General features: G+C 71.0%; 56 protein-coding genes (2 of these 56 running past the window's edge). 30 read left to right on the top strand and 26 right to left on the bottom strand.

Translation table 11 applies throughout. The annotated features are described in order from the left end of the window. From Adu01nite_RS29895 to Adu01nite_RS29885, 3 genes are all read left to right on the top strand, one after another. On the top strand, positions 1-258 hold the end of the coding sequence (locus Adu01nite_RS29895) for a LacI family DNA-binding transcriptional regulator (RefSeq protein WP_203731593.1). The gene continues 738 nt to the left of window position 1, outside the view; 258 of the gene's 996 nt are visible here — the last part of the coding sequence; its start codon lies off the left edge, out of view; its stop codon occupies positions 256-258. Between the two features lie 158 nt (positions 259-416). Beyond that, positions 417-1,805, top strand: coding sequence for a cellulase family glycosylhydrolase (locus Adu01nite_RS29890; protein ID WP_203731591.1), 1,389 nt, complete (start codon positions 417-419; stop codon positions 1,803-1,805). Positions 1,806-1,951: 146 nt separating this feature from the next. Continuing rightward, on the top strand, positions 1,952-2,617 hold the full coding sequence (locus Adu01nite_RS29885; protein ID WP_203731589.1) for a hypothetical protein: 666 nt from the start codon (positions 1,952-1,954) through the stop codon (positions 2,615-2,617). Here Adu01nite_RS29885 and Adu01nite_RS29880 read toward each other — a convergent pair. Then, a complete protein-coding gene (locus Adu01nite_RS29880; RefSeq protein WP_203731588.1) occupies positions 2,608-3,915 on the bottom strand; it encodes a serine/threonine-protein kinase in 1,308 nt (435 codons plus the stop codon). The genes Adu01nite_RS29885 and Adu01nite_RS29880 overlap by 10 nt on opposite strands. A gap of 55 nt (positions 3,916-3,970) precedes the next feature. Between Adu01nite_RS29880 and Adu01nite_RS29875 the strand changes: the two genes are divergently transcribed. Continuing rightward, on the top strand, positions 3,971-4,513 hold the full coding sequence (locus Adu01nite_RS29875) for an RNA polymerase sigma factor (protein ID WP_203731586.1): 543 nt from the start codon (positions 3,971-3,973) through the stop codon (positions 4,511-4,513). Here Adu01nite_RS29875 and Adu01nite_RS29870 read toward each other — a convergent pair. Continuing rightward, positions 4,510-5,646, bottom strand: coding sequence for a DUF1996 domain-containing protein (locus tag Adu01nite_RS29870; RefSeq protein WP_203731584.1), 1,137 nt, complete (start codon positions 5,644-5,646; stop codon positions 4,510-4,512). The two genes, Adu01nite_RS29875 and Adu01nite_RS29870, sit on opposite strands and share 4 nt — an antisense overlap. A 112-nt stretch (positions 5,647-5,758) precedes the next feature. On the opposite strand from Adu01nite_RS29870, the gene Adu01nite_RS29865 reads away from it, so the two are divergent. After that, on the top strand, positions 5,759-7,792 hold the full coding sequence (locus Adu01nite_RS29865; protein WP_239132789.1) for a prolyl oligopeptidase family serine peptidase: 2,034 nt from the start codon (positions 5,759-5,761) through the stop codon (positions 7,790-7,792). 40 nt (positions 7,793-7,832) lie between these two features. Here the strand turns inward: Adu01nite_RS29865 and Adu01nite_RS29860 are convergent, their stop codons facing one another. After that, positions 7,833-8,687, bottom strand: a complete 855-nt coding sequence (locus Adu01nite_RS29860; protein WP_203731582.1) for a Tat pathway signal sequence domain protein — start codon at positions 8,685-8,687, stop codon at positions 7,833-7,835. A gap of 321 nt (positions 8,688-9,008) precedes the next feature. Here Adu01nite_RS29860 and Adu01nite_RS29855 point away from each other — a divergent pair, with 321 nt between their 5' ends. Further along, positions 9,009-9,290 (top strand): DUF1905 domain-containing protein, encoded by a 282-nt coding sequence (locus Adu01nite_RS29855; RefSeq protein ID WP_203731580.1) that lies wholly within the window; start codon positions 9,009-9,011, stop codon positions 9,288-9,290. A 51-nt stretch (positions 9,291-9,341) separates the two neighbouring features. Then, positions 9,342-10,235, top strand: a complete 894-nt coding sequence (locus Adu01nite_RS29850) for a LysR family transcriptional regulator (protein WP_203731578.1) — start codon at positions 9,342-9,344, stop codon at positions 10,233-10,235. Position 10,236: 1 nt separating this feature from the next. Here Adu01nite_RS29850 and Adu01nite_RS29845 read toward each other — a convergent pair whose 3' ends face one another. Next, complete coding sequence (locus Adu01nite_RS29845) at positions 10,237-11,172, bottom strand: alpha/beta hydrolase family protein (RefSeq protein ID WP_203731576.1); 936 nt, start codon at positions 11,170-11,172, stop codon at positions 10,237-10,239. 150 nt (positions 11,173-11,322) lie between these two features. Between Adu01nite_RS29845 and Adu01nite_RS29840 the strand changes: the two genes are divergently transcribed. From Adu01nite_RS29840 to Adu01nite_RS29805, 8 genes are all read left to right on the top strand, one after another. Further along, the gene (locus Adu01nite_RS29840) at positions 11,323-11,739 is read left to right on the top strand and encodes a MarR family winged helix-turn-helix transcriptional regulator (protein ID WP_203731574.1); all 417 of its coding nucleotides are present in this window, start codon (positions 11,323-11,325) and stop codon (positions 11,737-11,739) included. A gap of 24 nt (positions 11,740-11,763) precedes the next feature. Continuing rightward, entirely contained in the window at positions 11,764-12,957 is a 1,194-nt protein-coding gene (locus tag Adu01nite_RS29835; protein WP_239132788.1) for an extracellular solute-binding protein, read from the top strand. Continuing rightward, the gene (locus tag Adu01nite_RS29830; RefSeq protein ID WP_203731572.1) at positions 12,954-13,370 is read left to right on the top strand and encodes a hypothetical protein; all 417 of its coding nucleotides are present in this window, start codon (positions 12,954-12,956) and stop codon (positions 13,368-13,370) included. The genes Adu01nite_RS29835 and Adu01nite_RS29830 overlap by 4 nt, the downstream gene beginning before the upstream one ends. 65 nt (positions 13,371-13,435) lie before the next feature. Beyond that, positions 13,436-14,005 (top strand): flavoprotein, encoded by a 570-nt coding sequence (locus tag Adu01nite_RS29825; protein ID WP_203731570.1) that lies wholly within the window; start codon positions 13,436-13,438, stop codon positions 14,003-14,005. Then, on the top strand, positions 14,002-15,675 hold the full coding sequence (locus tag Adu01nite_RS29820; protein ID WP_203731568.1) for a glycoside hydrolase family 3 protein: 1,674 nt from the start codon (positions 14,002-14,004) through the stop codon (positions 15,673-15,675). Before Adu01nite_RS29825 ends, Adu01nite_RS29820 begins: the two co-directional genes overlap by 4 nt. A gap of 44 nt (positions 15,676-15,719) precedes the next feature. After that, positions 15,720-16,109: a hypothetical protein gene (locus tag Adu01nite_RS29815; RefSeq protein ID WP_203731566.1), complete on the top strand. Its 390-nt coding sequence runs from the start codon at positions 15,720-15,722 to the stop codon at positions 16,107-16,109. A 29-nt stretch (positions 16,110-16,138) separates the two neighbouring features. Further along, the gene (locus Adu01nite_RS29810) at positions 16,139-18,739 is read left to right on the top strand and encodes an ATP-binding protein (RefSeq protein ID WP_203731564.1); all 2,601 of its coding nucleotides are present in this window, start codon (positions 16,139-16,141) and stop codon (positions 18,737-18,739) included. A gap of 10 nt (positions 18,740-18,749) precedes the next feature. After that, a complete protein-coding gene (locus tag Adu01nite_RS29805; RefSeq protein WP_203731563.1) occupies positions 18,750-19,553 on the top strand; it encodes a class I SAM-dependent methyltransferase in 804 nt (267 codons plus the stop codon). Here Adu01nite_RS29805 and Adu01nite_RS29800 read toward each other — a convergent pair. Then, positions 19,550-20,062, bottom strand: coding sequence for an SRPBCC family protein (locus tag Adu01nite_RS29800; RefSeq protein WP_203731562.1), 513 nt, complete (start codon positions 20,060-20,062; stop codon positions 19,550-19,552). The genes Adu01nite_RS29805 and Adu01nite_RS29800 overlap by 4 nt on opposite strands. Positions 20,063-20,131: 69 nt before the next feature. Further along, positions 20,132-20,560 carry a protein-tyrosine phosphatase family protein gene (locus Adu01nite_RS29795; RefSeq protein WP_203731561.1) on the bottom strand — a complete coding sequence of 143 codons (429 nt, stop codon included), beginning with the start codon at positions 20,558-20,560 and terminating at the stop codon, positions 20,132-20,134. Positions 20,561-20,709: 149 nt separating this feature from the next. Here Adu01nite_RS29795 and argS point away from each other — a divergent pair, with 149 nt between their 5' ends. Continuing rightward, complete coding sequence (gene argS, locus Adu01nite_RS29790) at positions 20,710-22,338, top strand: arginine--tRNA ligase (protein ID WP_203731560.1); 1,629 nt, start codon at positions 20,710-20,712, stop codon at positions 22,336-22,338. Positions 22,339-22,457: 119 nt separating this feature from the next. Then, the gene (locus Adu01nite_RS29785) at positions 22,458-24,269 is read left to right on the top strand and encodes a bifunctional metallophosphatase/5'-nucleotidase (RefSeq protein ID WP_203731559.1); all 1,812 of its coding nucleotides are present in this window, start codon (positions 22,458-22,460) and stop codon (positions 24,267-24,269) included. A 43-nt stretch (positions 24,270-24,312) separates the two neighbouring features. On the opposite strand, the gene Adu01nite_RS29780 is transcribed toward Adu01nite_RS29785, so the two are convergent. The 4 genes from Adu01nite_RS29780 to Adu01nite_RS29765 form a co-directional block, all read right to left on the bottom strand. Next, positions 24,313-25,155, bottom strand: a complete 843-nt coding sequence (locus Adu01nite_RS29780; RefSeq protein WP_203731558.1) for a MerR family transcriptional regulator — start codon at positions 25,153-25,155, stop codon at positions 24,313-24,315. Positions 25,156-25,191: 36 nt separating this feature from the next. Then, complete coding sequence (locus Adu01nite_RS29775; protein WP_203731557.1) at positions 25,192-26,556, bottom strand: serine/threonine-protein kinase; 1,365 nt, start codon at positions 26,554-26,556, stop codon at positions 25,192-25,194. 73 nt (positions 26,557-26,629) lie between these two features. Next, positions 26,630-27,208, bottom strand: coding sequence for a YdeI/OmpD-associated family protein (locus tag Adu01nite_RS29770; RefSeq protein ID WP_239132787.1), 579 nt, complete (start codon positions 27,206-27,208; stop codon positions 26,630-26,632). A 65-nt stretch (positions 27,209-27,273) separates the two neighbouring features. After that, the gene (locus tag Adu01nite_RS29765) at positions 27,274-27,675 is read right to left on the bottom strand and encodes a hypothetical protein (RefSeq protein ID WP_203731554.1); all 402 of its coding nucleotides are present in this window, start codon (positions 27,673-27,675) and stop codon (positions 27,274-27,276) included. A gap of 317 nt (positions 27,676-27,992) precedes the next feature. Here Adu01nite_RS29765 and Adu01nite_RS29760 point away from each other — a divergent pair, with 317 nt between their 5' ends. Continuing rightward, positions 27,993-28,352 carry an STAS domain-containing protein gene (locus Adu01nite_RS29760; RefSeq protein ID WP_203731552.1) on the top strand — a complete coding sequence of 120 codons (360 nt, stop codon included), beginning with the start codon at positions 27,993-27,995 and terminating at the stop codon, positions 28,350-28,352. A 29-nt stretch (positions 28,353-28,381) separates the two neighbouring features. Here the strand turns inward: Adu01nite_RS29760 and surE are convergent, their stop codons facing one another. The 4 genes from surE to Adu01nite_RS29740 form a co-directional block, all read right to left on the bottom strand. Next, positions 28,382-29,224: a 5'/3'-nucleotidase SurE gene (gene surE / locus Adu01nite_RS29755; protein WP_203731550.1), complete on the bottom strand. Its 843-nt coding sequence runs from the start codon at positions 29,222-29,224 to the stop codon at positions 28,382-28,384. Further along, positions 29,221-30,153, bottom strand: a complete 933-nt coding sequence (locus Adu01nite_RS29750) for a 1-phosphofructokinase family hexose kinase (RefSeq protein ID WP_239132786.1) — start codon at positions 30,151-30,153, stop codon at positions 29,221-29,223. Before Adu01nite_RS29750 ends, surE begins: the two co-directional genes overlap by 4 nt. 63 nt (positions 30,154-30,216) lie before the next feature. Then, positions 30,217-30,528, bottom strand: a complete 312-nt coding sequence (locus Adu01nite_RS29745) for a hypothetical protein (RefSeq protein WP_203731548.1) — start codon at positions 30,526-30,528, stop codon at positions 30,217-30,219. A 132-nt stretch (positions 30,529-30,660) separates the two neighbouring features. Further along, positions 30,661-31,575, bottom strand: coding sequence for a cation diffusion facilitator family transporter (locus Adu01nite_RS29740; RefSeq protein WP_203731546.1), 915 nt, complete (start codon positions 31,573-31,575; stop codon positions 30,661-30,663). Positions 31,576-31,714: 139 nt separating this feature from the next. Here Adu01nite_RS29740 and Adu01nite_RS29735 point away from each other — a divergent pair, with 139 nt between their 5' ends. Next, entirely contained in the window at positions 31,715-32,623 is a 909-nt protein-coding gene (locus Adu01nite_RS29735; RefSeq protein ID WP_203731544.1) for an SMP-30/gluconolactonase/LRE family protein, read from the top strand. Here the strand turns inward: Adu01nite_RS29735 and Adu01nite_RS29730 are convergent. Further along, positions 32,604-34,742 (bottom strand): HelD family protein, encoded by a 2,139-nt coding sequence (locus tag Adu01nite_RS29730; RefSeq protein WP_203731542.1) that lies wholly within the window; start codon positions 34,740-34,742, stop codon positions 32,604-32,606. The two genes, Adu01nite_RS29735 and Adu01nite_RS29730, sit on opposite strands and share 20 nt — an antisense overlap. Positions 34,743-34,848: 106 nt before the next feature. On the opposite strand from Adu01nite_RS29730, the gene Adu01nite_RS29725 reads away from it, so the two are divergent. Both Adu01nite_RS29725 and Adu01nite_RS29720 read left to right on the top strand, forming a co-directional pair. Then, a complete protein-coding gene (locus tag Adu01nite_RS29725) occupies positions 34,849-35,181 on the top strand; it encodes an ArsR/SmtB family transcription factor (protein WP_203731540.1) in 333 nt (110 codons plus the stop codon). After that, the gene (locus tag Adu01nite_RS29720; RefSeq protein ID WP_203731538.1) at positions 35,178-35,636 is read left to right on the top strand and encodes an SRPBCC domain-containing protein; all 459 of its coding nucleotides are present in this window, start codon (positions 35,178-35,180) and stop codon (positions 35,634-35,636) included. Before Adu01nite_RS29725 ends, Adu01nite_RS29720 begins: the two co-directional genes overlap by 4 nt. Before the next feature lies 1 nt (position 35,637). Here the strand turns inward: Adu01nite_RS29720 and Adu01nite_RS29715 are convergent, their stop codons facing one another. Continuing rightward, positions 35,638-36,579 (bottom strand): alpha/beta fold hydrolase, encoded by a 942-nt coding sequence (locus tag Adu01nite_RS29715; protein ID WP_203731536.1) that lies wholly within the window; start codon positions 36,577-36,579, stop codon positions 35,638-35,640. A gap of 169 nt (positions 36,580-36,748) precedes the next feature. On the opposite strand from Adu01nite_RS29715, the gene Adu01nite_RS29710 reads away from it, so the two are divergent. Further along, the gene (locus tag Adu01nite_RS29710; RefSeq protein ID WP_203731534.1) at positions 36,749-37,369 is read left to right on the top strand and encodes a carbonic anhydrase; all 621 of its coding nucleotides are present in this window, start codon (positions 36,749-36,751) and stop codon (positions 37,367-37,369) included. Between the two features lie 357 nt (positions 37,370-37,726). Here the strand turns inward: Adu01nite_RS29710 and Adu01nite_RS29705 are convergent, their stop codons facing one another. Beyond that, positions 37,727-38,056: a hypothetical protein gene (locus Adu01nite_RS29705; protein ID WP_203731532.1), complete on the bottom strand. Its 330-nt coding sequence runs from the start codon at positions 38,054-38,056 to the stop codon at positions 37,727-37,729. 243 nt (positions 38,057-38,299) lie between these two features. Here Adu01nite_RS29705 and Adu01nite_RS29700 point away from each other — a divergent pair, with 243 nt between their 5' ends. After that, positions 38,300-38,791: a DUF3145 domain-containing protein gene (locus tag Adu01nite_RS29700; protein ID WP_203731530.1), complete on the top strand. Its 492-nt coding sequence runs from the start codon at positions 38,300-38,302 to the stop codon at positions 38,789-38,791. 112 nt (positions 38,792-38,903) lie between these two features. Next, entirely contained in the window at positions 38,904-40,643 is a 1,740-nt protein-coding gene (locus Adu01nite_RS29695; RefSeq protein ID WP_203731528.1) for a glycoside hydrolase family 3 protein, read from the top strand. Between the two features lie 63 nt (positions 40,644-40,706). On the opposite strand, the gene fabF is transcribed toward Adu01nite_RS29695, so the two are convergent. The 5 genes from fabF to Adu01nite_RS29670 all read right to left on the bottom strand — a co-directional run bounded on the left by fabF (position 40,707) and on the right by Adu01nite_RS29670 (position 45,511). Further along, positions 40,707-41,933 (bottom strand): beta-ketoacyl-ACP synthase II, encoded by a 1,227-nt coding sequence (gene fabF / locus Adu01nite_RS29690; RefSeq protein WP_203731526.1) that lies wholly within the window; start codon positions 41,931-41,933, stop codon positions 40,707-40,709. A gap of 1 nt (position 41,934) precedes the next feature. Next, positions 41,935-42,177 (bottom strand): acyl carrier protein, encoded by a 243-nt coding sequence (locus tag Adu01nite_RS29685; RefSeq protein WP_184953034.1) that lies wholly within the window; start codon positions 42,175-42,177, stop codon positions 41,935-41,937. Between the two features lie 55 nt (positions 42,178-42,232). Beyond that, complete coding sequence (locus tag Adu01nite_RS29680; protein ID WP_203731524.1) at positions 42,233-43,186, bottom strand: beta-ketoacyl-ACP synthase III; 954 nt, start codon at positions 43,184-43,186, stop codon at positions 42,233-42,235. Between the two features lie 31 nt (positions 43,187-43,217). Further along, positions 43,218-44,162 (bottom strand): ACP S-malonyltransferase, encoded by a 945-nt coding sequence (locus Adu01nite_RS29675; protein WP_203731522.1) that lies wholly within the window; start codon positions 44,160-44,162, stop codon positions 43,218-43,220. 155 nt (positions 44,163-44,317) lie between these two features. Beyond that, positions 44,318-45,511, bottom strand: a complete 1,194-nt coding sequence (locus Adu01nite_RS29670; protein WP_239132785.1) for a PucR family transcriptional regulator — start codon at positions 45,509-45,511, stop codon at positions 44,318-44,320. 615 nt (positions 45,512-46,126) lie between these two features. On the opposite strand from Adu01nite_RS29670, the gene Adu01nite_RS29665 reads away from it, so the two are divergent. Genes Adu01nite_RS29665 through Adu01nite_RS29655 form a run of 3 tightly spaced genes read left to right on the top strand, consistent with a single transcriptional unit; the run spans position 46,127 to position 47,980 of the window. Then, positions 46,127-46,675 (top strand): TetR/AcrR family transcriptional regulator, encoded by a 549-nt coding sequence (locus Adu01nite_RS29665; protein ID WP_203731519.1) that lies wholly within the window; start codon positions 46,127-46,129, stop codon positions 46,673-46,675. A gap of 46 nt (positions 46,676-46,721) precedes the next feature. Then, a complete protein-coding gene (locus Adu01nite_RS29660) occupies positions 46,722-47,198 on the top strand; it encodes an RNA polymerase sigma factor (RefSeq protein WP_203731517.1) in 477 nt (158 codons plus the stop codon). Continuing rightward, complete coding sequence (locus Adu01nite_RS29655) at positions 47,195-47,980, top strand: hypothetical protein (RefSeq protein ID WP_203731515.1); 786 nt, start codon at positions 47,195-47,197, stop codon at positions 47,978-47,980. Before Adu01nite_RS29660 ends, Adu01nite_RS29655 begins: the two co-directional genes overlap by 4 nt. 12 nt (positions 47,981-47,992) lie before the next feature. On the opposite strand, the gene Adu01nite_RS29650 is transcribed toward Adu01nite_RS29655, so the two are convergent. The 3 genes from Adu01nite_RS29650 to Adu01nite_RS29640 all read right to left on the bottom strand — a co-directional run bounded on the left by Adu01nite_RS29650 (position 47,993) and on the right by Adu01nite_RS29640 (position 51,760). Further along, complete coding sequence (locus Adu01nite_RS29650; RefSeq protein WP_239132784.1) at positions 47,993-48,661, bottom strand: hypothetical protein; 669 nt, start codon at positions 48,659-48,661, stop codon at positions 47,993-47,995. 419 nt (positions 48,662-49,080) lie between these two features. Next, positions 49,081-50,487: a glutamate--tRNA ligase gene (gene gltX, locus Adu01nite_RS29645; protein WP_203731513.1), complete on the bottom strand. Its 1,407-nt coding sequence runs from the start codon at positions 50,485-50,487 to the stop codon at positions 49,081-49,083. A gap of 13 nt (positions 50,488-50,500) precedes the next feature. Beyond that, positions 50,501-51,760 (bottom strand): MFS transporter, encoded by a 1,260-nt coding sequence (locus Adu01nite_RS29640; RefSeq protein WP_203731511.1) that lies wholly within the window; start codon positions 51,758-51,760, stop codon positions 50,501-50,503. A gap of 104 nt (positions 51,761-51,864) precedes the next feature. Here Adu01nite_RS29640 and Adu01nite_RS29635 point away from each other — a divergent pair, with 104 nt between their 5' ends. Genes Adu01nite_RS29635 through Adu01nite_RS29625 form a run of 3 tightly spaced genes read left to right on the top strand, consistent with a single transcriptional unit; the run spans position 51,865 to position 53,202 of the window. Continuing rightward, positions 51,865-52,398 carry a dihydrofolate reductase family protein gene (locus Adu01nite_RS29635; protein WP_203731509.1) on the top strand — a complete coding sequence of 178 codons (534 nt, stop codon included), beginning with the start codon at positions 51,865-51,867 and terminating at the stop codon, positions 52,396-52,398. A 1-nt stretch (position 52,399) separates the two neighbouring features. Next, the gene (locus Adu01nite_RS29630; protein WP_203731507.1) at positions 52,400-52,735 is read left to right on the top strand and encodes an ArsR/SmtB family transcription factor; all 336 of its coding nucleotides are present in this window, start codon (positions 52,400-52,402) and stop codon (positions 52,733-52,735) included. Continuing rightward, positions 52,732-53,202: an SRPBCC domain-containing protein gene (locus tag Adu01nite_RS29625; protein ID WP_203731505.1), complete on the top strand. Its 471-nt coding sequence runs from the start codon at positions 52,732-52,734 to the stop codon at positions 53,200-53,202. Before Adu01nite_RS29630 ends, Adu01nite_RS29625 begins: the two co-directional genes overlap by 4 nt. A 67-nt stretch (positions 53,203-53,269) precedes the next feature. On the opposite strand, the gene aceE is transcribed toward Adu01nite_RS29625, so the two are convergent. Continuing rightward, positions 53,270-55,338: the 3' portion of a pyruvate dehydrogenase (acetyl-transferring), homodimeric type gene (aceE, locus tag Adu01nite_RS29620; RefSeq protein ID WP_203731503.1), read on the bottom strand. 670 nt of this gene lie beyond the right edge of the window; 2,069 of the gene's 2,739 nt are visible here — the last part of the coding sequence; its start codon lies beyond the right edge, outside the window; it ends in the stop codon at positions 53,270-53,272.

The raw sequence follows: 55,338 nt of genomic DNA, 5'->3' as shown, positions 1-55,338 counted from the left end.
GCGCTCGGCCTGCTGGACGGGCTCGCTGCCCTCGGCGTACGCGTGCCGGAAGATCTTTCGATCGTGGGTTATGACGATCTGCCGTTCGCGCGGCGGCTGGCGCCCGCGCTGACCACGGTGAGCCAGCCGAAATACCAGCTGGGGCTGGCGGCGGCCGAATTGTTGCTGGACGAGGGGCGGCCCGGGCATGCCCATCGCGAGGTGCGTTTCCAGCCGCAGCTGGTGGTCCGAGCCTCGACCGCAGCACTCGCGCATTGACGGATGGCGATGCAGTAGGTAGCTTCGTCAGCACGTCTGTTACAGACGTTACAACGGTGTCTTGAGACATCCCGAGGGCGAGCGCGTGTGCCGAGACGGCACCGGGCTGGGGTGCGTAGTTCCCCCTTCCCGAAATCCCCCGTCCTCAGAGGCAGGTCATGAAGAAACATCTCATTGCCCTCGGTGCTGTCCTGCTCGCGGTAGCCGCATCGATCGTCGGCTTCGGCGGCCCCGCGTTCGCGGCCACCGGGCTGCACGTCTCCGGCACGAACATCGTCGAGTCCAACGGCAACGTCTTCGTGATGCGCGGCATCAACCACGCGCACACCTGGTACACCAACCAGACCAGCTCGTTCGCGAACATCAAGGCGACCGGCGCGAACACCGTCCGGGTCGTGCTCAGCGGCGGCCGCTGGACGGCCAACACGGCGGCCGATGTCACCAACGTCATCGCGCTGTGCAAGGCCAACAAGCTGATCTGCGTCCTCGAGGACCACGACACCACCGGGTACGGCGAGGACAGCGCGGCCTACACCCTCGACCAGGCGGTGAACTACTGGATCGGCCTGAAGAGCGTGCTGGTCGGCCAGGAGGACTACGTCGTCATCAACATCGGCAACGAGCCGATCGGCAACACCAACCCGAGCCAGTGGACCGCCGCCACCGTCGCGGCCATCCAGAAGATGCGCAGCAACGGCTTCCAGCACCTGCTGATGGTCGACGCGCCCAACTGGGGCCAGGACTGGCAGTACACGATGCGGGACAACGGCCAGACCGTGCTCAACGCCGACACCCAGAAGAACACCATCCTTTCCATCCACATGTACGCCGTCTTCAACACCGCCGCTTCGATCGTGTCCTACCTGGACACCTTCAAGAACAACGGCTGGCCGCTGCTGATCGGCGAGTTCGGCTGGCAGTTCTCGTCCAGCGAGGTGGACGACCAGACGGTGCTGTCCGAGGCGGTGAAGCGCAACCTCGGCTACATCGGCTGGTCCTGGTCGGGCAACACCGACCCGATCCTGGACATGACCACCGGCTTCGACCCGGCCCAGCTGACCACGTGGGGCCAGCGGATCGTCAACGGCGCCAACGGCCTCAAGACCAACAGCAAGGAGGCCTCGATCTTCGGCGGCAGCACCCCGACGACGACGCCCACCACGGCTCCGACCACCACGCCCACCACGGCTCCGACCACGGCGCCCACCACGGCCCCCACGACGGCGCCGACGACCATCCCGCCGTCCGGCGGCTGCTCGGCCACGTACGCGGTGACCGGCTCCTGGCCGAACGGGTTCCAGGGTGACGTCAAGGTGACCGCGGGCAGTTCGGCCATCAACGGCTGGACGGTGAACTGGACGTACGCCAACGGCCAGACCGTCACCCAGGCCTGGAACGCGACGGTGACCAGCAGCGGCTCGGCGGTCACCGCCAAGAACGTCAGCTACAACGGGAAGCTCGGGGCCGGCGCCTCGACGAACTTCGGCTTCCTGGGTTCGTGGACCGGCACCAACAGCGTTCCCACGCTGAGCTGCACCTCGAGCTGATCGGCAGGCCCGGAGCCGGGTGCGGGTGCGACCGCATCCGGCTCCGTTATCCGCTTGTTATCGTCTGCGTCCGAACCGGGCCACGGATGCCCGCATCGCATTGAAGGACAACGCGACAGCAAGCGGATCTGAAAGGCCCACCCATCATGCGTACCGCTCTTCTCCTCGGCGCCGTCGTTCTTCCCGCCGCTCTGCTGGCCACCGGTTGCTCCAGCGACGTGCAGACGGTCGGCGGCTCCGCCGGGCCGGTCACCGCGTCGCCGTCGGCCGTGGCCACCACTACCACCACCAGCACGGCGGTGGTTCCGGCCACGAGCGTGAGCAGTGCGCCGGACAGGACCGTCGACGTGACCGTGCCGGCGTCGCGGCCCGCGTCGATGACGCTCGGCCCGACCGGGCTGGGCAAGCTGAAGCTCGGCATGACCCAGGCCCAGGCCAACGCCACCGGGCAGATCAACGTCTGGGGACCGGTGTACGACGGGCAGACCGCGACCAAGGGCTGCATCGCGAAGACGACGCTCAAGCTGGCCGAGAAGGGCCGCGGCGTCGTCTACTTCTCCACCGGCCTGGGGGTCGTGATCATCGACGGCTTCGGCGGGATGGCCAGCCCGCAGGGCATCGGCGTCGGCAGTCCCACGAGCGAGGTGCTCAAGGCCTACCCCGACTACTCGAACGTCGACGAGGGCCAGACCGAGGGCCGTGGCTACGCGGCCGTGCCCGGCAACAGCGGCGCCACCTACCGGATCGAGATCAAGGACGGCCGGGTCAGCCACTTCACCCTGCAGTCGACGAAGCAGGACTGCTACGAGTGAACGTTGCGCACGATCTGGTCGGTCAGGTCGGCGTCCCCCACCTGCTTGATCTGCAGGTAGGTGTCGCCGGCCACCACCTCGCTCCAGGAGATGCCGGTGCCGGCGCACCCGGCCCACCGGGTCACCTGGGCGCCGGGGACGGTGCGCACCGACCACCGGGTGCACCGGTCATGGGTGGGCAGGGTGGCCCGGTCGAGGCCGTCGGCGCGGCCGGCGAAGAGGCCCGGGCCGCCGGCGTACTCCTCGTCCCACGCCGCCAGGTCGGCGGCGACCGCCAGCCCCGGCCGTTGGGCGGACGGCAGGCCGACCGCGGCCGGATCCCAGCCCGACTGCCGGGCCTGCCCGGCCCAGCCCGGCGGCACCGCGACCGAGAACGAACCGGTCGCGTCGGCCACCCGCACCCAGCCGGGCGGCGTGCTGCGGGCCGGCAGCGCGCCGCCGAGCAGCACCAGCACGGCCGCCGCGATCAGTCCGCCGACCGTCCGGCCGGCGATCTGCAGCGCCCGGTTGCGGCTGCGGGCCGGCGCGCCGGCCACCTCCTCCAGCGCGTCGGCCAGCGCGGCCGCGGTCGGCCAGCGCCGGTCCCGGTCGGGGGCCAGCGCGCGCAGCACGATCCGGTCGATCACCGGCGTGATCCCGCCGCGCAGCTTCGACGGCGCGACGACGGTGCCGCGCGGCGGCGCCGAGGTGAGCATCTGGTACGCCATCGCGCCGATCGCGTGCACGTCGGCGCGGACGTCCAGCCCGCCGCCCGGCCGTGACTGCTCCGGCGCCATGTAGCCGGGCGTCCCGGCGACCACCGTGAAACCGGACGCGAACGCCAGCGACTTGGCCAGCCCCAGGTCGGCGACCAGCACCCGCTCGACCCCGCGGACCGTGCCGAACAGCACGTTCGACGGCTTCAGGTCGCGGTGCAGCACCCCGGCGTCGTGCAGGTCGGCGGTGGCCCGGGCGATGTCGGCGGCGATCCGCATCGCGGTGCGGACCGGCATCGGCCCACTCTCCAGCCGTTCCGCCAGGGTGCCGCCGTCCGCGTACGTCATCACCTGGTAGGGCCGGCCGTCCGGCAGTTCGCCGTAGTCGTGGATGCGGACCAGCCGCTCCGAGTCGGCCCGGCGCAGCACCTGCGCCTCCTGCTCGAACCGGGCCCGCACGTCGGCCTGGTGCGCCCAGTTGTCGGCGAGCACCTTGATCGCCACCCAGGACTCGAGCACGTCGTCCTCGGCCAGCCAGACCGTGGCGAACGCACCCGCACCGAGGCGTCGCTCCACCCGGTAGCGGCCGATCTTGGCAGGCATTGACACACTGCACATTGTGCGGATGCCGCACGGGGATTGAGCACGGGGGAGTGGCATGGGAGACGAACGTCAGGAACTGCTGGCCCGGAAGGCGGCCGGTGGCGACAAAGCGGCCCTTGACGAGCTGCTCGCGCTGCTCCGGCCGCAGGTGCTGCGCCGCTGCGCCCGTTTCCTGCCCTGCTTCGAGGACGCCGAGGAGGCCTGCCAGGACGCGCTGCTGCAGGTGGCCCGCACGATCGAGCGGTTCGAGGGCCGGTCGATGTTCTCCACCTGGCTCTACGTGGTCGTCGCCAACAGCGCCCGGCAGACCTATCGCACCCTCAAGCGCCGCGCCGTCGAGGAGGCGCACGAGGCGCCGCCGCTCGACCGGCCCGACCCCCGCACCACCAGCGTCATCGCCGGTTCCCGCCTCGATTTCCTGGACGCTCTGGAACGCTTGGAGGCCCGCCGGCCGGACCTGGTCGCGCCGATCGTTCTGCGCGACGTCTGCCAGCTCGACTACGCCGAGATCGCCGAGCACCTCGGCGTCCCGGTCGGCACCGTGAAGTCCCGCATCCACCAGGGCCGCACCGACCTGCGCGAATACCTGGTGGCTTAGAGATATCCGTCGTTGCCGCAGGTGCGGCGCTGCAGCACGCAGTCCTTGGTGCGCTTGTTCATCGCGTCGGCGTCCCACATCAGGAACGCGTCGCCGTGCATCGAGGAGGCGCTCTTCCCGGCCGGGTCCGAGGACAGGTAGTAGCCCTGGGCGGTGCCCTTCACGCCGTACTGGATGTCGAAGGTCAGCGCCGGCATCCGGACCGGATGATCTTTCGGGCAGCCGCTGTCCGACCCGTACGCAATGTGGTCCTTGTGGTTGGGGCTGTCGAGGTTTTTGCCGTCCCAGCAATCCGGGAACTGCAGCATGAAGTGCAGCGTCGCCGGCTCGCCGCAGATCGGCCAGTTGCCGTTGGTGCTGCGCGCGATGCCGTCGAGGTCGCCGGGGCCGTAGAAGGCGCAGTAGAACTGGCCCTGCGCGCCCCGCGGCGTCGGCACCTTCTTCTTGGCGTCACCGGCGATCATCCGCAGCCCGGTGGGGATCGGCATGGTGCCGGTCGAGTTGTTCCGGATCGAGCGGTAGTAGACCCGGAATCCGGTGGTCTCGACCGGTTTCCTGGTGGCGGCGTCGTAGAGCGTCGGCACCCAGTAGGACGAGTGGTCGACGATCGGCTTGCAGGTGCTGGCGGTGAATTTGATCAGGTCGGCGGCGGTGGTGGCCGCGTCGACCGCCTTGTTGCCGACGAACGAGTGCATGTGCGAGGCGCCGGGCAGGCCGGGGAAGACGATCGGGTCGTCGGCGAGCCGGTGACTGTAGGTGCAGTCGGCCCGGAACTCGGGCTTGTCGCCCACCCCGGCCGGAACCGGGTCGGTCTTGCGCGCCTTGAACGCCGCGACCTGCGCCTGCCAGGCTTTCGGATCGACCGGGATCCAGCCGGGTTCGGCCGGTTTCGTAGCCGGCTTCGTGCTGGCGGGCGGCGTCGTCCTGGTGGCCGGGGGCGCGGCGGAAGATGCGGTCGCGACGATCGGCGCGGCCTTCGAGGCCAGGTCCGGGCCGTCGGACGACGACGAGCCATTCAGGTGTACGGCCACCGCCCCCACCACGACCGCAACCACGGCCGCACCGCCCAAGGCGGCGGCCAGGCCCCGCTTCGAGCGGCGGGATTCGGGTTCGGGGAGCGCGGTGATCGACACGCGGAGCAGCATAGGAACGCCACCATGCGGTTCCCTACCTGCTTAAGGCGTCGCTAAGAAGATCTGCCCGTTCGACCTTGGCAGCGGCCCGCGTTGGTGCGAAGGTCGAGGCGTGCTGGACCCCTATGCCGACGACAGCCACCGCTGGCTCGAGGATCTGGACGGGCCCGACGCCGTGCGGTGGGTCGAGGAGCGCAACACCGAGACCCTGAGCGCGCCGGCCGGCGACGACTTCCGGCAGACCCGGGACGAGATCCGGGAGATCCTCGACAGCAAGGACCGCATCCCGGTGCCGAGCCGGCGCGGTGACGGCTTCTACTACGACTTCTGGCGGGACGCCGACCACCCGCGCGGGCTGTGGCGGCGGACCACGCCTGAGGAGTTCCGCCGGGACGAGCCCGACTGGGACGTGCTGCTCGATCTCGACGCGCTGAACGCGGCCGAGGGCGAGAACTGGACGTGGAGCTACGTGTCGGTGCTCCGCCCGGGCTACGACCGCTGCCTGATCAGCCTGTCCCGGGGCGGCGCCGACGCGGTCGTGGTCCGCGAGTTCGACCTGCGCACCCGGTCCTTCGTCGCGGACGGGTTCACGCTGCCCGAGGCGAAGAGCGACGTCAGCTGGATCGACGCCGACCACCTCTACGTGGCGACCGACTTCGGCCCCGGCTCGATGACCTCGTCCGGCTACCCGCGGGTGGTGAAGTGCTGGCGGCGGGGGACCCCGCTGGCCGACGCCGCATTCATCTACGAGGGGGAGCCGGACGACGTCGCGGTCCGGGTCAGCCACGATCCGGACGTCGGGTACGAACGGGACTTCGTCGGCCGCTACATCGACTTCTACCGCAGCGAGCAGTTCCTTCGGCGGCCCTCCGGCGAGCTGGTGCGGATCGACGTCCCGGAGGACGCCGACTGCATCGTGCACCGGGAGTGGCTGCTGATCCGCCTGCGCTCGCCGTGGCTGACCTTCCCGGCCGGCGCCCTGCTGGCCGCCGAGTTCGAGCCCTACCTGGCGGGCCGGCGGGACCTGACCGTCCTGTTCGAACCGGACGCGCACACGTCGCTGAGCTCCTGGTGGTGGACGCGTCACCACCTGCTCCTGGTGACGATGACCGACGTGCGATCCCGGGTGCACGTGCTGACCCCGGATTCACCGGAGTGGCGGCGGGAACCCCTGCCCGGTCCGGCCGAGTTCGATCACCTCGGGATCGTCGACACCGAGCCGGACACCGACGATTCGTACCTGATCTCGGCCGAGGGTTTTCTGCGGCCGCGGACCCTCAGTCTCGGCAGGGTCGGCGGCGAGACCGCGGTCCTCAAGCGGCAGCCGGCGTTCTTCGACACCGCCGGCATGGCGGTGCACCAGCATTTCGCGGTCTCCGACGACGGCACCCGGGTGCCCTATTTCGTGGTCGGCCCGGACACCGGCGGCGCGGACACCGGCGGCGCGGACACCGGCGGGCCGGCCCTGCTGACCGGCTACGGCGGCTTCGAGATCGCCCGGACCCCGGCCTACGACGGGGTCACCGGGCGCGGCTGGCTGGCCCGCGGCGGCACCTACGTGGTCGCGAACATCCGGGGCGGCGGCGAGTACGGCCCGGCCTGGCACCGGGCCGCGCTGCGGGAGAAGCGGGTCCGGGCGTTCGAGGACTTCGCGGCGGTCGCCCGCGATCTGGTCGCCCGCGGGATCACCACCCCGGACCGGCTCGGCATCCGTGGCGGCAGCAACGGCGGCCTGCTGATGGGTGTGATGCTGACCCGCTACCCGGAGCTGTTCGGCGCGGTCGTCGCCTCGGTGCCGCTGCTCGACATGCGCCGCTACACGAAGCTGCTGGCCGGCCGCTCGTGGATCGCCGAGTACGGCGACCCGGACGACGAGGCCGACTGGGCCTACCTGCGCGAGTTCTCGCCCTATCAGAACGTCCGGCCCGGCCGGCCCTACCCGCCGGTCCTGTTCATCACGTCGACCCGCGACGACCGGGTGCATCCCGGGCACGCCCGCAAGATGATGGCCCGGCTGCGCGAGCACGGGTACGACGCGTCCTACTACGAGAACGTCGAGGGCGGCCACGGCGCGGCCGCCGACAACGAGCAGGCCGCCACGATCGCGGCCCTGATCCTGGAGTTCCTCCGGCGCAAGCTCACCTGACCGGCCGGGCCCCGCGCGGGACCCGGCCGGAACGTGGTGATCAGACGGTGGCCGGGGCCGCGGTGGTCTCGGTCGGCTCGGGCGTCACCGTCTCGGTCGGCTCGGGCGTCACCGTCTCGGTCGGCTCCGGCGTCGCGGTCTCGGTGGGCTCCGGGGTGGCCGTGTCGGTGGGCTCCGGGGTGGCCGTGTCGGTGGGCTCCGGGGTGGCGGTCTCGGTCGGCTCCGGCGCGACCGCGTTGACGAAGATCGGGCCACCCTGGGTGGTGTCGGTGACCGGGGAGTAGCGCGCCGTCCAGAACGCGCTCGACAGGCACAGCGACGAGCCGCTGATCTTGTTGAACTGCTGGTTGGTGAACTTGATGGAGTTGGTCGCGTTGTCGGTGGCCCCGGTGAGCGAACCGGCCACCGGCTGGTAAACGCAGGTGATCACGCCGAGCAGGGTGGTGATGACCACGGTGGACTGGATCGGCCCGGCGCTGCCCGGTGCGACCGACACCGCGCCGGTCGCGCCGTCCACGGCGACCTTGTAGGCGAGGTTGTTCAGCGTCACGCTGCGAACCCCGAGGGTGCCGATGATGTTGCTGGAGCAGCCGCTGAAGGTCTGCGCGTCGATCGTCTGGGTGGCCACCCCCGGGGCGGGCGGGTTCGCCGTCACGGTCGACGAGAAGCTGGAGGCGGTGCAGGTCACGCCGCTGGTACCGGTGGCCGTCGAGTAGAAGGTCGCGGTCGTGCCGGTCGCCAGCGACGCGGCGACGGTGTCACCGACCGCGGCGTTCGGCCCGCCGGCCCCGCCGACGGTGAAGACGGCGCCGGTGTCGGCGAAGGCGGCGGTCGCCAGAAGGGTCGCGCAGAGCGCGCCACCGGCCACGGTCGCGAGGTACAAGGATTTACGCATTACTGCTCCCTCTGGTGCTGCTTTTGTCGGTGGACTACAAAGCGATGGCCCCGCATTGGAAATGGCGTCCAATGGGGATTCGAATTCCCCTCCCAGGGCGCTCGAACTTGATCATGGCGCAGCGCGGGAAGACCGCATATTCGCAGGTGTATGCGGTTTCCCGAGGACGGACGAAGCATGGAGGTGGTGCCGCGGAATTGACGACCGGGTGGGGGCGGGAAACTGATCCAGTTACTACTAGTCAGTAACCAGTCGATTTATATGCCTCAATAGGTCCGGCCGTCAAGAGTGGCCCGATCCCGATCGCTCTATCCTGGGCGGATGGATCTCGAGTTCAGCGGCGAGATGTGGTTCTGGCGGGGGCCGGCGCCCTGGCACTTCGTGACCGTGCCCGAGGATCAGTGCCAGGAGATCGCCGAGACCGCATCGATGGTGACCTACGGCTGGGGGATGATCCCGGTGGCCGCCCGGATCGGCCGCACCGGCTGGACCACCGCCCTGTGGCCCAAGGACGGGCGCTACATCGTGCCGGTCAAGACAAAGGTCCGCCAGGCCGAGCAGATCGACCTGGGCGACCTTGTGACGGTCCACCTGACCATCTGACCAACCTTTAGAGAAATTAACTTTCCAATGGTCAGTATTAAGCTGAGTCGGATGGACCCCGCGCAACTGCGGCTGCTCGCCCTGATCGACCGGCACCGCTCGCTGTCCGCGGCCGCCGCCGCTCTCGGTGTCACCCCGGCCGCCGTCACCCAGCAGGTCGCCCGCGCCGAGCGTGAATGCGGGGCGCCGTTGGTGCACCGTGGGCCGCGCGGTGCCTCGCTGACCGCCGCCGGTGCGCTGCTCGCCGCGCACGGCGAGGTGATCGACCAGCGCACCCGGCGGGCCGCCGACGAACTCGCGGCGCTGCTCGGGCGGATGTCCCTGCGGCTGCGGGTCGGCACGTTCCAGGCGGCCGCCCTGCACCTGCTGCCGCCGGCCCTGACCGCGCTGCGGCACCGCTACCCGGACGCGGACCTCTCGGTCGTCGACACCCTGTCGGAGAACGGCGTGCCGGCGGTGGCGGCCGGCGACCTGGATCTCGCGGTCGTCGCCGCCTGGGACGGGCCGCCGGCGACGGCCGAGCACGTCAGCCTGCATCCGCTGCTCGACGACCCGATGGTGGTGGTGCTGCCGGATGATCACCGGCTGGCCGGCGGCCGGGCGCCGCTGCGCCTGGAGCAGCTGCGCGACGAGGCGTGGGTGACGATCATGGCCGGGCCGGCCGCCCGCGCGCAGTTCGACCGGGCGGCCGCGGCGGCCGGGTTCACCCCGAAGATCAGGTTCCAGACCGCGTCGTACGACGTAGCGCAGGCCCTGGTCGGCACCGGCATCGGGGTCGCGCTGGTTTCCCGGCTGGCCCTCGCCGGCACCCCCAGCACCGTGCACCGCGAACTGGCCGGCCCCGGCCTGCAGCGCCGCCTCTATGCCGTGACCCTCACGGACTCGAGCCTGACGCCGCTGACCGGGACCTTCCTCGACCTGCTGCGGGACGTCGCGACCGGTTGATCTACTTCCAGTACTTCGTCTCGACGTCGGTGTCGGCCGGGTCGCCGCCGCCGTAGACATACGCCTTCGCGGCGCTGTCGCCCAGCTGGGCGAGCAGGAACTGCGCCGTCCACCGGCCGATCGTCTCCACGCTGACCGATTGCGACAGGGTTTGCGCCGACGAGTCCGGGATCGCGCCGGCCGGGTTCTGGCTGTCGGTGATGCCGTAGTGGTTGGCGCCGGTGACGCTGACGAACAGCTTCGGGGTGCCGGCCAGAAGGTAGTAGGTGGTGAGGCTGTCGGCCGGGCTGCCGATGCCGTCGACGCTGCCCTGGATCAGGGCGACCGGCACGTTGTTGAGCACCGGCAGCACCAGCGAGGTGCCCGGCACGGCGTTGTTGGTGCCGTAGAAGGCGGCCGCCTTCAGCTCGGACGGCGCGATCGCGATCGAGTCGGTGAACGGGACGATCGAGAGGCCGGTGCTGACGCCGAGCCCGGCCGCGCCGCCGAACGAGTGGCCGGCCAGCAGCAGCTTGCCGCTGTCGATCTGGCCCTTGAGCGGCGAGCCGCTGCGCGCGTCCTCGTCGTCGGCCCAGTCGGCGGTCCAGTTGGCCTCGAGCGCGTCGGCGTAGAGGCCGGTGGCGTCGGAGACCGTGCGGGTGTGGTCGGGCACCGTGACGACGAAGCCGTAGGACGCGACCTTCCGCGCGAACGCCGCGTAGAAGCCCTTGTCCACGTTGGCGCCCTGCAGCAGCAGGACGACCGGCCAGTCCTTGTGCGACGCGGTCGTAGCCGGGTAGTAGACGTCGGCCGGATCACCGTTGATCGTCGTGCCGAACGAGCTGGTCGAGCCGTAGACGGTCGCGGCCGAGGCCGAACCGGGACTGACGAGAACGCCTGCGAGGAGGGCACCGGCGGCGGCGAGTGCCGCACCCCGCCGGTTGAGACGAAGGGCCATGCGAGAGCCTCGTTTCCCTGGACGTAACGACGTTTCCTTTTGGGAGAGCGTCGTGCATCCGGCACCTCGCGGTCAAGAACATCGATCAAAAAGAGCGCGCTCTGTCCGAAACGGATCAAACGGCCGCGCGGGTCCTCGGTAGCATGAGCCATGCGTCGATCTGCGGACCTGATGCAGTTGCTGACCCGAGCCGAACGCCTGATGGCCCGCCGGCTCGCCACGGTCCTGGCCGGCGAGGGGCAGAGCCTCGACGCCTGGCGGGTGATCTCGATGCTCGCCGACGGCCGCGGCCACTTCATGACCGAGCTCGCCGACGGCGCGTTCCTGCCGCCCGGCAGCCTCACCCGCCTGGTCGGCCACCTGGTCGACACCAACCTGCTCCACCGCCGGGTGGACGACGTCGACCGGCGCCGCATCCGCGCCTACCTGACGCCGCGCGGCCACCGCCTCCACCAGCGGGTTTCCGAGGCCATGCGGGAGAGCCTGCCGGTCGACGAGGAGCTGGAGAGCCGGCTCGCCGCCTTCGTCGATCACCTTGCCGCGCCGGTGACGGGGATCACTTATTGACGACCGATCGAGTACGGTCGGTGCATGCCCGAGCTCTACTCTCGACGGTCGTTCCTGGCCGGGGTGCTGACCGCCGGGATGCTGTCCACCGCCGCCGGCTACTTCTTCACCCGGCGTGAGTCGATCACTCTCACCCTGGCCACCGGGGTCGACGCGACCGGCGCCCGGGCGCTGCTGGTAACGATGTGGAACGAGCTGAACCCGGACACCCAGATCAGGGTGCTCGAGGTCAACAGCTCCACCCGCGACCAGTTCGACAAGTTCAACGAGACCCGGGCCGACATCTTCAACCTCGACGCCATCCACATCCCGCGGTTCGCCGACGAGAAGAAGATCGTTTCCTTCCGGCCGGAGAATGACATCTCGCTGCTCGGCCCGATCCGCCGGCTGTGCCAGCGGCCCGGCACCGACGACTACTGGGCGGTGCCGTTCAACGCCGACGTCGGCATGCTGTTCCGCCGGGTCACCGACAAGCGGGCCGACGCCGAGCCCACCCTGGCCCAGGTCCTGACCGCATCGGCCACCGGTCCGGTGCGGTTCGCCGGCCAGCTCGACACGGTCAGCCAGCAGACCGACGAGGCGTTCGTCTGCAACGTCCTCGAGCACGCCCTGGCCCAGGACGACGCGATCCTCGACGAGGCCGGCGTGCTCTCCTACGGTCTCGGCCAGTGGCGCGAGGCGCTGGCCCCGCTGGCCACCGCGATCCAGCACAAGCGCCTGGTCACCGCGGCCGGCGAGGCCGACACCACTCGCGCCTTCCAGCAGGACACGCTGCGCTGGATGCGGCACTGGCCGGTCACCCTGACGTCGATCGAGCGCCCCGAGCGGGCCAAGGCCGGCACCGCCGAGATCCGGCTGGGCCGCTTGCCGGTCGGCATCCTCGGCGGCCAGAGCCTGGCCATCTCGGCCGCCACCGAACACCGCGACGAGGCGGCCAGGGCGATCCACTTCCTGACCGACACCCCCGCCCAGAAACTCCTGGCCAGCTTCGGCTTCGCCCCCACCGGCGTGGACGCCTACACGGATGCCCACCTGCAGGACACCCTGCCCCAGCTGAACACCATCCGGTACGCGGTGGAGGGCTCCCGCCCGCGCCCGATGCACCCCAACTACGCCGAGTTCGCCCGGATCTTCGCCGACCACACCCGCCGCCACCTGCACGAGAACGAACCGCTGACACAGCGCTTCATCCAGGACATCCAGGAGGCCCTGCGATGACCACCGACGGCATCGAGGCATGGCAGCTGTCCATCCTGGTCACCGCGGCGATAGTGCTGATCGAGGCGGCCGTGAACGCGGCCCTGCGCCGCCGCCCGAACGTCATCCTGCACAAGCGCATCCGAACAGGCGCCCTGGCCGCGTTGGTGGCCCTGACGGTGATCGTCTTCGTGGCGGCCCTGGGCCCGTCGCTGGCCGACGAGCTCTCCAGCGTGGCCGCCGCCGCGGCCGCAGTGGTAGCCCTATGGCTGACCTACCGCTCCTACCACTCGTCCCACGACTCCGACCTGAGCGGCACCGGCGCCCCCACCGCCCCGCCGTCTGAGCCGCCGCCGGCTCCGGCCCTGTCCGTCAGGCCGAAGGCCGCCGCGCCGGCGCCCCGTTCCCGCCGCGGCCGCGCGGGCCGTAAGTAGGACCTGGGAAATTTGTCTCGGCGTAATTGACCATCTGGGTGTGCTGTGGGTCACAATCTTGAGTCATGGGTGACTTACGTGTGGTGGTTTGCGGTGGTGGGCCGGCGGCCGGTGTCGTCGGGCTGATCGTGGAGGCGGCGCGCCGCGGGTGGACCGTCGATGTGACGGCGACCGAGAGCGGGCTCGAGTTCTTCGACTCGGCCGAGGTTCGGCGGGCCAGCGGGCGGCCGGTGCGGACCACCTACAAGTTCGCGCCGGACGGGCGGCGGATCTCGCCGCCGGCCGATGCGCTGATCGTGGCGCCGGCGACGTTCAACACGATCAACAAGCTGGCGGCCGGCATTGCGGACACCTACCCGCTCTCGTCGGTGGCCGAGGTGATCGGGCGCGGGGTGCCCACCGTGGTGGTGCCGGCGGTCAACTCGGCGCTCGCCGCCCGGCTGCCGTTCCGCCGGGCCGTCGACGACCTGCGCTCGGAGGGAGTGCGGGTGCTCCTCGGCGTCGAGGACGGCTGGGAGCCGCTGCCGCCGGGCCAGAACGACCCTCGTAAGTTCCCCTGGTTGAAGGCGCTTGACCTGGTCGAGGACGCTTTCGGTTTGACAACCGTCGATCAGGGCGTTCCGATGAGGGCATGATTTTCCAGGCGGTTCTGGCGGCGGTTCTCACGACGGGTTCCGGGGTCCCGCACGATCCGCTCGCCGGGATGACGCTGGCCGAGAAGGCCGGGCAGATGGTCGTCTCGTACGTCTACGGCGACAACGCCACCGCGCCCTCGGCCGCCGACGCCGCCGCCAACCAGGCGATGTTCGGCGCCGACGTGCGCACCGGCGCGCAGGCCGTCGCGAAATACCACCTGGGTGGGGTCATCTACTTCACCTGGAGCCACAACCTGGGCTCGCCGGCCCAGATCGCCGGGCTCTCCAACGGGTTGCAGGCCGCCGCGATCGCCGACACCGGCGTTCCGTTGCAGGTCAGCACCGACCAGGAGGGCGGGGTGGTCAACCGGATCGGGGCGCCCCTCGCGGTCTCGCCGGGCAACATGGCGCTCGGCGCCACCTTCGACCCGCGGCAGGCCGAGCAGGCGGCCCGGGTGAGCGGTACCGAGCTGCGGGCGCTCGGCATCAACGTGGTGGACGCCCCGGTGGTGGACGTCAACACCAACCCGGCGAACAGCGCCGACGGCGTCCGGGCGTTCAGCGACCGCACCCCGCACGTCGCCGCCTTCACCACGAAGGCCATCCAGGGCTACGAAACCGCCGGCATCGGTACGCAGGCCAAACACTTCCCGGGCCTCGGCGACACGACCGTCAACACCGACAACGGAGTGGCCGTCACCGACGAGAGCCGCGCCGAGATCCTGAAGACGCACGTCCCGCCGTTCCGCGCCGCGATAAAAGCCGGCGCCGACAGCATCATGGCCGCCCACATCGTCGCCCCGTCGCTGGACCCGAGCGGCCGCCCGGCCAGCCTGTCCAGGCCGATCATCACCGATCTGCTCCGCAAGCAGCTGCACTTCAACGGCGTGGTGATCACCGACGCGCTGGACGCCGCGGCCCTGGCCGGCTACACCGACCAGGAGATCGTCCTCGACGCGGTGAACGCCGGCGTCGACCAGCTGCTGATGCCCCGCAACGTCCCGCTGGCGGTCCAGACCCTGATCGACGCGGTCGGCACCCACCAGATCAGCGAGCGCCGCATCGACCAGTCGGTCCGCCGCATCCTGCGCACGAAGACCTACGACCCGTACGTCCCGGCGACCCCGGTCGTCGGCACCCCCGACCACCTCGCCACGATGGCCACCGCCGCGGCCCGCTCGATCACCGTCCTGCGTGCGAAAGACCTGCCGATCACCAGCCAGAACGTCCTGGTCACCGGCTGGGGCGTGTCGACCACCACCAACCTGGCCGCCGCCCTGTCCGCGACCCGCCTCTACACCGGCTCCCCGTCCGAGGCGGTGATCCAGCAGGCGGTGGCGGCGGCGCAGCAGGCCGACGTCACCGTGGTGACGACCTACAACGCCTGGTCCGACCCCACCCAGCAGCGCCTGGTCACGGCCCTGCTGGCGACCGGCAAGCCGATCGTGGTGGCCGCGGTCGGCGCCCCCTACGACCTCGCTCACTTCCCGGCGGCCACCACCTACGTGGCCGCCTACGGCTACCAGCCGGTCTCGGTCACCGCGCTCGCCGCGGTCCTGCGCGGCACGGCCCCGGCGCCGGGCCACCTCCCGGTGACGATCAAAGGCCTTTTCCGGTACGGATCGGGCGGGGTCGCCGGACCGTCCGATGTCGACTACCTTGCGCGTTGATCATCGGCGAACTGCCGGTGACGCATCAACGAACGGGGATAGACATGATCGGAAAGCTTTCCCGGCTGGCCGGCCGCATCCTGCTGGTGACCGCGCTCGTGACCGGCGGGTCCGGGGTCGTCCTGGCCTCGCCCGCGCAGGCCGCCGTCGACTGCTCGGTGAGCCACTCGGCGAACGGCGAGGGCAGCGGCTGGACCACGGTGTCCCGCCCGCTCAAGGTCGGCCCGTACGGCGACTGCGCCAAGACCGGGAAGTCCACCGGCATCTACGGCAAGGTCTGGCTGCACTGCTACGTCTACAACAGCTACAGCAACGTCTGGTGGTGGGTCCGCGTCGACGGCACCAGCAACGAGGGCTGGATCTTCGAGGACTACCTGAGCGACGTCGACCTCGACGACAACCACGACGGCAACTGGGATTACACCTGGTGCTGACCTGATCGGCCCGCCTAGCCTGGCCCGTGATGGACCTGCTGGAACGGGATGACGAGCTGGCCGCCCTCGGTCGCCTGCTGGCCGAGTGCGCGGCCGGCGGCCGGGTCGCGGTGATCAGCGGCGAGGCCGGGGCCGGCAAGTCCAGCCTGGCCGCCGCGTTCGCCGAGGCGGCCGGGCCGCGGGCGCACGTCGTCCGGGGCGCCTGCGATCCGCTGCTCACCCCGCGCGCGCTCGGTCCGCTGCACGACATCGCCCGGGCGCTCGGCGGCCGGCTCCGCGACCGGATCGCCGACGCACCCCGGGTGGAGGTCTTCGACCTGTTCCTGGAGGCGCTCGACCGGCCGCCGCAGGCCGCCTGCCCGGTCGTGGTGCTGGAGGACCTGCACTGGGCGGACGAGGCGACCCTCGACATGATCGCGTTCCTCGGCCGCCGGCTCGCGCTGTGCCGGGCACTGCTGCTGATCACGTACCGCGAGGAGGAGATCGCCCCCGACCACCGGTTGCGGACCGTCCTCGCCGGACTTCCGCCCGGCCTGACCCGGCGGGTGAGCCTGCCGCCGCTCTCCGCGGCGGCGGTCGGTGAGCTGGCCCGGCGGGCCGGCCGCGACGCCCCGGGGGTGCACGCGGTGACCGGCGGCAACCCGCTGCTGGTCACCGAGGTGCTGGCGGCCACCGCCGAAGGCATTCCGCCGACCGTGCGTGACCTGGTGCTGTCCCGGCTGGCCACCCTCGGCGAGCCGGCCCGCGACGTGGCCCGGCTGGTCTCGGTGGTCCCCGCGCACGTGCCGGCCGGCCTGCTCGCCGGCCGGGTGGCCGCGGTCGACGAATGCCTGGCCGCCGGGATGCTGACCGCGAAGGACGACGGCGTCGCCTTCCGGCACGAGCTGCTGCGGCTGGCGGTCGAGGAATCGCTTTCCCCGGTACGCCGGATGGCCCTGCACGCCGAGGTCCTGGCCGCGCTGAGCGACCGCCCGGGGGTGGACCCGGCCCGCCTCGTGCACCACGCCCACCATGCCGGCGACGTCCCGGCCGTCCTGCGCTGGGCGCCGGTCGCCGCCCGCCGGGCCGCCGCGCTCGGCGCCTACCGGCAGGCCGCCGCGCACTACGCGACCGCCCTGCCGCTGACCGAGGACCACCCGCCCGCCGAGCGCGCCGAGCTGCTCGAGGAGTATTCGTCGGCCACCTACCACGGCGGCCTGAGCGGCGCGGCGATCGACGCCCGCCGGCGGGCCCTGGCCCTGCGCGAGCGGCTGGGCGACCCGCTCGGGATCGGCACCGACCTGCGCTGGGTGTCCCGGCTGCTGTGGTGGAACGGCCGCCCGGACGAGGCCCGCGCGGCCGCCTGGCGCGCGGTGCGGGTGCTGGAGTCGGTGCCGCCCGGCCGCGAGCTGGCCGCCGCCTACAGCAACCTGTCCCAGCTGTTCATGCTGGCCGGCGAGCTGCCCGAGGCGATCTCCTGGGGCCGCCGGGCGCTGGAGCTGGCCCTGCTGGTCGGCGACCGGGACACCGAGCTGCACGCGATGGTCAACATCGGGTCGGCCCGGTTCCACGGCGGCGACCGGGCCGGCATCGCCGAGCTGGAGCGGGCCCACGAGCAGGCGGCCGCGGCCGGGCTCGACGACCACGCCGGGCGCGCCCTGGTCAACCTGGGCACGATCGCGGTCGACGCCGGCGACTTCGGCACCGCCGATGCGACCTTCGCCCGGATGGTCCCGTTCCTGGCGGCCCGCGACCTGGACGGCTACATGCGGCACGTGCTCGGCCACCGGGCCCGGCTCGAGTTGTTCCGCGGCGACTGGCAGGCCGCCCTCGACGACGCCGAGCAGGGCCTGACCGGGCCGCCGGTGCCGGGCCCGTCGCTGGTGCCGGCGATCGCGGTCCGGCTCACCGTCCGGGCCCGGCTGGGCGAGACCGGACTGATCGACGAGGCGCGGGACGCGGCCGAGCGGGCCTACCGCGGTGGCGAGATCCAGTTCGTCGGGCCGGCCGCGATCCTGCTCACCGAGCTCTACTGGCTGGCCGGCGACGACGAGCGGGCCGCCGCCGAGGCCCGGCGCGGAATGGTGGTGGCCGAGCGGCCCGGGGCGGGCGGGCAACCGTGGTTCCTCGGCGAGCTGGCGTTCTGGCTGTGGCGGTGCGGCGGGCTGACCGTCCCGCCGCCGGGCGTGGCCGAGCCGTATCGCCTGGCCATCGCGGGGGAGTGGCAGCGGGCGGCGGCGTGGTGGCGGGCGCGGGGATGCCCGTACCCGGAGGCGGAGGCGCTGTCCGGCGGTGACCCGGCGGCGGCGCTGCGGATCTACGACCGGCTGGGCGCGGTGCCGGCCGCCCGCCGGCTGCGCGCGCGGATGCGCGATCAGGGGCTGCCGGTGCCGCGCGGGCCGCGCCCGGCCACCGCGGCCGACCCGACCGGGCTGACCGGCCGGCAGCGGGAGGTCCTCGCGCTGCTCGCCGAGGGGCTGAGCAACGCCGACATCGCGGCCCGGCTGACCCTGTCGGCGAAGACCGTCGACCATCACGTGTCGGCGGTGCTGACCAAGCTCGGCGTCCCCAATCGGGGGCAGGCGGCCGCGGCGGCCCGGCGGCTCAACATAGGGAGCTCTCCCCATGTGCCGGGCGGCGCGGATTCCTAGCGTCGTTCCTATGACCGAACTCGTACTGGACGGCCTCAAGGCCAAGCAGCAGAAGACCTGGGCCAGCGGCGACTACGGCGCCGTGGCCGCCCTCATCCAGCCGATCGCCGAGGAGCTTGTGCAGGCCGCCGATCTGTCCGCGGGCAGCCGGGTGCTCGACGTCGCGGCCGGCACCGGCAACGCGGCGATCGCGGCGGCCCGCTGCGGCTGCCGGGTGATCGCCACCGACTACGTGCCGGAGCTGCTGGCCCGCGCCCGGGAGCGCGCCGGCGCCGAGCACCTGACCGTCGACTTCGAGGTCGCCGACGCCGAGGACCTGCCGTGCAAGGACGGCGAGTACGACGCGGTGCTCTCAGTGGTCGGCGCCATGTTCGCGCCCGACCAGGAGAAGGTCGCGGCCGAGCTGACCCGGGTGTGCCGGCCGGGCGGCACGATCGCGATGGCGAACTGGACGCCGGAGGGTTTCATCGGCGAGATGTTCCGGACCGTCGGCCGCCGGGTGCCGCCGCCACCCGGCATCCGCGGGCCGGTGGAGTGGGGGAGCGAGGCCCGGGTGCGCGAGTTGTTCGGCGGCCGGGTGCGCGAGGTGCAGGTGGTGCCGAAGGTGTTCGTGTTCCGGTTCGCGTCGCCCGAGCACTTCGCCGACTACTTCCGCGCGCACTACGGCCCGACCCTGAAGGCGTTCGAGGCGCTCGGCGCGGACCACAAGCCGCTCTACGACGACCTGGTCGAGCTGGCCGCCCGGCACAACGTCGCGACGGACGGAACGGCCAAGATCCCCTCGGCGTACGTCCAGGTGCTGGCCGTCCGTTAGATGCCGGTTTCCTCGGCGGGGGTCGGGAGCCGGCTCGGTGTGGCGGCACCGAGCCGACGGCGGACCCCCGCCGGCCGGGACAGCTCGTCGAGGGCCGCGGTCACCGCGGTGACGCAGCCGGTCGCGAGCTTCTCGAACTCGCCGCGCAGGAACCGGGTGGCCAGCTTGGCCAGCCCGTGCATCTCCAGCTCCATCCGGTAGGTCACCTCGGTGCCGGCCGGCACCGGATGGATCATCACCAGATCGGTGGCGGTGGCCCCTTCGCTGCGCCCCTGGAAGACGAGCCGCCCCGGTTCGGCCGCGATCAGCGTGTAGGTCAGCTCGGCGGTCACGCCGTGCACCTTGCGGGCATGCCGCCACTGCGTGCCCGGAATTATCGGCCCGGCGCCGAGGCGGCTGGTCCGCCGGGCCGATGGGTCCCATTCCTGAGCATTGGCGAAGTCCTGGAGGTAGGCCAGCACGGCGACCGGGGCGGCTGTCACGGTGAACGTGCGCTCCACGACGATCATCGGTCCCCCAGGGCGTCGGCGGTGCTGTCCCAGCGTAATGGCAGCTTCTGATCAGTGCCTGTGTTTCTCCTACGGCTTGAACAGCCGCACGAATCGGCGCTGCCACGGGGTTTCCACCGCGCTCGGGTGGTAGTGCGCACGGACGAACGCGACGGCTTCGAGCGGCGGCACTCCGTCGAGAACGGCGAGGCAGGCCAGCGCTGTTCCGGTGCGGCCGCGGCCGCCGTGACAGGCGAGCTCGACCCGCTCACCCCCGGCACGATCAAGGACTTCCAGCAAAACCTTGCGGGTGTACGCCGGATCAGCCGGTAACCGGAAGTCGGGCCAGCGCACCCAGCGCGACTCCCAGCCGAACTCCGGTGGCGGGGACCCGAGCAGGTAGGCACCGAACGTCGGCGGGTGCCCGGACGGCATCGGGCGACCGAGCCCGCGCCCGCGGACCAGCCTCCCGGACGGCAGCGTCAGCACGCCATTCTCGGCCGCGAGCCACAGATCCATCCTGTTACAGTGCCATCCGTGTACAGCTTCAGCGAGCGACGCCGGCGATCTGACGACCGCCGCTGAAGTCTGTTTGTCCGCCGGCGGGTCGATCCCGCCGGTGACCTCTGTTCCATCGGCCGACCCGCGTGTATCTCGATGGGTTGCCGATGAATCTCGAAGCTCTTCTCGCCGACCGGCTGGCGGCGGCGTTCGCCGCCGTGGCCGGCACGACCGTCGACCCCGCGGTGCGGGCGTCGCAGCACGCCGATTTCCAGTCCGGGGCGGCGCTCGCGCTGGCCCGGCAGTTGGGCCGCCCGCCGCGTGACATCGCGGCCGAGGCGGCCGCCGTCGCCGACCTGGCCGGCCTGGCCGACGTCGAGCTGTCCGGTCCCGGCTTCCTCAACCTGACCGTTCGCGACGAGGTGCTGGCGGCCGCGGTCGACGCCCTCGACGACCGGCTCGGCGTCGCCCGCACCACCACGCCGCAGCGGGTGGTGATCGACTACTCCGGCCCGAACGTGGCCAAGGAACTGCAGATCGGCCACCTGCGGTCGACCGTCATCGGCGACGCCCTGGCCCGGCTGTTCACCTTCGCCGGCCACGACGTGATCCGGGTCAACCACCTCGGCGACTGGGGCACCCAGTTCGGCATGCTCATCGAGCACCTGATCGACCTGGGCGGCGCGGCCGCCGCCGATCATTCGCTCGCCGATCTGACCGACTTCTACCGTGCCGCCCGGGTCAAGTTCGACGGCGATGAGGGGTTTCGGACCAGGGCCCGGCTGCGGGTGGTGGCGCTGCAGTCCGGCGACGAGGTGACCCGGTCGCTGTGGCACCGGCTGGTCGGGCAGTCCGAGCTGGACTTCATGAGCGTCTACCGGCGGCTCGGCGTGACCCTCGCGCCGGCCGACTTCGTCGGCGAGAGCTTCTACTCCGATCAGCTGGCCTCGGTGCTGGCCGAGCTGGAGGAGAAGGGCCTGCTGGTGGAGAGCCAGGGCGCGCTCTGCGCGTTCCCGCCCGGTTTCGCCGGCCGGGACGGCGAACCGCTTCCGCTCATCGTCCGCAAGAGCGACGGCGGTTTCGGGTACGCCGCGACCGACCTCGCCGCACTTCGGCACCGGGTGCGCAAGCTGGGCGCCACCCGGCTGCTGTACGTGGTGGGCGCACCCCAGCAGACGCACTTCCGGATGGTGTTCGCGGTGGCCGCCGCGGCCGGCTGGCTGCCGGCCGGGGTGCGCGCCGAGCACATCGAGTTCGGCGCGATCCTGGGCGCCGACGGCAAGATGTTCAAGACCCGGTCCGGCGAGAACGTCCGGCTCTCCGCGCTGCTCGACGAGGCCGACCAGCGGGCCACCGCGCCAGTCATCGGCGTCGGCGCGATCAAGTACGCCGACCTGTCCGGCGACCGGCGCTCCGACTACGTCTTCGACTGGGACCGGATGCTCGCCACCACCGGCAACACCGGCCCGTACCTGCAGTACGCGTACGCCCGAATCCGTTCGATCTTCCGGAATTTCGCCGGACCGGGCGGCCCGGTCGTCCTCGGCGCACCGGCCGAGCGGCGGCTGGCCCTCGCCCTGCTGGGTTTCGAGTCGGTCGTGGACACCGCCGTCGAGCTGCGCGAACCGCATCGGCTCGCGGCCTACCTGCACGACCTCGCGGTGGCCTTCTCCGGCTTCTACGAGACCTGCCGGGTCGCCGGATCGCCGAGCCGGCTCACCCTCGCCGACCGCACCGCACGTACCCTGCGTCTCGGTCTGGATCTTCTCGGTATCGATATGCCGGATGAGATGTGAGAAGCGGGATGACGGCCGGGACATGAACGGGCGGCGATGTCCTAGATCAACTATTGATCGAGGGTTATGGTGCGTGAGGCGCCCACCAGGCGCTTGTTGTCGAAACTGAAAGGTTCGTGATGACTTCTCCCGCCGGTGTATCACGGCGCACCGTTGTCGCCGCCTCGGCCGCTGCCGCCGTCGTGGCGCCGTTTGCCGTCTCCGGGGCCGCTCAGGCCCACGGCAAGGGCGGGCATGGCCACCCCACGCCGCCCAAGCCGGAGACCTTCCACCTCACCGTGCTGGGCACGTCGGACACCCACGGCAACGTCTACAACTGGGATTACTACAAGGACGCGGAGTACGACGACTCCGCGCACAACGACGTCGGCGTGGCCAAGCTCGCCGCCCTCGTGAACAAGCTGCGCGCCGAGGCGACCGGCGCCACGCTGGTCCTCGACGCCGGCGACACCATCCAGGGCACGCCGCTGGCCACCTACTACGCCAAGCAGGAGCCGATCACCACGACCGGTGCGAAGCACCCGATGGCCCGCGCCATGAACGTGCTGCACTACGACGCGGTCACCCTGGGCAACCACGAGTTCAACTACGGCCTGCCGCTGCTGAACCTGTGGATCCGTCAGCTCGGGTTCCCGGCCCTGGCCGCCAACGCGGTGAGCGCCAAGACCGGCAAGCCGGCTTTCACGCCGTACGTCATCAAGCAGGTCTCGCTCGGTAAGCACGCGCCGACGCTGCGGGTCGGCATCCTCGGTCTCACCAACCCGGGCGTGGCCATCTGGGACAAGGGCAACGTCGAGGGCAAGCTCGAGTTCCTGGACATGGTGGCGACCGCCGCGAAGTGGGTGCCGGAGATGCGCCGTCGCGGTGCCGACCTGGTGATCATCTCGGCGCACGGCGGCGACAGCGGCACCTCCAGCTACGGCTCGGAGCTGCCGAACGAGAACCCGACCGCGCTGATCGCCCAGAACGTGCCGGGCATCGACGCGATCCTGTTCGGACACGCCCACCTGGAGATCCCGCAGCGGTTCGTGACCAACACGGCCACCGGCAAGCAGGTGCTCACCTCGGAGCCGTCGAAGTGGGGCCAGCGCCTCACCAAGATGGACTTCGACCTGGTCCGCGAGCACGGCAAGTGGAAGATCACCACGTCGGCGTCGACCACGCTGAACACCAACACCGTCGAGGCCGACCCGAAGGTCCTGGCCGCGGTGAAGGCGCAGCACGACAAGACGGTGGCCTACGTCAACCAGGCCGTCGCCACGTCGACCGAGACGCTGTCCGCGGCCACCTCGCGCTACCAGGACACGCCGATCCTCGACTACATCAACAAGGTGCAGACCGACACGGTCACCGCGGCCCTGGCCGGCACCGCGTACGCGGCGCTGCCGGTGCTGTCGATCGCGGCACCGTTCAGCCGCACCGCCGTCTTCCCGCAGGGCCAGGTCAAGATCAAGGACGTCGCCGGGCTCTACATCTACGACAACACGCTCGAGGCGGTCGTGCTGACCGGCGCCGAGGTGAAGGCGTACCTGGAGTACTCGGCGAAGTACTTCGTCACGCTCGCGCCGGACGCCCCGGTCGTCGCGGCCACCATCAGCGACCCGGCCGTCCCCGACTACAACTACGACGTGCTGTCCGGCGTCGACTACGACATCGACATCAGCCTGCCGGTCGGCTCGCGGATCACCCGCCTGCAGATCGCCGGCGCCGACGTCGACCCGGCCGCGCAGTTCGTGGTGGCGGTGAACAACTACCGGCGCTCCGGCGGCGGCAACTTCCCCGGCATCGTGAAGACCCAGGTCTACAACGCCCAGCAGGAGATCCGCCAGCTGCTGATCGACTGGGCCCAGGCCAAGGGCTCGATCAACCCGGCCGACTTCTCCGTCAAGAACTGGCAGCTGGTCCGCGCCGGCGTACCCGTCGTCTTCTGATCGTTGGTGTTGCCCGCCGGTGGGAAGCCGGCGGGCAACGCGCTCATCGGGCGACCGCGACCTGCATCTCGGTGACCCATTTGTCGAAGTCGCCCGGTGGGCAGTCCAGGTAGATCTCGCGGGCGTAGCCCGGCTCGACCGTCCGGTAGCCGTTGTCGTCGATCCAGTTGGCGATCTTCTGCCCGGTGCGGAACGCCTCGGCCATCGACCCCTCGTGCAGCGCCGTCGCCGCCTGCTCGACCGCGGGCAGCACCGTCACGTCGAAGCCGGCGCCGGCGCCGACCTCGGCGTCGCCGATCGGGAACGCCGCGTGCACGGTGATCGTCTCGTCGCCCGGCCCGGTCGGCGCGGCCAGGTAGTAGGCGATCGGCGCCCCGGTCATCGCCACCCCGGCCGTCGCCATCAGCTCCATCAGCCGTGGATAGAGCGGACTCAGATTCTCGGTGATCGACGACGGATCGTCGTAGCTGGTCGCGGTGGCGGACAGCTCCGCCACGCGCAACGGCGGGATGGTCTTGAGGACGACGTCTCCGGTGTCCATATGCCCCTCGATCTCGATCATGCGGAGACGGGCGTCGACCTGAGCCAGGCGCAGTTTGTCCAGCTTCACCTGGGCGGCCAGCTCGGCCCGGCGCAGGCGCAGCATGCCGCGCATCTCCCCGATGTCGACCTTGTCCTCGATCAGCGTCTGCACTTCCTGCAGCGTGAAGCCGAGGTCCTTGAGGGCGATCACCCGGTTGAGCAGGCGCAACTGGCGCGCCGTGTAATAGCGGTAGCCGCTGTGCGGGTCGACGTGGGCGGGGCGAAGCAGGCCGATGGCGTCGTAGTGGCGCAGCATCCGCACCGACACCCGGCCCAGGCCGGCGAAGTCTCCGATGGTGAACATGGTCCTCGTAGCCTCCGGCCTGACACGCTGTCAGAGTCAAGCCCCGGCGCCGGCTCCCGCTCCGGCCGGCGGCTGCGTCGTCGGGTCGGTCGTCGGCCCGGTCGTCGGCGGGGTGGTGGGCTGCGTCGTCGGGTCGGTCGTCGGTGCGGTCGTGGGCGTGGTGGTCGGCTTGGTGGTGGGGGCCGTCGTCGGGGCGGAGGTCGGCGACACCGACCGGGACGAGGACGACGCCCGCGGGGTGGCGTTGGGTTTGACGGTCGCGCGGCTGGACGACTCGCCCACGGACGGCAGCGGATCGGCGGTCTGATCGTCGGTCGCCGTCGACGGCACCGTGATGGTGTCCTTCACCTGGGCCGGGTCGCCCCCGCCGTGGAACAGGATCGCCATCGTGAGGCCGATCGCCAGCACCGCCATCGCCACGATCGCCACCAGCAGCGCGGTCTGGCTGCGCGGCTGGCGCCGGGCCGGCGGCGGCACGGCCAGCGGCATGTCGCGGGGGACCGGCACGGTGCGGGTCGGCGCCGCCGGGCTGAGCGGGGAGACCAGCGACGTGCCGGTCATCCGCTTCCAGTCGAGCGGGCCGGCCGCCGCGTAGGCCGCCTCGGCGAACTCGGCGGCCGTCTCGAACCGGTCGGCCGGCTGCTTCGCCATCGCCCGGGCGATCAGGTCGCGGACCTCGACCGGCACGTGCGCCGGCAGCGGCTCGGGCTCCTCCTCCAGGTGGCGCAGCGCCACCTGGAGCGCGTTGTCGCCGTCGAAGGGCGGGTTGCCGGCGATGCAGTGGTAGGCGACCGCGCCGAGCGCGTAGATGTCGGTGGCGGCCGAGACCTTGCCCTTGGCGACCTGCTCGGGCGCCATGTAGAGGGCGGTGCCGACGATCGCGTTCATCTGGGTGACGCTGGTCACCGCGGCCGAGCGGGCCACCCCGAAGTCGACCAGGACCACGGCGCCGGTCGGCTTCACGATCAGGTTGCCCGGCTTCACGTCCCGGTGGACCACGCCCACCTCGTGCGCGGCGTGCAGCGCGTCGGCGGCCTGCGCCACGATCGCCATCGTCTCGGCGACCGGCATCGGGCCCTGCCGGACCCGGGCGGAGAGCGGCTCGCCCTCCACGTATGCCATGACCAGGTAGGCGACCTGCTCCTCGTCGGAGTCGCCGGCGCCGGCGTAGTCGTAGACCTCGACCACCCCGGGGTGGCGGAACGACGCCATCATCCGGGCCTCGCCGTAGAAACGGGCCGAGAACTCCGGGTCGGCGAGCATCGCCGACTTCAGGACCTTGACGGCGATGATCCGGCCGAGCACCACGTCGGTGCCGCGCCAGACCTCACCCATGCCCCCGGTGGCGATGCGCTCGTCCAACCGATACCGGTTGCCCAGGAGGTTCCCCGCAGACAGCACCGACGGACCTTATCTGATCAGGTGGCCAAGCCACAGCGGCCGAATGTTGCCCAACTCTACAGACGCCCGCCCACTAGCGGGGGGCCAGCGGAGGCACCCTGCGCCGGGCGGCGGAATCCGCGATGAGCTGGGCAAGACGCCGCTCGCGGGTGTCCGCCCGTTTCGCACTGATCACCCAGTGACTGGCCGCCCGCCGGTAGTACGCCGACTGCTGCTCGAACCACTCCCAGGCGTCTTTCTCCGCCCGGAAACGGTCGATCTGCGCGGCCTCCAGCTCGGCCCCGCCCTGCTCGTACGAGTACGCCGGCGGCGCGCCGATCTTGCGGCTCTCGAACGCGCGTAACCCGGCCGGATGCATCAGCCCGCGCTCGGTCAGCTCGGCGATCTTGGCCACGTTGACCTCGCTCCACACGCTGCCCTTGCGGCGCGGGGTGAAGCGCACCCGGTAGCTGAGGTCGTCGATCCGGCGGGCCACGCTGTCGATCCAGCCGAAGCAGAGAGCCTGCTCGATCGCCGCCGGATGGGTCACCCCGGTGCGGCCGGAGCCCTTCTTCCAGTAGCCGACGAAGAGCTCGGGCGCCGTCTCGTGATGCTCCTCGAACCAGGCCCGCAGATCGTCCGCGGTGTCGAAGAAGTCGGCCGGTGTGTCCACCGGCACAGCGTAGGGCCGCCGGGCGGCAAAGGGCTCCGCCCGGCGGCCAGACCCACGCGTCGTCGTCAGACGCCGGTGCCGCCGGTCACGATCACGGCGGTGTCGTTGAGCTCACGTTCCTCGGCCTCGGCCTGCCGGGCCAGCGCCTGCCGGGCGTACGTCGCCGCCGCGAAGCCGGCCACCGCACCGACCAGGCCGGCCACGATCACCAGGCCCCACGAGCGCCCCGGCTTGCGGCCGGCCAGCGCGTCGGCCGCCGCACCGGCCCGGGCCCAGGCCTCGTCGGCCTTGCTGCCGGCCAGTTCGTAGCCCTTGCCGGCCAGGTCGTAGCCCTTACCGGCCAGCTCATGGCCCTTGTCGCCGGCTACCGACGCCGCCTTGGCCGCGGTCTCCGCCATGGCGGACGACAGGTAGTCCCATGCCTGGGCCGCCGTCCGCTCGGCCTTGTTCAAGGTGCTGGAAGACATGATCGTTTCCCCTCCTGCATTCGCCTACCGCTGTCACCTGCCCATGTGCAGCATGCGGCAAACGTGTCCGCTGTGGACGACATCACGTTTCGGAAACGGCTGGACAGGCACCGGTAGTGTTGACCCGGTTCACACGAGTCACTCAGGTGGCTAACAGGTTCGGGGCCTAACCTTTCGGTCAGTTTCACCGAACCTTTCAGGGGTAGTCTCGACTCCCCCTGGCGTGGGCATGCTCGTGGCAAGGCACTACGCTGCGTTGCGGCCCGCGCACAGAGGAGCTGACGCCCGGAAGCTCCGGGCGGGTGGAGGGAATTGGCGTGACGCTGTCGATAATGACGTCGACGCTTGCCGACGGTGTGGTGGAGGTTTCGCCCAGCGGCGAGATCGACGTGGAGAACGCATATGAGATCCGGGAGACCGTGGCGGGTTTGCTCGCCGACGGGCGCCCCGCTCGTATTGAGCTCAACATGCAGAACGTGACCTTCATCGACTCCGTGGGCATCAGCGCGCTCGTCGCCGCCTTCCAGCTCGCCGGGGTCAGCGAGGTCAAGCTGGTCGTCACCCGACCCAGCCGCTTCGCTCATCGCCAGCTGTGGGTCACCGGCCTGCTCGGCCTCTTCGGCAACCCGGCGCCGTTCGGCGGCGCCGAGTCGGCGGAGCCCGTCGTCTCCGCCTGACCCGGCCCCCTTTGATGCAGGCGCAGTTTTCAGGCCAGCGCCCGGGCGTGCACCTGCACCGTCTCCAGGTTGAAGCGCACGTCCGAGGCCTCGACCGGGGCGCGTAGCGGGGTGACCACGGCGAAGTGCTCGGCCAGCGCCGCCAGGTCGGTCTGCGGCTCGAGCAGATCGTCGGCGGCCTGCACCGCGGTGCGCACGAAGTCCTCGCCCGCCTCGGCGATGTGCATCTGCACCTGGCCGAACTGCGCGAGGGCGGCCCGGCGCAGCCCGCGGATCCCGTCCAGGTGAAGATCCGGCACGTTGAGGTTGAAGACCGTGCCGGCCGGGGTGTGCAGCAGCGTCGGGATCAGCCGCGCGGCCAGCTCGGCGGCGCTGCTCCAGTGCCGCTTCTCGTCGTCGGCCGCACTGATCACGTCCAGCGCGGCGCCCCCGCTGCGCGACGACGCCACCCGCGGGGACAGCACGTCCAGCGAGACGGCGAGGCCGTGCAGGCCCGCGTACGACCCGGTGAGGGTGGCGCCGACGGTTCCCGAGTGCACGACCGCCGACCCGGCGTTGGCGCCCCGGTTGATCCCGGAGAGCACCAGGGCGGGCGGCTCGCCGAACGCCTCGCGCAGCGCCAGCAGCACGATGTACGCCGGGGAGGCGGCCACCGCGTACGCCGGGATGTGCTTCGCCCCGTTGAGCTCCCGCTTGTGCAGGATGATCTTGCCGTGCTCCTCGATCGCGGTCATCGAGGCGCTGCTGCCGCTCGACTCGGTGATCGGCGCGGCGACGACCACGTCGTGGCCGTCCCGGGCGGCGGCCCGCGCCAGATATCGCAGGCCAGGAGCGTCGATGCCGTCGTCGTTGGTGACCAGGATTCGTGTCATCGTGCCTTCTTGATCGGGGTGAGCTTGACCCGCTCGGTGAGCACCTGGACCGCGTCCTGATGCCCCGTGCCGAGCCCGTGCCGGGTGACGTTCAATGCGCCGGCGGCCGCCCCGGTGCGGACCGCCTCAGTCATCTCGCCGCCGCGGGCGAGCACCGCGGCCACGCCGGCGGTCATCGAGTCGCCGGCGCCGCGGCCGTCCGTGGAGGTCAGCTTGGGAGTGCCGACCCGATAGATCTCTTCGTTGATCAGGGCGAGCGCGCCGGCGTCGGCGCGCGAGACGAGCACCGACTCGGCCCCGTCGTCGTGCAGCTTGACCAGCGCCTCGGTGAGTTTCTTCTCGGAGTCGTCGGGGGAGAGCCCGTCGGCGATCAGCTCCTCGTGGCTGACCTTGACGACGGACAGGCCGGACGAGAGAACGGCCTTGAGGTGGTCGCCGCAGAGGTCGGCGATCACCTTGACGCCGTTCGCCTTCAGGTCGGCGGCGAGCCGCTGGTAGACCTCGGGCTTGATGACCGACGGGTGGGCGGGGCCGCTGAGGATGGCGATGCCGGCCCGTAGCCCTTCGGCGAGGGCGAGGTTGTAGAGCTCGTCCAGCTCGTGCCGGGTGAACGGGGCACCGGCGATCTCGGCGAGCGAGCGGCGCTGGCCGTCCCGGCGGTCGTGCACGTACCAGCCGCTGCCGCTCTCCCGCGGGACGGTGCGCAGCGTGACGCCCTTGAAGTCGAGCAGCGGCCGGAGCACCCGGCCGACCTCGCCGCCGACGGCCGCGCAGAGGATCACCTCGGCGCCGAGCGAGGTGATCATGCGGGTCTGCCAGATGCCCTGGCCGCCCGGGTGCACATGCAGTTCAGGCTGATCGTGCTGTTGCTCGATCGTCACAGTGAGTTGAGGTGCAGGCGCGAAAACCATGACCCGAGCGTCGCTCATATCCGACATTGTTCACGTTTGCCAGCATGTGGGTCGGTCAAATCCCACAAAAGCGATTAAATCTCAGAGCTGGACAGCCTCATCGGTCAGCTCACGCACCGCTCCGGTCAGCTCCGGCTGGGAACGCAACAGATCTTCCAGACGGACTCGCCACTTGCCGGCCTCGACATCGCTCGCCGACCGGTCGCCGCCGGTCTCGACCAGCGCCGTCAGCAGCCGCTGCCGGGTGTCGGCGAACTGGCCGTAGACCTCGCTGCCGAGATGATTGAGGATGTGGGCCGCGAACGTCTCCGAGTGCGGACTGCCGGCGGCCCGGACGAAGGCTCGGGCGCCGTCCCAGGCGACCCGCGGCTGGTGGATGACGGACTGCGTCATGATGGTGTCCCTCCGTGATGGCATGGCCACCAAGCGTAGAGACGGCGCCGAGACCCGGACGGCGGTTGGCGCATGCGGTGACCAGAGTGATGATCGTGCACCTTGGGGTGTGATGATCGCCACCCCGCACCTTCACCATCCGGCGGGGGTGCACCGTCCGCCCGCGCCGACCGGCTCCACCTGCAGGGTCGCGTGCTCGATGTGGAAATCGTCGTGCAGCGCCTCGCGGGCGTTGTCGAGCACCGCGGCCAGCTCGGCCGCCGGCTCCAGGCTCAGGTGCGCCGAGGCCACGTCCATGCCCGAGGTCAGCGTCCAGACGTGCAGGTCGTGGACGTCGCAGACGCCGGGGACGGCGGCCAGCCGGGCGCGCACCTCGGTGATGTCCAGGTGCTCGGGGGCGGCCTGGACCAGGATGCGCACGGCCGAGCGGCCCAGCGCGAAGGTGCGCGGCAGGATCATCAGGGCGACGATCACGGCGGCGATCGGGTCCGCGTACGACCAGCCGGTGACCGCGATGATCACGGCGGCCACGATCACCCCGACCGAGCCGAGGAGGTCGCCGACCACTTCGAGGTAGGCGCCGCGGACGTTGATGCTCTCCTTGGCACCCGAGCGCAGCAGCCCGAAGGCGATCACGTTGATCACCAGGCCGCCGCCGGCCACCGCCAGCATCGAGCCGGCCGGCACGTCCGGCGGGTCGGTGAACCGGCGCACGGCCTCCACCAGCACGAACCCGGCCACCGCGGTGAGCAGGACGGCGTTGGCCAGGGCGGCCAGCACCTCGAGCCGGTAGAGCCCGAAGGTGCGGTGCGAGTCGGTGGCGGCCCGGCCGGCCGCGGTGATCGCGGCCAGTGCCATCGCGATGCCGAGCACGTCGGTGAACATGTGGCCGGCGTCGGACAGCAGGGCCAGCGAGCCGGTCAGCAGCGCGGCCGCCGCCTCGACCAGCATGAACGCGGCCAGCATGGCGGCCGCCCACCAGAGGCGGCCGCGGTGCTTCGCGCCGGCGTTCAGCGCCTGCGTCCCGTGGTCGTGCCCGGCACCCATGAGTCAACCCTCCGTCTGCGCGGCGCGCCCCGGCCAATGTATGCGGACATTGCTATGTATGCAAGCTGAACTGGACTGACGCGAGCGGGGTATGCAATCAACGACAACCCACACAGCACCGCCTGGAAAGGGATCTTCCGTGTCCAGACGTACTCTCGCGATTGTCATCTCCACCATGCTCGCCGTCACGCTCGGCGCGTCGCCGGCCGCGGCACATTCCCCCGTCCGGACCCTCGCGTTGCCGGCCGGCTTCGCGCCCGAGGGCATCGCCATCGGCGACAAGCCGTACGCCTACTTCGGCTCCCGCCTCGACGGCGACATCTACCGGGTCAGCCTCCGGACCGGCCAGGGCAGCGTGCTCAGTCAGGGGCCGGGCACGCCCTCGCTCGGCCTCAAGATCGACGACCGGGACCGGCTCTTCGTGGCCGGCGGCTCCGGCGGCAACGCCCGGGTGATCGACGCCCGGTCCGGCGCCGTGCTGAAGTCCTACACCCTGCAGACCGTGCCGTCGTTCATCAACGACGTCGTCCTGACCGGCGGCGCCGCCTGGTACACCGACTCGACCAACCCGGTCCTCTTCACGCTTCCGCTCCAGCGCGGGAAGCTGCCGGCCGCGGCCACCCGGGTGCCGCTGACCGGCGCCATCGTCTACGCCACCGGCAACAACGCCAACGGCATCGCCGCCACCCCGGACGGCCGCGCCCTGATCGTGGTGCAGTCCAACACCGGCAAGCTGTTCCGGACCACCTACGACGGGCGGACCACCGAGATCGACCTCGGCGGCGAGCTGGTGCCCAACGGCGACGGCCTCTGGCTGCGCGGCAACGACCTGTACGTGGTGCAGAACCGGCTCAACCTGATCGCCAAGATCCAGCTGAACCGGGCCGGCAGCGCGGGCAAGGTCGTCTCCCGCACCACCGACCCGTCGTTCGACGTGCCGACCACCATCGCCGAGTACGGCAAGCGGTTCTACCTGCCCAACGCCCGCTTCACCACCCCGGCCGAACCCACCACGACCTACTCGGCGGTCAGCGTACGGACCCCGTAGGCAACCAGTCCGCCTTCGTGCCGATAGTGGTCAGGCGCTGGGTGGCCCGGGACAGGGCGACGTAGAGCGTGCGGATCCCGGCCGCGTCCGTGGTGAGCGCGGCCGGCTCGACCAGCACGACCGAGTCGTACTCCATGCCCTTGGCCTCCAGCGCCGTGACCACCTGGACCCGCTCCGGCAGGCCGGTCAGCCAGCCGGCGATCTCGTCCCGGCGCGGCACCGGCGTGATCACCCCGATCGTCCCGTCGACGTCGGTGAGCTGCTTCTCGGTCAGCTCTCGCACCAGCTCCGGCAGGGCGGCCGGGGTGGTGGCCAGGTCGACCGGGTCGACGCCGGTGCTGCGCACGGCCGACGGCAGCGGCAGGTCCGGCATGATCGTGCGGATCACCTTGGCGGCGACCGCGAAGATCTCCGACGAGTTCCGGTAGTTGGTGGTCAGCGAGTAGCTGTTTCGCCGGCGCGAGCCCAGCGCCCGGTCGCGGGTGCGATCCAGCTCCTCCAGGTCGCCGGACCACGCGGTCTGGGCCGGGTCGCCGACGATGGTCCAGGACGCGTACTGCCCGCGGCGGCCGATCATCCGCCACTGCATCGGCGTCACGTCCTGCGACTCGTCCACCACCACGTGCGCGTAGTCCCGGTAGTCCTCGTCCCGCTGCACGTTCTGCGCGCGGGTGGCCGCCTGGCGGTCGGCGAACGTGCTGACCTCCTGGACGCCGTCGCGGACGTGGAACGGGTTCTTCGACTTCTTCTGCGCCTGCCGCGGCCGGCCCATCAGCTCGTCGAGCTCGTCCAGCAGCGCCACGTCGGCGATCGTCGGCCCCTGGGTGTCGAGCAGGTCGAACGAGCCCTGCAGGGTGGCGATCTCGTCCCGGGAGAGGATGCCGTTCGCGTAGTCGCGCAGCCGGGCCGGGTCGGCCATCCAGCGCAGCACCCGCATCGGGGTGAAGCGCGGCCACCAGGCCTTCAGGAACTCCCGGAAGTCGTTGCGGTCGGACAGCTCGGCCTCGAACTCGCGCTTCTCCGGCATGCCGCTGATCTTGTGCTGACGGAGCTGCGCCCAGAGCGCGTCGAAGAGCCGGTCGAAGCCGTGGCTGCGGACCTCGTTGCGCCGGGCGCCGCGGGGGAGTGCCTTGCGGCGGATCTGCTCCAGATCGCCGGCGTTCAGCCGCAGCAGCGTGCCCCGGTAGAGCAGGCGCAGCTCGGTGGGGCCGCCCGGAACCTCGTCGTGCGAGGCCCGCTCGAGCACCCGCCGGATCCGCAGCGAACCCTTGATCGCGGCGACCGGGCCGGGGTCGACCCGGGTGGCGTTGTAGGCCGGCACCAGCGAGCCGAGCGAGCGCAGCGTCGCGGTGTCCTCGCCGAGCGAGGGCAGCACGGTGCCGATGTATTCCACGAAGACGCCGGACGGGCCGACCACCAGGATGCCGCCGCCGGCGAACCGGCCACGGTCCGAGTAGAGCAGGTAGGCCGCCCGGTGCAGGGCGACCGCGGTCTTGCCGGTGCCGGGGCCGCCGGTCACGATCGTCACCCCGCCGGCCGGGGAGCGGATCGCGTCGTCCTGCTCGCGCTGGATGGTCGCGACGATGTCCCGCATGCCGTGGCCGGTGGCCTTGGAGAGGCTGGCCAGCAGCGCACCGTCGCCGACCACCCGCATGTCCTCGGGCGCCGCCTCCGGGTCGAGCAGGTCGTCCTCGATCCCGGTGACCCGCTCCCGGCTCGACTGGATCATCCGGCGGCGCACCACGCCGAGCGGTTCGGCCGCGGTGGCCCGGTAGAAGGCCGCGGCGGCGGGTGCCCGCCAGTCGACGACCAGTGGTTGCGAACTCTCGTCGCGGATGCCCATCCGGCCGACGTAGTGGGTCGCGCCGGTCTTGAGGTCGAGGCGGCCGAAGACCAGGCCTTCGTACTCGGTGTCGAGGGCGTGCCGGCGGCGGGCGGCGTGAAAGACCATCGCGTCGCGTTCGACGAGGGCGCCGAACGTGCCGACGCCGGCCAGGCTGTAGCCCTCCTTCTCGGCACGGGACGCATCCCGGCGCAGGTCGACGAGCCGGAGGTACACCCGGTCTACGTGCTTCTGCTCGACCGCGATCTCTTGCTGGAGGACGGTGGGGTCGCTCAAGTCGGTGGGTCTCCCTGCTTCTTGCGCCCGAAAAAAGGGGGCAATCGAACTTACTCCCACGCGGCCGGGCCTTGACAGGCGGGTCTCATTCCGAATAGTTAAGTAGGTGCTTAACCAACAGCTCGACCGGGTCTACGCGGCCCTGGCCGACGGCAGCCGCCGCACCATGGTCGACCGGCTCACCCGCGGGCCGGCCACGGTCAAACAGCTCGCCGAACCGCTCACCATGTCGCTGCCGGCCGTCCTGCAGCACCTGCGGGTGCTGGAGGAGAGCGGCCTGGTCCGCTCGGAGAAGGTCGGCCGGGTCCGCACCTGCCGGCTCGAACCGGCCGCCCTGCAGCAGGCCGAGCAGTGGATCGCCGACCGCCGGGCCGGCTGGGTGCACCGCCTCGACCGCCTCGAAGAGTTTCTGAACGAGAACGAAGGAGAATCATCATGACCAGCCATTCCGCCGTGCACGACACGTTCCGGATCGACCGCCACTTCGACGCGTCCCCCGACCGGGTCTTCCACGCGTTCGCCGACCCGGCCGCCAAGGCCCGGTGGTTCGGCGGCCCGGCCGAGATGAAGCGCGAGGACGAGTCGTTCGACTTCCGCGAGGGCGGCCGGGAAACCATGGTGACCGTCTTCGACGACGGCACCCGGTACGGGTTCTATGCCACCTATGTCGACATCGTGCCCGCTGAGCGCATCGTCTACACCTACGAGATGACGATGAACGGGCAGCGCATCTCGGCGTCGGTGGTCACCGTCGAGGTGCGCGGCGGTCAGGCCGGCGGCACCGACTTCGCGGTCGTCGAGCAGGGCGTCTACCTGGACGGCCTGGACAACTCGGCGCAGCGTAGGCAGGGCACCGAGGACCTGATGGACGCCTTGGGGAAGTCCCTGAGCTGAGTCAGGCGGCGCGGCGCAGGCGTGGCCGCTTGGCCCGGGGCGTGCGCTTGGCCGACCCGGCCTGCGTCACGATCGCCGACAGCACGGACGAGACCTCCTCGTGCCGCTCCAGGATCAGCATGTGCCCGGCGCCCGGGTAGACGGTCAGCTCGGTGCCGGGCAGCGCGTCGGCGATCCCCTCCGCGCACGGCGGCGGGGTGAGCCGGTCGCGGTCGCCGACCAGCACCGCGGCCGGCAGGTCACCGAGCCGGGTCAGGGTGTCGAGGCGCTGCTGATCACCGATCGAGGCGCGGAAACCACCGATCGAGCGCAACGTCGTACGCCCCACGCTCTTGATCGTGGTCTGCAGCGCCGCATCCTCGTACTCGTCGCCGAAGAGCAACCACCGCAGCGCCGGCCGCAGGGCCGGCAGCACCGCCCGATGGGGCCGCCAGGCCCCGGAACGCGCCAGCAGGCCCGCGCCGAACGTCTCGCCCACCCGCATCAGGGTGGCCAGCCGCGGCGGCAGGCCGTAGCGGGTGTGCGTGTGCCCCTCCGCGGTGGTCGACACGAAGAGCAGGCCGGCCACCCGGGACGTGAACTCGTCCGGGAACCGGTGCGCGTACTCCATGATCGTCATCCCGCCCATGGAATGCCCGGCCAGCACGACCGGCCCGTCGGGAGCGACATGCCGCAGCACCTGGGCGAGATCGTCACCGAGCTGGCCGAGGGTCGCCGACGTCAGCCGGGTGGAACCGGAGCGGCCGTGCCCGCGCGTGTCGTAGGCGATCACCCGCGGCTCCGGCGTCATCCGGCTCAACGCGGCGATCTGGTGGTGCCAGGTGCGGCGATCAAGGCACCAGCCGTGCAACAGCACCACGGTGATCTGCGCGTCCGCCGGACCCCACGACTCCAGGCTCAGCGTCACACCGTCAGCGAGAGTCAAGGGCGACCGCTCGGACATGGGCACCTCCGCGAGTAGCACGGCCCCGTAGTACCCACGGGTAATAAGCATCACTCGCGATCAGTCAGACCGCCACTGTTGCGAACAGATTTCTTGGCGAGTTCGGCAGCGGAAAGTGAGTTGTCTCGCACTCCGTGTTCACCTGCCCGATCTCGGCAAGAATCCCCTCATGACGACCGAACCGTCGGCCACGCCCACACCGCCGATCCTCTCCGCCGAGGAAGCCCTGGCCGAACTGGTCGCGGGCAACAAACGCTTCGTGAGTGGCCGCCCCGAACACGGCCACCGGGTCTCCGCGGCCGCCGCCGCCTCGGGCGACCAGCTGCCGCACGCCGTCGTGGTCGGCTGCATCGACTCCCGGGTGCCCCTGGAGGCCATCTTCGACCAGACCTTCGGCAGCATCTGCGTGGTCCGCTCCGGTGGCCACGTGGTCGACCGGGCGGTCCTGGGCTCGGTCGGCTTCGCGGTCGCCAAGCTGGGCGTCCCGCTGATCATGGTCTTGGGCCACAAGCGCTGCGGCGCCGTCCAGGCCACCGTCGACGCGGTCCGCGCCAACGAGCACCCCGAGGGCGACATCGGCTACCTGGTCGAACAGCTGACCCCCGCGGTGCTCGCGGTCGGCGCCGACGACCCGGACGCCGCCGAGAAGGCGATGCGAGCCCACGTGGCCCGCACGGTCCTGCGCATGCACGACATCGCCGGCGTCCCGGAGGCGGTGGCGGCCGGCCAGGTGGACATCGTCGGCGCGGCCTACGACCTGGACACCGGCTTGGTCGACCTCCTGCCCTGAGCGCCCCCTACGCCCCCGAAACCCGGCAGCCGAGCGGTTCTCCTTCTCCGGAGATCCGCTCCAGCCGGTGCCGATCCCTCTCTTCCGGAGAGTACGAGCCAGCACTGGCCCCCGCCGAGCACCGCGACCTAGCCGCGGCCTCCGGGCCGCAGCGCGCCTTTCGCGTGCGGCGCCACCTCACGCGAAAGACGCGCAACGGCCCGGGGGTGCGCGGGGCTTGCGCTGCTTGGCGGGGGCCCTGGCATGTGCGTACTTTATGGTGTTTTGGGGTTATTGCGCCTCGATGATCTCGGTGGGCTGATGATCAGAGGGCGCGAAAAAGGCGCCTCCCCGTGGGGAAGCGCCTTTGACGGTGGGTCAGGCGGTCTCGAAGACGCCGGCGTCGGCCAGGCGCTTCTCGGTGGCGCTCCAGCCGTCCTGCGGGTGGGCAGCCTCGAGCGCGGTCAGCTCGGCGCGGACCTTCGGGCCGTGACCGGCGGCGGCGAGGATGCGGATCTCCTCGACGAACGCGTCGGAGTCGGTCTTGAGGTGGGCCGTCTTGCCGTTGGTCAGGTTGCGCACGTAGGCGAAGCGGCCGTTGGCGAGCGGGATGAGGTACTTGTACTCACCGAGCACACTGAGGGCGCCCCCGGTGCTCTGGCCGGCGCGGACGGATGCGCGGGCGGTCTTTGAGGTGTTGCTCGCCACGGCGTAGCTCCTTGATGAATCCTTGGGAAAGCATAAAAAGGCCGTGGCAACTCTACACGAAGTCCAGGGAACCGTGCCGTCGGAGCTGGTCCGGCCGTTGAGCAGGATGTGCCACTACGGCAGTTCCGATGTCGATGTTGCCGATTCTCTGGCGCACCATCCGTACCAACCGGCATCATGGGACACGATCAACCGCGGTCGAGGTCGTAGGGGAAGACGCACCTCGGTCTCCGGGAGGTCACCGTGCCAACGTGTGGCGTCGTATACGTCCACTCGACCCCACTTGCCGTGTGCCAGCACGTCGAGTGGGCGATCGCGCGCGTCCTGACCGCGCCGGTCAACCTGCAATGGACCGTGCAGCCCGTTGATCCGGGCATGCGACGGGCCGAATGCAGCTGGACCGGGCGTTCTGGGACCGGCGCCGAGCTGGCTGCTGCCCTCCGGCAGTGGCCCATGATCCGTTTCGAGGTTACCGAGGAACCCAGCGCAGGCGTGGACGGTGAACGTTTCATGCATGTGCCGGGCCGCGGGCTCTTCCACGGGATCATGGGCGCTTCCGGGGACATTCAGCTGGGCGAGGACCGGTTGCGCGCCATCATGGCCTCCGCGCGAGCGCCGGAGGCCCTGGCCCATGCCCTGGAAAAGGCGCTGGGCACCGCGTGGGACGCGGAGCTGGAGCCGTTCCGGTACGCCGGCGACGGTGCTCCGGTCACGCTGCTCACCCGGGTCGGCTGAGCCGGTCACCCCGGCGGCGCTCGGCGATCCCGCCTGCGCCCAACAAACCCGACACTCGTGATAAATCGGGATAAATTCGTGAAATTTGCACGGGTGGCGTTGGCCTGCTGAGATGACACAGGTGAAGAGGAGTCTGCGGTTCGCCCTGGTCATCCCGTTGTTGCTGGCCGCAGCTGCCTGTAGCGACAAAAAGGATGAACCGGCCGCCTCTCCGACCGGGGCGGCCGATGCCGTCTCGGTGCCCCCGGCGGCCACCTCCGCGCCGGGCCCGACGCCCAGTGGCGACCCGGCGGCGCAGGCCGCCACCGCGATCGCCGCGATGAGCGACGCCGATCTGGCCGGCCAGGTTCTCATGCCGTACGCGTACGGCAGTGACGCGAACATCGTGGACAAGACCTCGGCGACCGGCAATCAGGGGCTGGCCGGTGTGGACACCCCGGCCCAGATGATCGCCAAATACCACCTCGGCGGCCTCATCCTGGTCAGCTTCGCGCCGCAGGATCCGACCGGCTCCACCAACCCGGCGACCAACGTGGAGAACCCGCCGCAGGTCCGCAAACTCACCGACGGCCTGCAGGCGGCGGCCCGGCAACTCCCGGGCGGCGCCCCGCTGATGATCGGCACCGACCAGGAGTACGGCGTGGTCACCCGGATCACCAACGGCGTCACCATGCTGCCGTCGGCGATGGGGGCGGGCGCGGCCGGGCAGTCCCCGCTCACCGAGGACGCGTGGAAGGCGGCCGGCGAGGAACTGGCCGCGATGGGCGTCACCGTCGACTTCGCACCGGTCGCCGACACCCTCGGGCCGCAGTCCGGCACGGTGATCGGCTCCCGCTCGTTCGGCGCCGACGCGGCGGCCAACGGCGGGCAGGTCGCGGCGGCGGTGCGCGGGCTGCGCGCCGGTGGGGTGGCGGCCGCCCTCAAGCACTTCCCGGGGCACGGGCACACCGGTGGGGACAGTCACGAGGGTCTGCCGGTGGTGACCCAGTCGGCCGCCCAGTGGACGGCGCAGGACCTGCCGCCGTTCCAGGCGGGCGTGGCGGCCGGCGCCGGCGTGGTGATGTCCGGCCACCTGGACGTGCAGGCGCTGGACAAGGGTGTGCCGGCCACGTTCTCCCACAAGATCATGACGGACGTGCTGCGCGGCGGCCTGAAGTTCACCGGCGTCGCGATCACCGACGCGATGAACATGCCGCCGGCGATGAAGTGGCCGGCCGGGGAGGCCGCGGTGCGCGCCCTGAACGCCGGCAACGACATGCTGCTGATGCCGCCGGACATCGCCGGCGCCCGGGACGGCATCGTGGCCGGCCTCAAGAGCGGCTCGCTCAAGCGGGAACGCCTGGTCGAGGCGGTCACCCGGATCCTCACCCTGAAGTTCCGCACCGCGCGGACCCCGCCGCCGTCGGTCGGCGTCGTCGGCTCGGCCGCCCACCAGCAGGCGGTCGCCGCGCTGGACGCCGCGTCGATCACCGTGCTCCGCGGAGCGTGCGCCGGGCCGCTGGTCGCCGGGCCGGTCACGGTCACCGCGGCCGACGGCCGCGAGGTGGCCCGGGTGACGCTGGTGCGGGCCCTGCAGGCGGCCGGCGTGAACGTTCAGGCGGCCGGCGGCAAGATCATCCACCTGGTGGGGTACGGCGACAAGGCCGCCGACCTGGACCAGGCCGCGGCCGTGACGGTCATCATGGACACGCCCGGCCTGCTGGCCTCGGCGAAGTCACCGGTGCTGGTCGCCTCGTACTCGTCGAGCAAGCTGTCGCTGACCGCGCTGGCCTCGGTGATCGCCGGCAAGACCAAGGCGCCGGGGAAATCGCCGGTCGCGGTGCCCGGGCTGCCCCGGACGGCCTGCGGGTAGTTCAGCGCCGCACGTTCCGGTCCCGGAGGTCGAAGGTCGCCTCCGGGCCCGGAACGGTGGTCGTCACGGCCGGGTGAAGACGAGCGCCACGTTGTGGCCGCCGAAGCCGAACGAGTTGTTCATCGCCGCGTGGATCTCCAGCGGGCGGGCCTTGTGCGCCGCCACGTCGAGGTCCAGCCGGTCGTCGGGGTCATCCAGGTTGATCGTGGGGGGAACCACGCTGTCCCGGATGGCGAGGATGGCGGCGATCGACTCGACCGCACCGGCCGCGCCGAGCAGGTGCCCGGACATCGACTTGGTCGAGGTGATCACCGGGTGGGCGCCCACCGCGGTCCGGATGCCGATGATCTCGCCCATGTCGCCGGCCGGGGTGGAGGTGGCGTGCGCGTTGACGTGGGCGATGTCGGCGCCGGTCAGACCGGCGTCGCGGAGTGCCCTGCTCATCGCCCGGATGCCGCCCTTGCACTCCGGGTCGGGCTGGACGATGTCGAACCCGTCGGACGTGATGCCGGCGCCGGCGAGCCGGGCGTACACCCGGGCACCGCGAGCCTTGGCGTGGTCGGCGCGTTCCAGGATGACCGCGCCCGAGCCCTCGCCGAAGACGAAGCCGTCGCGGTTCTTGTCCCACGGGCGGGACGCCTTCTCCGGCTCGTCGTTGCGGGTCGACATGGCCCGCATGGCGGCGAAACCGGCGAACGGCAGGGGGTGGATGACCGCTTCGGTGCCACCGGCGATGACCACGTCGGCGCGGCCGGAGCGGATGATGTCGAGACCCAGCGCGAGGGCCTCGGCGCCGGTGGCGCAGGCGCTGGCCATGGCGTGCACACCGGCCTGCGCGCCGAAGTCGATGCCGATCCAGGCGGCCGGCCCGTTCGGCATGAGCATCGGCACGGTGTGCGGGCTGACCTTGCGGGGCCCGGAGGCTTCCAGGATGTCGTCCTGGTTGAGGAGGGTCTGTGCGCCCCCTATTCCGCTGCCGAAGCTGACCCCGAGGCGCTCCGGGTCGAGCCCGGACCCTTCCAGGCCGGCGTCGGCCCAGGCCTGCTTCGCGGCGATCAGCGCGATCGCCTCGGAGCGGTCCAGGCGGCGCAGCCGGACCCGCTCGATGACCTCGGAAGGCTCGACGGCGAGTTCGGCGGCGATGCGGACGGGCATCTGCGCGGCCCACTCCTGGGTGAGAGCACTCACCCCGGAGCGGCCGGCGAGCATGGCGTCCCAGGTGGACGCGACGTCCCCGCCCAACGGGGTGGTCGCGCCGAGCCCGGTGACGACGACGTCTACGTTGCTCATGTCAGTGATTCGCCTCGATGTAGGAGACGGCGTCGCCGACGGTCTTCAGGTTCTGCACCTCGTTGTCGGGGATCTTGACGCCGAACTTCTCCTCGGCGGCCACCACGACCTCGACCATCGACAGCGAGTCGACGTCCAGGTCGTCGGTGAAGGACTTCCCCTCGGCGACGTCGTCCGGGTTCACCCCGGCGACCTCCTCGAGGATCTCGGCGAGGCCAGAGGTGATCTCTTCGCGAGTTGCCATTTCTTGGTGATTCCTCTCAACAGTTGGGGAGGTGCTCCGGCTGGGTGTCCGCCCGTCACGGGCAGCGGACGACCTGGCCGGCGTAGGTGAGGCCGCCGCCGAAGCCGAAGAGCAGGACCGGGGCGCCCGAGGGCACCTCCCGGCGCTCGACCAGCTTGGACAGGGCCAGCGGGATGCTTGCCGCGGAGGTGTTGCCGGACATGACCAGGTCCTTCGGGACGACCACGTTGGGCCCGAGGCCGAGCCGCTTCACGATGCCGTCGATGATCCGGGCGTTGGCCTGGTGCGGGACGAAGGCGGCCAGCTCGGAGACGTCGATGCCGGCCTTCTCGCAGGTCTGGCGGGCGAACGGGGCGAGCGCGGTGGTCGCCCAGCGGAAGACCACCTGGCCGTCCTGCTCGATGTACGGCTGCCAGCCCTCGATCTTCAGGACGTCGCCCTTGTCCGGCGCCGAGCCCCACAGGACCGGGCCGATGCCGGCCTCCTCGCCGTCGGCGACGGCGCTGATCACGGCCGCGCCGGCCGCGTCGCCGAAGAGCACGGCGGTCTTGCGGTCGGTCCAGTCGGTGACGTCGGAGAGCTTCTCGGCGCCGATCACGAGGGCGTTGTGCGCCGCGCCGGCCCGGATCGCGTGGTCGGCGGTGCCGACCGCGTAGGAGAAGCCGGAGCAGGCGGTGTTCAGATCGAACGCGGCCGGGGCGGCGATGCCGAGCCGGGCCGCGACCCGGGTCGCGACGTTCGGGCAGCGGTCGATCGAGGTGCAGGTGGCGACCGTGACCAGGTCGATGTCGGCGGCGGTGAGACCGGAGTTGGCCAGGGCCTTCTCGGCCGCGTAGGTGGCCATGTCGGCGACGGTCTCGGCCCCGGCGATGCGCCGCTCGGCGATGCCGACCCGGTCCCGGATCCACTCGTCGTTGGTGTCGATGGTGCTGGCCAGGTCGTTGTTGGTGACGACGCGCGAGGGCTGGTAGTGGCCCATCGCGACGATGCGGGAACCCGCGGCGGTCATCGTGCTGCTCCTTCGAACGCGATCATGGGGCTCACTCCGCCGGTTCGTGACCGGGCGCTTCGCCGTGCCGGGCGATGAGATCCCGGGCGGCCGGTAGGTCGTCCGGGGTGTTCAGGGTGACGATCTCCGGCGCGCCCTCGCCCTTGAGCTCCCGCTTGACCAGACCGGCCAGGGTGCCGGCCGGGGGCAGCTCGATGACTCCGGTGACGCCGAGGTCTTTCAGGGTGCGCATGCACAGGTCCCAGCGGACCGGGGCGGTGACCTGGTGGACCAGGCGCTGCACCATCTCGTGGCCGTGCCCGACGGCGGTGCCGTCGAGGTCGGACAGCAGGAGGCGGGCCGGGTCGTGCACGGTGATCCCGCCGGCGATCGCGGCCAGCGCGGCCTCGACGGGCGCCATGTAGGGGGTGTGGAACGCGCCGGCCACCTTCAGCGCGACGATCCGGGCCTTGGCCGGCGGCTCGGCCGCGAGCTTGGCCAGCCCGTCCAGCGAGCCCGCCGCGACGATCTGGCCGGTGCTGTTGCGGTTGGCCGGGTGCAGGCCGTGCCGCTCGATGGCGGCCAGCACCTCGTCGGCGTCGCCGCCGAGGACGGCGCTCATCCCGGTCGCCTCCAGCGCGCAGGCGGCGGCCATCTCCCGGCCGCGCACACCGGCCAGCGCGATGGCGGCCTCGGCCGGCAGCACACCGGCCAGGGCGGCCGCGCCGAGCTCGCCGACACTGTGGCCGGCCACCAGGCCGACGTCGTGCAGCGGCAGGTGCTCGGCGGCGAGCAGGCTCGCGGCCACCAGCAGCGGCTGGGTGCGGGCGGTGTCCTTGATCTCCTCGGCGTCCGCCTCGGTGCCGAGGTGCAGCAGGTCGACCCCGGCCAGCGCGGACCACCAGCGCAGGCGGGTCTCGGCGCCGGGGAGAGCGAGCCAGGGGCTCAGGAAGCCGGGCTTCTGGGAACCCTGGCCGGGCGAAAGTACGGCGAGCACGCCTCTGACTCTTCCGGATGCGGAGGCCATCCGCGGTTGACGGCGGCCACCAAACCCTACGACCCGCGTTGTGGGATTCCTACAACGGCCCCTCCAACTCGCCCCACTTGAGCATCATTTGTGGCTGCTCGCCGCTCTTCATCGCGGCCGGTGATTTAGGTCGCAGGGTCGAGCCGCCCGATCGTCATCGACAACCGCAGCGCGAACGCGTCCCGGCCGTCGAGCGGGGACAACCCGGTCACCTCGGCCACCCGCTTGAGGCGGTAGCGGACGGTGTTGGGGTGCACGTAGAGCTCGCGGGCCGCGCTCTCCAGCACGCCGCCGGCCGCGAAGAAGGCGTCCAGCGTCTCGAGCAGGCCGCTGCCGGCCCGGGCCAGCGCGCCGTAGACGTCGTGCCGCAGGGTGCGGCGGGCGGCCAGGTCGCCGGCCAGGGCGCGCTCCGGCAGCAGGTCGTCGGCGGCCACCGGGTTGGGCGCACCCGGCCAGGCCGGCGCGGCCCGGAAGCCGGCCAGGGCGGCCCGGGCCGACTCGGTGGCCTGGTCGAGCGAGGGCACCGCCGGGCCGACCACGATCGGGCCGTCGCCGAAGCTCGACGCGAGCGCGGCCGCGCTCGCGGCCAGGTCGGTGACCCCGCCCATCACCACGACCAGCCGGTCGCCGTGCACCCCGCCGATCACCTCGAGCCGGGATCGGCGCGCGGCCCGGTAGACGGCGTGCAGCACCGAGGTGATCTCGCCGCCGGGGGAGCGGCCGACCACGACCGCGACCGGGGGCGCGTCGGCCCAGCCCAGCGCGGCGGCCCGGCTGGCCAGCACGTCCGAGGAGTCGCCGCGCAGCAGGGCGTCGACCAGCATGGCCTGCAGCCGGGCGTCCCAGGCGCCGCGCGACTCGGCGGCCCGGGCGTAGACCCGGGCGGCCGAGAACGCGATCTCCCGGGAGAACTTGAGGATGGCCTGGAGCAGGGCATCCTCCTCGCCGGTCGCGGCCAGCCGGCCGACCTCGGACTCGGCCACGTCGATGGTCGCCTTGATCAGCTGGACCGCCTGGGTCAGCGTGATCGAGCGGGCCAGCGCGCGCGGTGCGGCCGCGAACACCTCGTCGGAGATCTCCTGGCTGGTGGCGATCTCGCCGCCGGAGCGCAGCCACTCGACCAGCGAACGGATGCCGGCCTGGGCGACCAGCATGACCCAGGAGCGCTGGTCGGCGGGGAGTGCGCGGAACCAGGGGAGGGTCTCGTCCATCCGGGCGACGGCCGAGGTCGCCAGGGCGCCGGCGCTGCGCTCGATGCGGCGCAGGGTGGCGGCGAGCTGGGGCTTGGCCGTGCCGGTGGGTCGCTCGCGGTCTGCCACGCCCACAGCGTGCCATGCCGGGGTGGGCGAAAGAGATGCCGCGACCCCTGTGTCCTGTTCCGCCCGGCAAGTCGTAAGAACCGCAGGCCACGTTGCATATGGGCGCAATGCCTACGTCGTATATGACAATTTGGGGTTTTTGTCGGGATAGCGGTGCGCCCTTCCCGTGATTTCGGTCGGTGACCTGGCAGTCTGTCGCACTAGCATGGCCCGGTTCCTGCGGCCGGAAGGTAAAGGCGGGCGCCGGGCAGCCGATGGACACCGCGTGAAGGTTGGGGGAGGCGAGATGACGGAACCGAACGATGGGCCGCTGCGCGCCGACATCGATCCCGCGCTCGATGACGCACAGCCGATGCCGCCGATTACACCGGCCGTCGAGCCGGAGCCGGGACCGAGCCGGGTGGGCTGCCGTACCGAACTGCATGGCTGGGCCGGTGGTCACCTGCACGGCGCGGTGCGCCCGCGCCGCCGGGCCTCGAGCCGAGGCCGGCCGCCGGGCCGATGGTGCTGACGCCGTAGAAGGCTCACTCGACCGGGCTCACTCGACCGGGTGAGCAGTGGTGGCTGCCGGGCGCGTCCCGGCCGCCGCGGCCGTCCCGCCCGACACGGTGGGGTGTGGACGACAAGAGACGGCTGATCCTGGACCAGGCGCTCGCGCTGGTCGACGAGCGCGGGCTGGCCGCCATGTCGATGCGGGCGGTGGCCGAGCGGGTCGGGCTCACCTCGATGGCGCTCTATCCCTATGTCGGTGGCAAGGACGCGCTGCTCGACGGGCTGGTCGACCTGCTGCATCAGGAGTTGGGCTCGGTGGTCGGCGGCGATGCCGACCCGGACTGGCGGACCCGGCTGCGGGCGCTCGGCCGGGCCGTCCGGCAGCTGGCGTACGCCCATCCGGGCGCGTTCCCGCTGCTGCTCAACCGCTCGGCGGCGGGCGCCTCGGCGTCCTGGCTCACCGCCGCGCTGCGCGGCATCCTGCACGACGCCGGGGTGGCCGGCGATCGGGTGCCCCGGATGGCCCGGATGATCTGCGCGTTCCTGCTGGGCTACGCCACCGGCGAGCTGACCGGCGGCCTTCCGGCCGGGACGGAACCCTCCGACGGCGAGTACGAGGAGGACCTGGCCGATCTCGTACGCCTGGTGGAGGTCGCCGTTCGGGCGGCATGATCGGATTTCGCCTTGATCCGGAGCGATTTACTCCTATAAAGGGGCTATGCCCGGCGACGAAGACGGTTTGCGCGATTTCGTGACCAGCCGCCTTCCGCACCTGCGCCGGTCGGCGTTCCTGATGTGCGGCGACTGGGAACTCGCCACCGAGCTGACCAGGGCCACCATGGCCCGGGTGGTGGCCGACACCCGCCGCGGCGCGGTCGCCGACCCGGAGGTCTTCGCGTATTCCGAGATGATGGAGGCCTGCCGCCGCCGGAACCGCCGCCGGGAGCACGTCTTCGTGGCCGCGGCCGGCGCCGAGGGGGTCGCGGCCGAGTCCATCCTGCTGCTCGACGCCCTGCACAAGCTCGCCCCGCGCTGCCGGGCGGTGCTGGTGCTGCGGCACTGGGACGGCTTCGAGCTGGACGCGGTGGGCGCCATGCTCGACCTCGACGACGAGCGGGTCGCCGCCTACGAGCGGGCCGGCCTGGCCGCCCTGCAGAAGCTGCTCACCGAGTCGGAAGCGGCGCTGACCGGATGACCATGCCGCTGACCCGCCTGCTCGAACACGTGCTGGAGGGCGAGCCGGACCTCGGCGACGAGGTCGACGCGGTCTTCCGGGAGGCCGAGCGACTCCGCCGCCGCCGCACCCGGTCGCTGCTCGCGGCCGGCGCCGCCGTGGTGGCCGCGATCGCCGTCACCGGTTACCTGCTCACCACGACGCTGCTGCCGGCCCGCGAGAAGGCGGCGACGCCGGCGGCCGTGGCCACCCCGGCCGCCAGTGCCGTGCCGGTGCCGTCGGACATCGCCGACCCGGTGCTCGCCCTGCTCGCGCCGGCGGTGCGCGACAAGAAGATGCACATCTACCCGCGGCCGCCGGAGCGCGGCAGCGGCTGGCGGCAGTACTCGATCACCGATCAGGACGACAAGCCGCGCGGCACCGTCGAGGTCGCCGTCTACCGGCTCCCCGAGGACCTGTGCTTCCCGGTGCTGGCCAAGCCGAACAAGTGCGCCCGCACCGAGTGGGCGCCGGCCGGTGTCGAATATGTCCGCTACGACGACGACCATGATCTGGACTGGCAGGTGCATCAGACGATCGCCCGCCGGATCAGTGACGGGCGGACCCTGGCGCTGATGGCGACCGGGGAGCGCGGCACCGACAACGCGTCGACGGGGAAGCCGGGGCTGACCGGCGCGCAGATCGAGAAGATCGGCACCGACCAGCGGATGTTCGACGCGTTCGGCCCGGACGAGGACTGTGTGGGAGCGGCGGCGACGGCATGCCCGGCGTTCCGGATGCCGGTGCCGCAGCCGGCCGACTGACGACCTGCGGCTTCAGACCTTGCGGCGGATCATGAAGGCGATGCCGGCCAGGCCGAACACGATGACCGCCAGGACCGCGCCGTTGAGCAGCAGCAGCCGGCGCATCTCGCTGAGGAAGTGGCTCATCCCGGCGACCGGGTCGAGCTCACCGGACTTGAGGTCGGTGCCGATGCCGCCACCGATGCCGCCCGGGAGCACGTCGGGCTTGGCCTTCAGCGGCACACCGCTGAGCCGCAGCGTCTCCGACATGGTCAGCCGGCCGTAGAACCAGCCGTCGGCCGTCGTCTTGCCGATCGCCGACGGCTGCTTGGCCGGGCGGTGGGCGCGCGGGCCGCCGGCCGCGTTCGGGTAGAGCTCGTAGACCATCTGCGGGGCGGTCTTCTGCATGACGGTGAGGGTGTATTTCACGCCGAGCTTGTCCGCCTTGGGGGCGGTGGTCTGCGGCGTGGCCGTGCCCATCCAGCTGACCTCGGCGAGCAGCGCGTCGAACAGCCGCGAACCGGCGGCCGGGTCGACGATGAGCGTGCCGTCGATGTCGTTCCCGACGATCTGGACGCTCGTCGGCTTCGGGGCCGGCTTCGGCGCGGCGTGTGCGGCCGGCGCGGCACCCAGCGTGAGCATCGTCGCGACGGCAATCGCCCCCGCACCGGTGATCAATTTCTTGATCGCCCCTCGAACCATCGTCCGGCCTCCCCGCCCCGTGGTGGACATGGCTGCGTGTCCTCGCTGGTCGTGTCGCGACGGTGGATCGCGGCCCGGCCAAACACCCTCAGCCTTCCCGGACTCGTGCCCGGACGCATCTCGAGCCGGACGAATTGGAGCCATCTGGGGATGACCGACGCGACGACAACGGCCGTTGATCAGCGGGCCGAATAGTACCCAGTACACGCAAGCGGAGGGGTGCTCGGTCACCCGCTCAGCGGTTTTCGTTACCGGAACGACGGGAAGCGATGGCGTCCTGGGCGGCAAATACGATAAAGGCCAGGAAATCGATACGCGGCTCGCCGGTGGCCCGGCTCACCGCGTACCGAAATCGCTGTTTGGGTGAACGAAAGCGTCGTCCTTCGTACCGAAAGAGTTTCCTCGGCGTACCGGAAGAGTTAGAGAGCGGCGCGCGCGGCGCGCAAGCGACGCAGCGTGCGCTCCCGGCCGAGCACCTCGATCGATTCGAAGAGCGGAAGGCCCACCGAGCGTCCGGTGACCGCGACCCGGACCGGCGCCTGGGTCTTGCCCAGCTTCAGCTCGCGGGCCAGGCCGACCCCCTCGAGCGTGGCCTTCAGCGGCTCGGCCGACCAGTCCTCGAGCGCCTCGAACGCGGCCGTCGTCGCGTCCAGGATCTCGGCGGCGTCGCCCTTCATCGCCTTGGCCCAGGAGGCCTCGTCGCGGACCGGCTCGTCGAGGAAGAGGAAGTCGACGTAGTCGACGATCTCGGAGAGCACCGCGATGCGGGTCTGGGCGAGTGGGGCGACCTCGGAGAACACCCGCAGGTCGAAAGCGGCCGGGTCCCACGGCGGGGCCGGGATCGTGTCGGTGCCCTGCAGCCAGGGCGCGCAGCAGGCGGCGAACTCGTCCGGCGCGAGCGCGCGGATGTAGTCACCGTTGAAGGCCCGGAGCTTCTTCACGTCGAAGAAGGCCGGCGCGTGGTTGACCTCCTCGATCCGGTATTCGTCCTCGATCACCGACCAGGGCACGATCTCCCGGTCGCCGGACGGCGCCCAGCCGAGCAGCATCAGGTAGTTGCGCATGGCGGCGGCCAGGTAGCCCTCGTCGCGGTAGGACTCCAGGGCGACCTTGTCGCGGCGCTTCGACAGCTTCTGCCGCTTCTCGTTGACGATGACCGGGACGTGGCCCCAGATCGGCGGGGTGTGCCCGAGCGCCTCCCACAGCAGCTGCTGCTTGGGCGTGTTGGGCAGGTGCTCCTCGGCCCGGAACACGTGGGTGATCCCCATGGTCACGTCGTCCACGACGTTGGCCAGCAGGAACAGCGGGGATCCGTCGCCGCGGGCGATGACGAAATCCTCGATCAGCCTGTTTTCGAAGGTGGGCTTGCCGCGGACCAGGTCCTCGACCACGGTCTCGCCCTCGTCCGGGGTGCGGAAGCGCAGCGCGCGGCCGTCGCCGGGGCCCAAATTCTTGTCGCGGCAGAAGCCGTCGTAGCCGGAGTGCTGGTTGCCGGTGCGGGCGATGACGTCATCCCGCTTGCAGCCGCAGTAGTAGGCCTTGCCCTCGCCGTAGAGGCGGGTCGCGGCGGCGGTGTGGTCGGCGGCGTAGGACGACTGGTAGTAGGGGCCTTCGTACGTCCCGCGCTCGATGCCGATCCAGTCGAGCGCGGCGATGATGCCTTCGGTCCACTCCGGACGGTTCCGGGCGGCGTCGGTGTCCTCGATCCGGAGCACGAAGACACCCTCGTGCTGCTGGGCATAGATCCAGTTCTGCAGCGCCGAGCGGGCGCCGCCGACGTGGAACATGCCGGTCGGGGACGGGGCGAAACGTACGCGAACAGTCACCCGACCAGAGTACCTAGGCGACGGATTTGATTTTCAGCACGGCCAGGGCTCCGGCCAGGCTGGTTATCGCGGTGAGCACGAACAGCGTCGGATAGCCGCCCAGGAAGGCGACCACGGGGGCGGCCAGCACCGGGCCGAGCGCCTGGGACACCGAGGGGGCGATGTTGATCACCCCGATGTCCTTGGCCCGGTCGGCGGCGGCCGGCAGGACCTGGGTGACGACCGCGGTGTCCACCGCCAGGTAGACGCCGAACCCCGCGCCGAACAGCACCGCCGCGACCATGGCGACGCCCCAGGTGGGCCAGATCGCCAGCAGGGTGGCGGCGACGGCGATCACCACGCCGGACCAGACCACGAAGATCTTGCGCTTGCCGGCCCGGTCGGAGAGCCAGCCGCCGAGCATCGCGGTGCCCACCATGCCGACCGTGTAGAGCAGGATCATGTAGAGCAGGCCGGTCTCCGGGTCGTCCAGCTTGACCGCGTCGGTCAGGAAATACAGCAGGTAGAGCGTGCCGAGCGCGTTGCCGAGCATGACCAGGAAGCGGGTCACCCAGGCCCAGCCGAAGTCGGGGTTGGCGCGCAGGTCGACCCGGAACGCCCGGAACGAGAAGCGCGGGACGACGGTCTCGCCGAGCGGGTCGTCCGGGGTGCGCAGCACGAACGGCGCCACCAGCAGGAGCAGGCCGATCGCGATGATCAGGTAGCCCGGGGGCGGGGTGGTGACCACCGAGGTGACCAGGACGGCGCCGACCACCAGGCCGAGCGCGACCGGCATGCCGATCCAGCCGGAGACCAGGCCGCGCTGGGTGACCGGCACCCGGTCGGGGACCGCGGAGGTCAGGGTGGCCAGCATGACGTTGATGCCGATGTTGGCCAGTGCCCACCCGACGGTGATCCAGAAGAGGTTGGGCGCGATCGAGAGGACGAGCAGGCAGAGGAAGGTCAGCAGGGCGCCGCCGGCCGTCCAGATGTGCCGCCGGCCCCACTGGCGGCCGAACAAGCGCAGCCGGGTGCGGTCGGAGAGGGCGCCGGCCAGCGGGTTGACCACCACCGCGACGATCGCGCCGATGCCGGTCACGATGCCGAGCCAGAGCTCCTTGTGCGCGATGCCGAGGTCTTCGATCTGCTCGGGCAGCAACACCTGAAGCGGTGTGTAATACGCCATCCAGAGGCCCAGATTGGCGGCGAAGAGCAGGCCGATCCAGGTGCGCCGGACGGCCACGACGGGTTCGGACAGTGCTGGAGTTCCCTTGGCTCTGCCGGTGACAGCCATCGAGTCTCCTCTCCGTAGCGAAGAGCTTACGGAATGTCAGACAGCTTGACGAGAGGCTCTTGAGGGGCATACTTTACCGACTAGCTAATTAACCGGAGGGTGAAATGGGCAAGGTAGTCGCGGTCGAATACACCACGCTCGATGGCGTCTTCGAGGAGCCGTCCTGGAGCGGGCCTTATTTCAACGAGGAGCTGTCCGGGTGGCAGGCCGGCAACCTGCGCGAAGCCGACGCGCTGCTGCTCGGCCGCAAGACCTACGAGGGCTTCAAGGCCGCCTGGCCGCAGATGGAGGAGGCCACCGGCGACTTCGGCGTCAAGATGAACTCGATGCCCAAGCACGTCGCCACCACCACGCTGACCACCCCGGAGTGGAACGCGAGCTTCATCGCCGGCGAGGTCGCCGACGCGGTGGCCAAACTGAAGACCGAGCCGGGCACTCTGCTGATCAACGGCAGCGCGAGCCTGGTGAACTATCTGACCAGGCACAACCTGATCGACGAATATCGGATCATGGTCTTTCCGGTGGTGCAGGGAGAGGGGCGCAAGCTCTGGGACGACGGCACGAAGATCGCCTTGACGCTGGCCGACTCCTGGAAGACCGCGAGCGGCGTCGAGGTGGTTACGTACGTGCCGGCCTGAGGTGGCCACCGATCAGCTCAGCGTCGTCTTCGGCGCGCTCGCCGACCCGACCCGCCGGGCGATCCTGGGCCGGCTGGCCGACGGGCCGGCCACCGTCAACGAGCTCGCCGAGCCGTTCGACATCACCCTGCCGGCCATCTCCAAGCACCTCAAGGTGCTCGAACGGGCCGGCCTGATCTCCCGCGGCCGGGAGAAGCAGTGGCGGCCCTGCCGCCTGGAGGCCGAGCCGTTGCGCGCGGCCACCGAGTGGATGGGCCGGTACCGGCAGTTCTGGGAGTCGAGCTTCGACAAGCTCGACGATCACCTGCGGACGTTGATGAAGGGAACGGGGCAGTGACCGACGAGGAGATGACCTTCCGCGAGCTCGACATCGTGCGTGTCTTCGACGCGCCGCGCGAGCTGGTCTGGCGGGCCTGGACCGACCCCGGCCAGATCTGCCGGTGGTGGGGACCGGCCGGCATGCACACCCCGCGCAGCACGATCGAGCTCGACCTGCGCCCGGGCGGCGTCTTCCGGCTGACCATGGTCACCGACGACGACGGCGTCGAGTACCCGTCCGACATGCGGTTCACCAGGGTCGAAGAACCAGAATTACTTGAGTACGAGTGGGACGGCCAGCGCGGCATCGGGGGCGGCAAGTCCACGATCACGTTCACCGACCTCGGCGGCGACCGGACCGAGATGACCAACCATTTCGCCGGCTACCTCACCGACATGATCCAGAGCTACATGCTGCTCGGCACCAACCAGCAGTTCGACAAGCTCGGCGAGTTCGTGGTCGCCCGGCTGCGCTTCATCCGCTGAAACGCTCCGCGGACGGCGATGGGCCCCAACCGTCGCCGGTGGGGCCCATCGTCCGATCTTCACCGGATCAGCTGTCGCCGCCCGTTTCGCCGACCGGCGCCGCGGTGACGTCGTCGATCGCGTACTTCTTGGCCGCCTCGGCCGGCACGTGCGCGGGCACCTTGCCGCGCAGCGCCAGCTGGCGCAGCGTGGCCACGGCCACCGACTCGGCGTCCACGTGGAAGTGCCGGCGCAGCGCGTGCCGGGTGTCGCTCATGCCGAAGCCGTCGGTGCCCAGCGACGTGTAGTCGTTCGGCACCCAGCGCGCGATCAGGTCGGGCACCGCCCGCATGAAGTCGCTGACCGCCACGGCCGGGCCCTCGGTGCCCTCCAGCTTCTGCTGGATGTACGGCTTCCGCGGCTGGTCGCCCGGGTTGAGGAGGTTGTGCTCCTCGATCGTGACCGCGTCGCGCCGCAGCTCGGTCCAGGAGGTCACCGACCAGACGTCGGCGGCCACCCCCCAGTCCTGGGCCAGCAGATCCTGAGCCTTCAGCGCCCACTGCATGCCGGTGCCGGACGCCAGGATCTGCGCCTTCGGGCCGTTGGCCGCCGGCGCCGCACGGTACCGGTAGATGCCCTTGAGCAGGCCCTCCACGTCGACACCCTCGGGTTCAGCGGGCTGGAGAATCGGCTCGTTGTAGATGGTGAGGTAGTAGAAGACGTTCTCCTGCTTCTCGCCGTACATCCGGTGCAGGCCGTTCTCCATGATGTGCGCGATCTCGAACGCGAACGCCGGATCGTACGACACCACGGCCGGGTTGGTGGCCGCGATCAGCAGCGAGTGACCGTCCTCGTGCTGCAGGCCCTCACCGTTGAGCGTGGTGCGGCCGGCCGTCGCCCCGAGCAGGAAGCCCCGGGTCATCTGGTCGGCGGCGGCCCACAGCTCGTCGGCGGTGCGCTGGAAGCCGAACATCGAGTAGAAGATGTACAGCGGGATCATCGGCTCGTCGTGCGTCGCGTACGACGTTCCGGCCGCGATGAAGCTCGCCGTCGACCCGGCCTCGTTGATCCCCTCGTGCAGGATCTGGCCGTTGGTCGCCTCCTTGTACGACAGGAAGAGCTCCCGGTCGACCGAGGTGTAGGTCTGGCCGTGCGGGGAGTAGATCTTCTTCGTCGGGAAGAGGGAGTCCAGACCGAACGTACGCGCCTCGTCCGGAATGATCGGCACCCAGCGGGGGCCGAACTCCTTGTCCTTCATCAGGTCTTTCAGAAGGCGGACGAAGGCCATCGTGGTCGCGACCTTCTGCTTGCCGCTGCCCCGCTTGACGTCGCTGAACGCCTTCGAGTCGGGGATCGCCAGCGACTTGTGCTTGGTGCGCCGCGACGGGATGGACCCGCCCAGCTCACGGCGCCGCTCCAGCATGTACTGCATTTCGTCGGACTTCTCGCCCGGGTGGTAATAGGGCGGGAGGTACGGGTTTTCCTCGAGCTGCTTGTCGCTGATCTCCAGGTAGAGGCGGTCCCGGAAGCCCTTGAGGTCGTCCAGGGTCAGCTTCTTCATCTGGTGGGTCGCGTTGCGGGCCTCGAAGTGCGAGCCCAGCGTCCAGCCCTTGATCGTCTTGGCGAGGATCACGGTCGGCTGGCCGGTGTGCTCGGTGGCCGCCTTGTACGCCGCGTAGAGCTTCTTGTAGTCGTGGCCGCCGCGCTTGAGGTTCCAGACCTCGTCGTCGGACATGCCCTCGACCAGCTTGCGGGTGCGCGGGTCACGGCCGAAGAAGTTCTCCCGGACGTACGCCCCGGACTCGCCCTTGTACGTCTGGTAGTCGCCGTCCGGCGTGACGTTCATCAGGTTGACCAGCGCGCCGTCGGTGTCCGCCGCGAGCAGCGGGTCCCACTCCCGGCCCCAGACGACCTTGATGACGTTCCAGCCGGCGCCGCGGAAGAACGACTCCAGCTCCTGGATGACCTTGCCGTTACCGCGGACCGGGCCGTCGAGACGCTGCAGGTTGCAGTTGATCACGAAGGTGAGGTTGTCGAGCTCCTCGCGGGCGGCCAGGCCGATCGCGCCGAGCGACTCGACCTCGTCCATCTCGCCGTCGCCCAGGAACGCCCAGACGTGCTGCTGGCTGGTGTCCTTGATGCCGCGGTTGTGCAGGT

The organism is Paractinoplanes durhamensis, from assembly GCF_016862175.1.
Classification (GTDB): Bacteria; Actinomycetota; Actinomycetes; order Mycobacteriales; family Micromonosporaceae; genus Actinoplanes; species Actinoplanes durhamensis.
Note: the sequence above shows the minus strand (reverse complement) of the source record. Positions and strands in the feature narration are given on the sequence as shown.

Coding starts and splice junctions, on each gene's coding strand:
- fabF (WP_203731526.1), bottom strand. CDS start 41,933: ATGAGCAACGTAGACGTCGTCGTCACCGGGCTCGGCGCGACCACCCCG.
- Adu01nite_RS29750 (WP_239132786.1), bottom strand. CDS start 30,153: ATGAGCGACGCTCGGGTCATGGTTTTCGCGCCTGCACCTCAACTCACT.
- Adu01nite_RS29765 (WP_203731554.1), bottom strand. CDS start 27,675: ATGTCTTCCAGCACCTTGAACAAGGCCGAGCGGACGGCGGCCCAGGCA.
- Adu01nite_RS29655 (WP_203731515.1), top strand. CDS start 47,195: ATGACCATGCCGCTGACCCGCCTGCTCGAACACGTGCTGGAGGGCGAG.
- Adu01nite_RS29840 (WP_203731574.1), top strand. CDS start 11,323: ATGCGTCGATCTGCGGACCTGATGCAGTTGCTGACCCGAGCCGAACGC.
- Adu01nite_RS29835 (WP_239132788.1), top strand. CDS start 11,764: ATGCCCGAGCTCTACTCTCGACGGTCGTTCCTGGCCGGGGTGCTGACC.
- Adu01nite_RS29635 (WP_203731509.1), top strand. CDS start 51,865: ATGGGCAAGGTAGTCGCGGTCGAATACACCACGCTCGATGGCGTCTTC.
- Adu01nite_RS29720 (WP_203731538.1), top strand. CDS start 35,178: ATGACCAGCCATTCCGCCGTGCACGACACGTTCCGGATCGACCGCCAC.
- Adu01nite_RS29685 (WP_184953034.1), bottom strand. CDS start 42,177: ATGGCAACTCGCGAAGAGATCACCTCTGGCCTCGCCGAGATCCTCGAG.
- Adu01nite_RS29860 (WP_203731582.1), bottom strand. CDS start 8,687: ATGCGTAAATCCTTGTACCTCGCGACCGTGGCCGGTGGCGCGCTCTGC.
- Adu01nite_RS29640 (WP_203731511.1), bottom strand. CDS start 51,760: ATGGCTGTCACCGGCAGAGCCAAGGGAACTCCAGCACTGTCCGAACCC.
- Adu01nite_RS29745 (WP_203731548.1), bottom strand. CDS start 30,528: ATGACGCAGTCCGTCATCCACCAGCCGCGGGTCGCCTGGGACGGCGCC.
- Adu01nite_RS29660 (WP_203731517.1), top strand. CDS start 46,722: ATGCCCGGCGACGAAGACGGTTTGCGCGATTTCGTGACCAGCCGCCTT.
- Adu01nite_RS29885 (WP_203731589.1), top strand. CDS start 1,952: ATGCGTACCGCTCTTCTCCTCGGCGCCGTCGTTCTTCCCGCCGCTCTG.
- Adu01nite_RS29800 (WP_203731562.1), bottom strand. CDS start 20,062: ATGATCGTCGTGGAGCGCACGTTCACCGTGACAGCCGCCCCGGTCGCC.
- Adu01nite_RS29780 (WP_203731558.1), bottom strand. CDS start 25,155: ATGTTCACCATCGGAGACTTCGCCGGCCTGGGCCGGGTGTCGGTGCGG.
- Adu01nite_RS29650 (WP_239132784.1), bottom strand. CDS start 48,661: ATGGTTCGAGGGGCGATCAAGAAATTGATCACCGGTGCGGGGGCGATT.
- Adu01nite_RS29695 (WP_203731528.1), top strand. CDS start 38,904: ATGACACAGGTGAAGAGGAGTCTGCGGTTCGCCCTGGTCATCCCGTTG.
- Adu01nite_RS29890 (WP_203731591.1), top strand. CDS start 417: ATGAAGAAACATCTCATTGCCCTCGGTGCTGTCCTGCTCGCGGTAGCC.
- Adu01nite_RS29875 (WP_203731586.1), top strand. CDS start 3,971: ATGGGAGACGAACGTCAGGAACTGCTGGCCCGGAAGGCGGCCGGTGGC.
- Adu01nite_RS29710 (WP_203731534.1), top strand. CDS start 36,749: ATGACGACCGAACCGTCGGCCACGCCCACACCGCCGATCCTCTCCGCC.
- Adu01nite_RS29715 (WP_203731536.1), bottom strand. CDS start 36,579: ATGTCCGAGCGGTCGCCCTTGACTCTCGCTGACGGTGTGACGCTGAGC.
- Adu01nite_RS29880 (WP_203731588.1), bottom strand. CDS start 3,915: ATGCCTGCCAAGATCGGCCGCTACCGGGTGGAGCGACGCCTCGGTGCG.
- surE (WP_203731550.1), bottom strand. CDS start 29,224: ATGACACGAATCCTGGTCACCAACGACGACGGCATCGACGCTCCTGGC.
- Adu01nite_RS29825 (WP_203731570.1), top strand. CDS start 13,436: ATGGGTGACTTACGTGTGGTGGTTTGCGGTGGTGGGCCGGCGGCCGGT.
- Adu01nite_RS29785 (WP_203731559.1), top strand. CDS start 22,458: ATGACTTCTCCCGCCGGTGTATCACGGCGCACCGTTGTCGCCGCCTCG.
- Adu01nite_RS29855 (WP_203731580.1), top strand. CDS start 9,009: ATGGATCTCGAGTTCAGCGGCGAGATGTGGTTCTGGCGGGGGCCGGCG.
- Adu01nite_RS29820 (WP_203731568.1), top strand. CDS start 14,002: ATGATTTTCCAGGCGGTTCTGGCGGCGGTTCTCACGACGGGTTCCGGG.
- Adu01nite_RS29815 (WP_203731566.1), top strand. CDS start 15,720: ATGATCGGAAAGCTTTCCCGGCTGGCCGGCCGCATCCTGCTGGTGACC.
- Adu01nite_RS29810 (WP_203731564.1), top strand. CDS start 16,139: ATGGACCTGCTGGAACGGGATGACGAGCTGGCCGCCCTCGGTCGCCTG.
- Adu01nite_RS29830 (WP_203731572.1), top strand. CDS start 12,954: ATGACCACCGACGGCATCGAGGCATGGCAGCTGTCCATCCTGGTCACC.
- Adu01nite_RS29740 (WP_203731546.1), bottom strand. CDS start 31,575: ATGGGTGCCGGGCACGACCACGGGACGCAGGCGCTGAACGCCGGCGCG.
- Adu01nite_RS29680 (WP_203731524.1), bottom strand. CDS start 43,186: ATGACCGCCGCGGGTTCCCGCATCGTCGCGATGGGCCACTACCAGCCC.
- argS (WP_203731560.1), top strand. CDS start 20,710: ATGAATCTCGAAGCTCTTCTCGCCGACCGGCTGGCGGCGGCGTTCGCC.
- Adu01nite_RS29845 (WP_203731576.1), bottom strand. CDS start 11,172: ATGGCCCTTCGTCTCAACCGGCGGGGTGCGGCACTCGCCGCCGCCGGT.
- Adu01nite_RS29850 (WP_203731578.1), top strand. CDS start 9,342: ATGGACCCCGCGCAACTGCGGCTGCTCGCCCTGATCGACCGGCACCGC.
- Adu01nite_RS29795 (WP_203731561.1), bottom strand. CDS start 20,560: ATGGATCTGTGGCTCGCGGCCGAGAATGGCGTGCTGACGCTGCCGTCC.
- Adu01nite_RS29805 (WP_203731563.1), top strand. CDS start 18,750: ATGACCGAACTCGTACTGGACGGCCTCAAGGCCAAGCAGCAGAAGACC.